The 44,327-nt window shown below is 69.7% G+C and carries 44 protein-coding genes (1 of these 44 only partly in view); 33 read left to right on the top strand and 11 right to left on the bottom strand.

What is annotated here, in order from left to right; translation table 11 throughout:
- Positions 1 to 266: 266 nt before the first annotated feature.
- The 3 genes from DEU34_RS08535 to DEU34_RS08525 are packed head-to-tail and all read right to left on the bottom strand — an operon-like array spanning position 267 to position 2,806.
- Positions 267 to 893: a response regulator transcription factor gene (locus DEU34_RS08535; RefSeq protein ID WP_220659928.1), complete on the bottom strand. Its 627-nt coding sequence runs from the start codon at positions 891 to 893 to the stop codon at positions 267 to 269.
- Positions 890 to 2,290 carry a sensor histidine kinase gene (locus DEU34_RS08530; RefSeq protein WP_147424028.1) on the bottom strand — a complete coding sequence of 467 codons (1,401 nt, stop codon included), beginning with the start codon at positions 2,288 to 2,290 and terminating at the stop codon, positions 890 to 892. Before DEU34_RS08530 ends, DEU34_RS08535 begins: the two co-directional genes overlap by 4 nt.
- Positions 2,291 to 2,806: a hypothetical protein gene (locus DEU34_RS08525; protein WP_121149629.1), complete on the bottom strand. Its 516-nt coding sequence runs from the start codon at positions 2,804 to 2,806 to the stop codon at positions 2,291 to 2,293. It abuts the gene before it with no gap.
- Positions 2,807 to 2,995: 189 nt separating this feature from the next.
- Between DEU34_RS08525 and DEU34_RS08520 the strand changes: the two genes are divergently transcribed.
- Together DEU34_RS08520 and DEU34_RS08515 are read left to right on the top strand one after the other, a co-directional pair.
- Positions 2,996 to 3,850 carry a hypothetical protein gene (locus tag DEU34_RS08520; RefSeq protein WP_147424027.1) on the top strand — a complete coding sequence of 285 codons (855 nt, stop codon included), beginning with the start codon at positions 2,996 to 2,998 and terminating at the stop codon, positions 3,848 to 3,850.
- Between the two features lie 75 nt (positions 3,851 to 3,925).
- Positions 3,926 to 4,729, top strand: a complete 804-nt coding sequence (locus tag DEU34_RS08515; protein WP_121149627.1) for a MerR family transcriptional regulator — start codon at positions 3,926 to 3,928, stop codon at positions 4,727 to 4,729.
- 19 nt (positions 4,730 to 4,748) lie between these two features.
- Here DEU34_RS08515 and DEU34_RS08510 read toward each other — a convergent pair whose 3' ends face one another.
- Positions 4,749 to 5,633 carry a DUF2268 domain-containing protein gene (locus DEU34_RS08510; protein ID WP_121149626.1) on the bottom strand — a complete coding sequence of 295 codons (885 nt, stop codon included), beginning with the start codon at positions 5,631 to 5,633 and terminating at the stop codon, positions 4,749 to 4,751.
- Positions 5,634 to 5,714: 81 nt separating this feature from the next.
- Here DEU34_RS08510 and DEU34_RS08505 point away from each other — a divergent pair, with 81 nt between their 5' ends.
- Positions 5,715 to 7,382 carry a CocE/NonD family hydrolase gene (locus tag DEU34_RS08505; protein WP_121149625.1) on the top strand — a complete coding sequence of 556 codons (1,668 nt, stop codon included), beginning with the start codon at positions 5,715 to 5,717 and terminating at the stop codon, positions 7,380 to 7,382.
- Between the two features lies 1 nt (position 7,383).
- Here DEU34_RS08505 and DEU34_RS08500 read toward each other — a convergent pair whose 3' ends face one another.
- Positions 7,384 to 8,520 carry a hypothetical protein gene (locus DEU34_RS08500; RefSeq protein ID WP_121149624.1) on the bottom strand — a complete coding sequence of 379 codons (1,137 nt, stop codon included), beginning with the start codon at positions 8,518 to 8,520 and terminating at the stop codon, positions 7,384 to 7,386.
- A gap of 104 nt (positions 8,521 to 8,624) precedes the next feature.
- Here DEU34_RS08500 and DEU34_RS16245 point away from each other — a divergent pair, with 104 nt between their 5' ends.
- Complete coding sequence (locus tag DEU34_RS16245; RefSeq protein ID WP_183042389.1) at positions 8,625 to 8,786, top strand: hypothetical protein; 162 nt, start codon at positions 8,625 to 8,627, stop codon at positions 8,784 to 8,786.
- A gap of 7 nt (positions 8,787 to 8,793) precedes the next feature.
- Here DEU34_RS16245 and DEU34_RS08495 read toward each other — a convergent pair whose 3' ends face one another.
- Entirely contained in the window at positions 8,794 to 10,026 is a 1,233-nt protein-coding gene (locus DEU34_RS08495) for an RNA polymerase sigma factor (protein ID WP_121149623.1), read from the bottom strand.
- Between the two features lie 3 nt (positions 10,027 to 10,029).
- The gene (locus DEU34_RS08490; protein ID WP_121149622.1) at positions 10,030 to 10,449 is read right to left on the bottom strand and encodes a YciI family protein; all 420 of its coding nucleotides are present in this window, start codon (positions 10,447 to 10,449) and stop codon (positions 10,030 to 10,032) included.
- 211 nt (positions 10,450 to 10,660) lie between these two features.
- Between DEU34_RS08490 and DEU34_RS08485 the strand changes: the two genes are divergently transcribed.
- The 6 genes from DEU34_RS08485 (at position 10,661) to DEU34_RS08460 (ending at position 16,843) form a co-directional block, all read left to right on the top strand.
- Positions 10,661 to 11,245 carry a PadR family transcriptional regulator gene (locus DEU34_RS08485; RefSeq protein WP_121149621.1) on the top strand — a complete coding sequence of 195 codons (585 nt, stop codon included), beginning with the start codon at positions 10,661 to 10,663 and terminating at the stop codon, positions 11,243 to 11,245.
- A gap of 52 nt (positions 11,246 to 11,297) precedes the next feature.
- Entirely contained in the window at positions 11,298 to 12,992 is a 1,695-nt protein-coding gene (locus tag DEU34_RS08480) for an AarF/ABC1/UbiB kinase family protein (protein ID WP_121149620.1), read from the top strand.
- A 122-nt stretch (positions 12,993 to 13,114) separates the two neighbouring features.
- Positions 13,115 to 14,254, top strand: a complete 1,140-nt coding sequence (locus DEU34_RS08475; protein WP_259460073.1) for an iron ABC transporter permease — start codon at positions 13,115 to 13,117, stop codon at positions 14,252 to 14,254.
- The gene (locus DEU34_RS08470) at positions 14,251 to 15,252 is read left to right on the top strand and encodes an ABC transporter substrate-binding protein (RefSeq protein WP_121149619.1); all 1,002 of its coding nucleotides are present in this window, start codon (positions 14,251 to 14,253) and stop codon (positions 15,250 to 15,252) included. The genes DEU34_RS08475 and DEU34_RS08470 overlap by 4 nt, the downstream gene beginning before the upstream one ends.
- Positions 15,249 to 16,040 (top strand): ABC transporter ATP-binding protein, encoded by a 792-nt coding sequence (locus DEU34_RS08465; protein ID WP_121149618.1) that lies wholly within the window; start codon positions 15,249 to 15,251, stop codon positions 16,038 to 16,040. The genes DEU34_RS08470 and DEU34_RS08465 overlap by 4 nt, the downstream gene beginning before the upstream one ends.
- Complete coding sequence (locus DEU34_RS08460; protein WP_121149617.1) at positions 16,037 to 16,843, top strand: trans-aconitate 2-methyltransferase; 807 nt, start codon at positions 16,037 to 16,039, stop codon at positions 16,841 to 16,843. The genes DEU34_RS08465 and DEU34_RS08460 overlap by 4 nt, the downstream gene beginning before the upstream one ends.
- Before the next feature lie 66 nt (positions 16,844 to 16,909).
- Here DEU34_RS08460 and DEU34_RS08455 read toward each other — a convergent pair whose 3' ends face one another.
- Positions 16,910 to 17,947 (bottom strand): lytic transglycosylase domain-containing protein, encoded by a 1,038-nt coding sequence (locus DEU34_RS08455; RefSeq protein WP_183042388.1) that lies wholly within the window; start codon positions 17,945 to 17,947, stop codon positions 16,910 to 16,912.
- A 180-nt stretch (positions 17,948 to 18,127) separates the two neighbouring features.
- Between DEU34_RS08455 and DEU34_RS08450 the strand changes: the two genes are divergently transcribed.
- The 9 genes from DEU34_RS08450 to DEU34_RS08410 all read left to right on the top strand — a co-directional run bounded on the left by DEU34_RS08450 (position 18,128) and on the right by DEU34_RS08410 (position 27,843).
- Positions 18,128 to 18,829: an NUDIX hydrolase gene (locus tag DEU34_RS08450; RefSeq protein ID WP_396652108.1), complete on the top strand. Its 702-nt coding sequence runs from the start codon at positions 18,128 to 18,130 to the stop codon at positions 18,827 to 18,829.
- Between the two features lie 169 nt (positions 18,830 to 18,998).
- Positions 18,999 to 20,468, top strand: a complete 1,470-nt coding sequence (gene rpsA / locus DEU34_RS08445) for a 30S ribosomal protein S1 (protein WP_116646739.1) — start codon at positions 18,999 to 19,001, stop codon at positions 20,466 to 20,468.
- A gap of 124 nt (positions 20,469 to 20,592) precedes the next feature.
- Complete coding sequence (locus tag DEU34_RS08440) at positions 20,593 to 21,396, top strand: DNA-formamidopyrimidine glycosylase family protein (RefSeq protein ID WP_121149616.1); 804 nt, start codon at positions 20,593 to 20,595, stop codon at positions 21,394 to 21,396.
- A gap of 9 nt (positions 21,397 to 21,405) precedes the next feature.
- Entirely contained in the window at positions 21,406 to 21,585 is a 180-nt protein-coding gene (locus DEU34_RS08435; protein ID WP_121149615.1) for a hypothetical protein, read from the top strand.
- A 7-nt stretch (positions 21,586 to 21,592) separates the two neighbouring features.
- Positions 21,593 to 22,783, top strand: a complete 1,191-nt coding sequence (locus tag DEU34_RS08430; protein WP_259460072.1) for an MFS transporter — start codon at positions 21,593 to 21,595, stop codon at positions 22,781 to 22,783.
- Positions 22,784 to 22,817: 34 nt separating this feature from the next.
- Positions 22,818 to 23,363 (top strand): GIY-YIG nuclease family protein, encoded by a 546-nt coding sequence (locus tag DEU34_RS08425; RefSeq protein ID WP_259460071.1) that lies wholly within the window; start codon positions 22,818 to 22,820, stop codon positions 23,361 to 23,363.
- Positions 23,364 to 23,399: 36 nt separating this feature from the next.
- Positions 23,400 to 24,983, top strand: a complete 1,584-nt coding sequence (locus DEU34_RS08420; protein WP_121149614.1) for an MFS transporter — start codon at positions 23,400 to 23,402, stop codon at positions 24,981 to 24,983.
- A 62-nt stretch (positions 24,984 to 25,045) separates the two neighbouring features.
- Positions 25,046 to 26,683 (top strand): ATP-binding protein, encoded by a 1,638-nt coding sequence (locus tag DEU34_RS08415; RefSeq protein WP_121149613.1) that lies wholly within the window; start codon positions 25,046 to 25,048, stop codon positions 26,681 to 26,683.
- Positions 26,680 to 27,843: a hypothetical protein gene (locus DEU34_RS08410; RefSeq protein WP_121149612.1), complete on the top strand. Its 1,164-nt coding sequence runs from the start codon at positions 26,680 to 26,682 to the stop codon at positions 27,841 to 27,843. The genes DEU34_RS08415 and DEU34_RS08410 overlap by 4 nt, the downstream gene beginning before the upstream one ends.
- 50 nt (positions 27,844 to 27,893) lie before the next feature.
- Here DEU34_RS08410 and DEU34_RS08405 read toward each other — a convergent pair whose 3' ends face one another.
- The gene (locus DEU34_RS08405; RefSeq protein ID WP_121149611.1) at positions 27,894 to 28,271 is read right to left on the bottom strand and encodes a response regulator transcription factor; all 378 of its coding nucleotides are present in this window, start codon (positions 28,269 to 28,271) and stop codon (positions 27,894 to 27,896) included.
- Between the two features lie 106 nt (positions 28,272 to 28,377).
- Between DEU34_RS08405 and coaE the strand changes: the two genes are divergently transcribed.
- Together coaE and uvrB are read left to right on the top strand one after the other, a co-directional pair.
- Positions 28,378 to 28,980, top strand: a complete 603-nt coding sequence (gene coaE, locus DEU34_RS08400) for a dephospho-CoA kinase (RefSeq protein WP_121149610.1) — start codon at positions 28,378 to 28,380, stop codon at positions 28,978 to 28,980.
- A gap of 40 nt (positions 28,981 to 29,020) precedes the next feature.
- Positions 29,021 to 31,102, top strand: a complete 2,082-nt coding sequence (gene uvrB, locus DEU34_RS08395) for an excinuclease ABC subunit UvrB (protein WP_121149609.1) — start codon at positions 29,021 to 29,023, stop codon at positions 31,100 to 31,102.
- Between the two features lie 3 nt (positions 31,103 to 31,105).
- Here the strand turns inward: uvrB and DEU34_RS08390 are convergent, their stop codons facing one another.
- Positions 31,106 to 31,342: a hypothetical protein gene (locus DEU34_RS08390; protein WP_121149608.1), complete on the bottom strand. Its 237-nt coding sequence runs from the start codon at positions 31,340 to 31,342 to the stop codon at positions 31,106 to 31,108.
- Positions 31,343 to 31,379: 37 nt separating this feature from the next.
- Here DEU34_RS08390 and DEU34_RS08385 point away from each other — a divergent pair, with 37 nt between their 5' ends.
- The 11 genes from DEU34_RS08385 to DEU34_RS08335 all read left to right on the top strand — a co-directional run bounded on the left by DEU34_RS08385 (position 31,380) and on the right by DEU34_RS08335 (position 43,125).
- On the top strand, positions 31,380 to 31,808 hold the full coding sequence (locus DEU34_RS08385) for a MarR family winged helix-turn-helix transcriptional regulator (RefSeq protein ID WP_121149607.1): 429 nt from the start codon (positions 31,380 to 31,382) through the stop codon (positions 31,806 to 31,808).
- Positions 31,809 to 31,864: 56 nt separating this feature from the next.
- Positions 31,865 to 34,768, top strand: a complete 2,904-nt coding sequence (gene uvrA / locus DEU34_RS08380) for an excinuclease ABC subunit UvrA (RefSeq protein WP_121149606.1) — start codon at positions 31,865 to 31,867, stop codon at positions 34,766 to 34,768.
- Complete coding sequence (uvrC, locus tag DEU34_RS08375) at positions 34,768 to 36,684, top strand: excinuclease ABC subunit UvrC (RefSeq protein ID WP_259460070.1); 1,917 nt, start codon at positions 34,768 to 34,770, stop codon at positions 36,682 to 36,684. Before uvrA ends, uvrC begins: the two co-directional genes overlap by 1 nt.
- A 24-nt stretch (positions 36,685 to 36,708) precedes the next feature.
- Positions 36,709 to 37,590 (top strand): RNase adapter RapZ, encoded by an 882-nt coding sequence (gene rapZ / locus DEU34_RS08370; RefSeq protein ID WP_121149605.1) that lies wholly within the window; start codon positions 36,709 to 36,711, stop codon positions 37,588 to 37,590.
- A 41-nt stretch (positions 37,591 to 37,631) separates the two neighbouring features.
- Positions 37,632 to 38,606: a DNA-binding protein WhiA gene (gene whiA / locus DEU34_RS08365; protein WP_121149604.1), complete on the top strand. Its 975-nt coding sequence runs from the start codon at positions 37,632 to 37,634 to the stop codon at positions 38,604 to 38,606.
- Positions 38,607 to 38,721: 115 nt separating this feature from the next.
- Positions 38,722 to 39,348: a superoxide dismutase gene (locus DEU34_RS08360; protein ID WP_116646728.1), complete on the top strand. Its 627-nt coding sequence runs from the start codon at positions 38,722 to 38,724 to the stop codon at positions 39,346 to 39,348.
- Between the two features lie 103 nt (positions 39,349 to 39,451).
- On the top strand, positions 39,452 to 40,462 hold the full coding sequence (gene gap / locus DEU34_RS08355) for a type I glyceraldehyde-3-phosphate dehydrogenase (RefSeq protein WP_121149603.1): 1,011 nt from the start codon (positions 39,452 to 39,454) through the stop codon (positions 40,460 to 40,462).
- 9 nt (positions 40,463 to 40,471) lie between these two features.
- Complete coding sequence (locus tag DEU34_RS08350) at positions 40,472 to 41,686, top strand: phosphoglycerate kinase (RefSeq protein WP_121149602.1); 1,215 nt, start codon at positions 40,472 to 40,474, stop codon at positions 41,684 to 41,686.
- Positions 41,677 to 42,468 carry a triose-phosphate isomerase gene (gene tpiA / locus DEU34_RS08345; protein WP_121149601.1) on the top strand — a complete coding sequence of 264 codons (792 nt, stop codon included), beginning with the start codon at positions 41,677 to 41,679 and terminating at the stop codon, positions 42,466 to 42,468. The genes DEU34_RS08350 and tpiA overlap by 10 nt, the downstream gene beginning before the upstream one ends.
- A 55-nt stretch (positions 42,469 to 42,523) precedes the next feature.
- Complete coding sequence (gene secG / locus DEU34_RS08340) at positions 42,524 to 42,772, top strand: preprotein translocase subunit SecG (RefSeq protein ID WP_121149600.1); 249 nt, start codon at positions 42,524 to 42,526, stop codon at positions 42,770 to 42,772.
- Entirely contained in the window at positions 42,772 to 43,125 is a 354-nt protein-coding gene (locus tag DEU34_RS08335) for an RNA polymerase-binding protein RbpA (RefSeq protein WP_116646723.1), read from the top strand. Before secG ends, DEU34_RS08335 begins: the two co-directional genes overlap by 1 nt.
- Before the next feature lie 67 nt (positions 43,126 to 43,192).
- Here the strand turns inward: DEU34_RS08335 and DEU34_RS08330 are convergent, their stop codons facing one another.
- Positions 43,193 to 43,915 (bottom strand): TetR/AcrR family transcriptional regulator, encoded by a 723-nt coding sequence (locus tag DEU34_RS08330; protein WP_121149599.1) that lies wholly within the window; start codon positions 43,913 to 43,915, stop codon positions 43,193 to 43,195.
- Between the two features lie 83 nt (positions 43,916 to 43,998).
- Between DEU34_RS08330 and DEU34_RS08325 the strand changes: the two genes are divergently transcribed.
- A protein-coding gene (locus tag DEU34_RS08325) for an NmrA family NAD(P)-binding protein (RefSeq protein ID WP_121149598.1) crosses the window boundary here: on the top strand, positions 43,999 to 44,327 show its start. The gene runs 550 nt beyond the window's last position; the window shows 329 of its 879 coding nt (coding positions 1–329); its start codon is at positions 43,999 to 44,001; the stop codon falls past the right edge of the window.

Genomic DNA, 44,327 nt, shown 5'->3' with positions numbered 1-44,327 from the left:
CACTATGCGTCGGGCACCACACCATCAAGCACCACGGCGGGTGGAGAGTCACACCGATCCCCGACAGCGGCGGCGCACTCGAATGGGCATCCCCCGGCGGCAGACGATTCATCGTGCGACCAGAACGGAAAGTCCCCGTCTTCCGACCCGCACCCGACCACTATCACCCAACCGAGAGCACCGCACCCTTCTGACCCGCGCCCTCTGACCCGTGCCCATGGTTGGGTCCGCTGCGGCGCGGTGGGCTCGGCGCATTCCTCGCCCGGTCAGGCGTCCGACGGGAGGTTGTCCCGCGCCCACATCGCGGCGCTCGTGCGATCGGCGACCCCGATCTGACGGAAGATGCTGCCCAGGTGCGCCTTGACCGTGCGCTCCGAGATGACCAGCTCGGCACCGATCTGCTTGTTCGCCAACCCTCGAGCCACGAGACGCAGAACCTCCTCCTCCCGCGCGCTCAGGGTCGAACCGCCCGCCGCCCTCTGCGACAGCAGCACACCCGCCACCCGAGGATCGAGCGGCGCATGGCCTTCGCTGACCGACCGCACGGCCGCGCGCAGCACCGCGGGCTCCGCGTCTTTCAGCTGGTATCCCGTCGCGCCGGCCTCGATCGCCCGCCGAACGCGATCGCGATCCGAGAACGACGTCAAGACGAGCACCCGCACGCCGGGCGAGGCGGCGCGCACCGCACGTGTTGCCGCGATGCCGTCCATCACCGGCATCGACAGATCCATCACCACGACGTCCACCGACCCGGGCGAGGCTCCGACGACATCGACCGCCTCCGCCCCGTGGGCCGCGGTCGCGACGACCTCGATGTCACCGTCGGCCGACAGCACCGACACCAGACCCTCCCGCACCATCGCGTGATCATCGACGACGAGCACTCTGATCACGACGCAACACCGCTTCCTGTTTCTGTGGGTGGCACCCTCAGTCTCCATCGGGTGCCCGCGCCCGGAGCCGTCGCGAGAGAGAGCTCGGCGCCGGCGTGCGTGGCGAGATCGCGGAGCACGCGCGTGCCGAGATGCCCGTCACCGGGGTCCCGCTCGACGAGGGCCGGATCGAAACCGCGCCCGTCGTCGGCGATCTCCAGCACCAGCATGTCGTCCTCGTCGCGTACGGCGATCCGCACGGTGCAGGGAGCGGCGTGCGTAACGGCGTTGCGCAGCACCTCCTGACAGACGCGATACAGCAGCCGCTGCCGTTCATCGTCGATGTCGTCGAGCGGGGTGCGCACGTCGAGCTCCACCGTGACACCGCGCGTCCGCACCGTTGCCGTCAGATCGTTCAGCGCGTGCGCGAGCCCCGCGTCGCTCAGGCTCGCGGGGTAGATGTCGACCAGCAGCGACCGGAGCACCCGGATATTGCCCCGCACCGCCCCGGCGACCTCCCGCAGCCGAACGGCCGCGTCGTCGTCGCCGCGGCGGCTCGCCGCATCCGCCGCGCTCTCGGCGGCGAAGCTCGTCGCCACCAACTCCTGCACGGGGCCGTCGTGCAAGGTGCCCGCGATGCGTCGGCGCTCGGCATCGGAGGCATCCACCGCCTGCTGCAACAGCTCCGAGCGCCGCACCTCGCCGCGCCGCAGCCGCGTGAGCAGACCCCACACGATGGGCGAGACCAGCACCGTCAGCAGCAGCAGGCTGCTGGTCGTCACGCCGGCGAACCCTCGCCAGAGCTCCGCCGAGCGGGCGGCGACCGGCTCATACGGCAGATACACCTCGAACAGCAGCTGGCGCCCGTCGGGCGCCCACACGGGTCGATACACCTCGAGCAGCCGGTCGACGTCTTCGAACTCGTTCTCGGCCTCGGAGAGATCCGACACGGCGGCGCGGGTGCTCGGGGTCTCCAGGGCCGCGCGCTGAGCATCGTCGAGCTCGAAGGTGCGACCTATGAGCTGCTGCTCGTCGGCATAGAGCACCCGCCCCTCGGGGTTCCAGATCTTCACGCGCGTGACAGCGGCGCCCAGCACCTGGTCGCGCACGATGCGATCGAAGTCGGCGACCGCGTCGGGGTCGCCGTCGGCCAGCGCGGTCGTCAACGCCGGCCGGATCACCGCGTCTGCCAGCACGTCGGTCACGTTCGCAGCATCGTTGACGGCCTCGCGCTCGGCGAGCCACTGCGCACCGAACGACGCGAGCACTCCGATCGCGATCAGCACCGCGACGAGCCCGCCGAGCAACCGCAGCAGAACCGCCCGTGTCGACAGGGGTCGCACCGACGCTTCGGGGCGCCGGGGCGCGACGAGAACCGTCCACGGCACACGAGGGGCGGATGCTGCGTCGTGATCCACTCAGTCGTCCCCGCCATGGCCGCCGTCGTCGCCGCCGTTGTCCTCGCCGCCGTGACCGCCGCCATCGTGACCGCCACCGTGACCGCCACCGTCGTCGTCGCCACCGTGACCACCGTCGTCGTGGCCGCTGCCGCTGCTGTTCCCGGACTCGTCGCCGCCCCCACCGTCGCCCCCCGATGGCCCACCGCGGTCGTCGCCGGGCTCGGTGCGCTGGTCGCGGGGCACCTCGCCGCCGTTGTCGTCGACCGACGACGGCGAAGGCGCGACCGGCCGCGCGCCCCGGTCGTCGCCGGGCTCGGTGCGCTGGTCGCCGGGCACCTCGCCGCCGGTGTCGTCGGGTGTCGACGTCGGCGACGAGGAGGGGCGCGACGTCGGAGTCGGTGACACCACCTGGCCGGAGGCGGGCACGCGAACGGGCACCGACTCGGCGAACGAGGCATTGCCCCACAGCCCGACGATGGCGGGCACGGCCGCGAGAGCGAGAGCCGCCGCACCGACGAGGATTCGATTCTTCATAGCATCCGTCCTTCGCTCATTGTCACCCGAGCTCACGTGATCGCGAACCACCGGGCCACCTCGACCCACCTTCCTTCCGCGACCGCGGACGCGTCGATCAGACCTTGGTCGTACGACCAAGGTCGCATTGCCGCGTCCCGCGGGTCGACCGGAGAGTCGTCTCAGCTCACCTGACGAAACGAGGCACTCATGGGCATCCACACAATGAAGAGATCCACCGCGATTCTGGCCACGGTCCTGGTCGCAAGCGCCGGCATGCTGTTCGCCGCTCCCGCCGGAGCCAAGACGACCTCGGTCGGCGGCGACTACGCGGTCACCGTGAACGGAACCACCTACAACGCCGCAGCCGGCAAGGAGACCAAACTGCGCGATGTCGCGCTGTCGGGTCCCATCGTCGTCACCGGTCGCAACAACACCTTCACGATCGACCCCGCGACCTTCGGCGTCTACGACTACACGCTCACCGGCGCGCCCGACACGCAGCGCATGGTCGCCGCGCCGACCGTGGTGTTCGCCTCGAAGGTGCCGACCCTCACGGCGGCCCAGCGCGCGGGAGCACGACTGTCACGGCTCGAGGTCAAAGACGACTCGCTGGTCGCGATCCTCGAGACATCGGCCGGCAAGCTCAAGGTGCAGGCGAAAGACGGCGCGCAGGGCGGAATCTTCCAGATGGAGCCTGAGTTCGCCGCCCCCGTCGAGATCGTGCACACGCTGGGCCCGGGCCTGTTCTACTTCGTCAACGAGTTCACCGGCAAGATCAACTTCGGTGACGGCACCGACGCGGTCACCTCGGGAACGGCCGCGCACCAGATGCTTCTCGGAAAAGACAGCCCGCAGGTCGCCACGAAGACCCTGCAGACCGCCACGGTCACGAAGTGGCTCGTGCAGTCCGGTGGACGCATGGGCGGCGTGCTCGGCGAAGACGCCATCGAGCTCTCGGCGGGAGCGACCAACTGCACGAGCAAGTGCCAGGCGCAGAACCGCATCAACGGCTCGCTCCCTGTGCCCCCGAACCCCGGTAACCCCACCCCCATCGGCGGCTGACACCCGCTCCGCGAACCCCCGCCGACCACTCGGCGGGGGTTCGTCGTGCGCGCAGTCGCTCGACATGATGGAGTGATGGATGCTTCCGACGCCCGCGACGGCGAACGCATCGGCACGGTGGCGCGACGGCTCGGAGTATCGGTGCGCACCTTGCACCACTGGGACGCGCTCGGGGTGGCCGGGCCGTCGGGTCGCAGCGCGAACGGGTATCGCAGCTACCTCCCGGCCGACGTGGCGCGCCTGCGGCGGGTGCTGCTGTTCCGTGAGCTGGGGGTCGCGCTGCACGACGTGTCCGCGTTGCTGACCGCCGATGCCGCGAAGCGCCGGGCCGAGCTCGCCCGCCGACGCTCCGCGATCGTCGACAAGATCGCGGAGCTGCAGAACCTGGTGGACGATGTCGACCGGCTCGTCGCGGCCGACCGAGAGGGTGTGCTCCTCGACGAGGCGGAGCAGACCGAGGTCTTCGGTGCGGCGTGGGACTCCGGATGGAGTGCCGCCGCACGCGAGATGTGGGGTGACACCGCCCAGTGGGCCGAATACTCCGAAAGATCGGCCGGCCGCTCGGCCGACGACTGGCGCGACGTCACCGGGGCGATGAACGACGCGATCGCCGCCCTCGCGGCGGCGAAACGCCGCGGCATCGTGCCGGGCAGTGACACGGCGAACGTTCTTGCGGAGCGCCACCGCGCCGCCCTCGGGGAGTACTTCCACTGCACCGTGTCGATGCACGTGCTGGTCGCGAGACGCTACGTCACCGAACCCGGGTTCGCGGCGACCTTCGACGACGAGGAGCCGGGGCTCGCCGCGTGGGTGGGAGAGGTCGTCGAGGCCAACGCGAGAGCGCACGGCGTCGACCCGGCGACGGCGAACTGGGAGTGATCGGCCGCGCGTGGCCCGTTCAGCGCAGAACGCGCAGTGCGACGTCGATGACCTCGGCGCTCGGCACGTGCAGAGCTTCAGCCGCCGTGAGACCGGTCTCGGCGAGATAGGCGTCGACGAAGCGGTTTCCGACCGCGTACCCGGCGGCGGTCGGCAGTCCGACGGGCGTGCCGCCGAAAAGCGAGGCGGCCTCGTCGCCGTGCACCCACGCGGCGAAGTTGTGCATCCCGCCCACGTCGAGACCGGTGACTACCTTGTCGAACACCGCTTCGTCCGCGAGGTGGGGGACGCCGAACGGGGTGTACCCGAGATCGCCGTACAGCTGCCGGGCGAAGGCATCGGCCAGTCCCTCCGACACGACCTGCTCCCCGACGACGACCGTCGCCGGATCCCACACGACGCCACCCGGCGCGTAGCGAAGATTGTGCTGCAGTTCGTGGACGGCGGCGGCTTCGAGACGGTCAAGGTTCTCGTCGGTGGGCCAGAGCGTGATCGAGATGTATCCCGTCACACTCCCGTTGCCGCTGAACCCGCGCGAGGGCCCCATGAAGTACGCGGCACCGGGGTCACCGAGCATCAGCAGGAACGTGATGTCGGGAACCGTGATGCCCGGCGTCGCGGCCGTCTGGGTGTCGAGCGCCTCCCGCAGCGCGCGTTCCGTGCGCCCCCACGCGTCGGCGTCCACGAGCCGCGACAGGGCGTCACGCACCTCCGCCGCGCGCTCGTCGACGGGAAAGCCCGAGCTCATCGCGTGGAGAGCGACGAGGTCGACCTCCCCGGGGAAGTATCGGAACATACCCTCCATCGGCGTGAGCACGCCGCGGAGCACCTCCGCCCGCTGGGAGGGGCTGGCATCCAGAACCGATGCAATACCCCGGGCCGTGTCGAGAACCGTGATCGTCATGCCGCTCACGGTAAAGCCTGACGTCGCGTCAGGGTCAAGAAGCCCTCGCGGTCGTAGGGTGGCCGAGACGAAAGGACGCCGATGTCCCCTTCCGAAGACTTCCCCTACCCGACCCGCCCACCGCGCAGCACCCCGGAATCGAGGCGGGGTGTGCCGCCGAAGCCGCGTCAGGAGACCGCGCCCGGCATGCTCATCGACCGCGACCAGGAGATCGAGACGCGCGCCGGTCGCACGGTGCAGGCCGACGTCTACCGCCCCGAGTCGGGCGAACCCGCCGGGGTGATCATCGCCTGGTCGCCCTACGGCAAGCACGACCCCGCGCCCATCGGTCAGATCTACCCGACCAGCGGGGCGAAACCCGAGTGGATGAGCGGACTCACCACGTTCGAGGGCCCCGACCCCGTCTTCTGGGTGCCGCGTGGGTACGCGCTGGTCATCGCCGACATCCCCGGCACCTGGTACGCGAAAGGACCGGCCTCGTACGCATCGCCGGAGGAGGCCGAGGACTTCGCCGACCTCATCGAGTGGGCGGGCACCCGACCCTGGTCGAACGGCAGAGTCGGCCTCACCGGCGTCTCCTACCTCACCGTCGCGCAGTGGCGGGTGGCCGGCCTCACCCCGCCGCACCTTGCGGCCATCAACCCCTGGGAGGGCTGGAGCGACACCTATCGCGAGGTGGCGCGGCACGGCGGCATCCCCGAGACCTCGTTCTGGCCCTACATCTGGGAACGGTGGGGTGCCGCGACGGGCGAGATCGAAGACCTCGAACGCGAAGACCGCGAGCATCCGTTCTTCGACGACTTCTGGGCGTCGAAGGCGGCTGACCTCGAGGCTGTCACCGTGCCGGCGTTCGTCGTCGCCTCGTGGACCGACCAGGGGCTCCACACCCGCGGCACGCTCGAAGGGTTCCGTCGGATCTCATCACCGCAGAAGTGGCTGTACGTGCACGGCGCGAAGAAGTGGGCGGAGTACTACCGTCCCGAGATGGTCGAGATGCAGGCGCAGTTCTTCGACCACTTCCTGCTCGAGAAGTCATCCGGTCTCGAGTCGTGGCCCCGCGTGCGCGTCGAGCTGCGCGAGCACTACGGCGTCGGGTCGTTCGTCGACGGTGCCGACTGGCCTCTGCCGGAGGTCGAATACCGTGCGCTGCACCTCGATGCCGCGACGGGCGCGATGCGCCACGACCTCGTGTCTGCGGAGGCGACCGCGTCGTACCACGGCCTCGGCGACCCGTTCCTGCCCGAGCGGGTCGTCTTCGAGCACCGCTTCGCCGACGCGGTGGACGTCGTGGGCCACGCCCGGGCGATCCTGCACGTGGAGGCCCCCGACGCATCCGACATGGACATCTTCGTCGGACTGTTCAAGCGAGACGCGCATGGCGAGATCGTGCCGTTCGCGTACTACGCCCAGTTCGAAGACGGACCCGTAGCGCTCGGCTGGTTGCGCGCCTCACACCGTGAACTCGACGTCGAACGCTCGACCGAGTACCTCCCCGTGCTCGCGCATCGCCGAGCCCTCCCTCTCGAGGAGGGGCATCCCACACGGGTGGAGATCGAGATCCTGCCCTCGGGAACCCGGTTCGCGGCGGGGGACAGTCTCGTCTTCGTCGTGCAGGGGCATGACATCAAGCACTATCCGAAGCCGCTCGTCCACGCCCGGCACGAGACCGATATCAACCGCGGGCCCCAGATCGTCCACACCGGCGGACGGTACGACGCGCAGCTCGTGATCCCGATCAGGGGAGCCTGACTCAGCGCCCGTCGACGATCGACATGAACCCCGCGAACGCGAAGAGTCCGGGCACGACGTAGAGCGAGGTTCGGAAGACGTACCACGCGATCGCGGCGACGATCGGCCCCATGCCCGTCTGCCGGTTGCGCACCGTGAGACGTCGTCCGTCGTTGCCGATCACGGGATCGGGCGGCGTCCACGGCACCCCCGGACGATCGAGCGCCGCTTTCACGGCGGCGAGGGCGAACGGCACGTCCTGCCCGGGCACGCGCTCGTCGAGGTAGTGCCGCGCCTTCGACGTCACGCGGGGCACGACCTCCTCCAGTGCGGAGCTCACACGCTCCCAGTGCTCGACGTCGAAGAAGTCGACGCCGGGCGCGGTGAAGAACACCAGGGTGTCGTCGACGATCTCGACGTTGTACGCGCTCGCGTGATCGACGAGGGCAGCCATGAGATCGGGAGTGAGCACGTAGAGCGCGTCCTGCCCGTACTGCGCGGGGGAGTAGACCCGGAACCAGCGGTCGAAGTCGCCCTCGAGCGAGAGACGCTGCCCGCGGTCGACCCCCGCGGGCAGGTCGGTGCCGACACCGTTGTTCGAGGTCGCATCGAGAATCAGGTGCGGCAGGGGTGCGGAGAGTCTCACCGCGATGTACTGCCACTCGGTAGCTCGCGGCCCGCGTGCCTTGAGCACGCCGAACTCGGCGCCGCGCGCCGCGAAGCGCGGATACGCGCGCACCCCGACGCTGGAGCTGGTGATGAGGGCCGAGAACGTCGCCCGCTCGCTGGGGCGCGGCTCGTACCCGTTCGCGAGCGCCGTCAGGGTGCGCCGCCACTCCTTCAGCCGTGCCCGCGCCGAGGGCGGACGTTTCGTCGCCCGGTACAGCAGCACGGTGCCGATCAGCCAGACCGCGAGGATCGGCATCGTCACGCTCAGCACGGCGACGTCGCGGGAAGCCAGCTGGCCGTCCTGCACCGCGTCGACCTGCACGCCGATGGCCATGAAGACCACGAACATGTACCAGAGCAGCAGGCAGTTGTTGACGTGCAGCAGCACCTGGCGCTTCGTCGGAGACCAGCTCGGCCGGGTCTCGCGCCGCACGGTCGCCATCGCCTCGGCGACCTCGTCGGGCGGCGCGGTCATCCAGCGCAGGTCCATGCGGCCAGTCAACCAGCATCCGGATGCTGCGCCCGCCCACGCGCCCGTGGTGGGGGAGTGCGAAGGCCCGCGCCCGAACGAGGTAGCCGGAGTATGTTCGGGGCATGACTCACCGCAGTCCGACCGAGGAGCCCGGCGGGGCCGACGAGATCGCCGCGGCGCACGACGCGCTCGCCGACGAAGAGCACGGCGGAGACGCCCGTCATCGTTCGCTCGACACGCACGGCCGGCCGTCGACGGTCGACGACCCGTCGTCGATCGACTGACCGCGCGTCACAGCCTGTCGGCCTTCGCCTCGAGCACCGATCGCTGGGCGGCGCTGCGCACCAGCGACGCCGCGGCGCGCAACTCTGAGCGTGCTTCGTCGAGGCGACCCACTCGCGCCAGCAGCTCGCCGCGCACGCTCGGCAGCAGGTACGACCCGCGGAACGCGGCGTCGTCGATCTCCTCGACGAGCGCGAGAGCCTCAGCCGGCCCGGTCGCCATCGACACGGCCACGGCGTGGTTGAGGTCGACCACCGGATTCGGGGCGATGCGGCCCAGCGTCTCGTAGAGCAGCACGATCCTCGCCCAGTCCGTCGCCTCAACGCTCGGCGCGATCGCGTGGCACTCGGCGATCGCGGCCTGCAGCGCGTACGGTCCGCGTGCCGTGCGTCGGGCGGCCGCCACCGCATCGGCTCTCCGCAGCACGCTGACCGCTCGGACGATCTGCCCGTGGTCCCACCTCCGGCGATCCTGATCGGCGAGCAGGATGGGCGTGCCGTCGGGCGTCTCCCGCGCGGCGAACCGCGACCGCTGGAACTCCATCAGGGCGACCAGCGCGAGCGGTTCGGGTTCACGGGGGAGAAGGCTCGCCACGACGCGGCCGAGTCGGATCGCCTCGTCGGCGAGGTCGGGGCGCACCCACCTCTCGCCGCCGGTCGCGGCGTACCCCTCGGTGAACACGAGATAGACCACTCCGAGCACGGCCGTCAGGCGCGCCGCCCAGTCACCGGGCCCGGGCGTCTCGAAGGGCACCCGGGCGGCGGCGAGCGTCTTCTTCGCCCGCGTGATCCGAGCCTGCACCGTCGACACGGTGGTCAGCAGCATCCGTGCGATCTCCTCGGTCGTCAGTCCCGCGACGACCCGTAGCGTCAGCGCGACCTGCGACTCGCGGGAGAGCGCCGGGTTGCACGCCGTGAAGACCAACCGCACGATGTCGTCGTCGATCGGCTGCCATTCGTCGGCGGTCGCCTCGTCGAGGGTCAGAGCGATCGCGGCATGGCGGTCGTCGAGACGCCCGCTGCGCCGCCACGCATCGACCGCGCGACGCTTCGCGACCGCCGTGAGCCACGCGCCGGGGTTCGCCGGGATCTCGCGGTCCCACGACGCCAGCGCCTCGACGACCGCCTCCTGCGCGACGTCTTCGGCGAGGCCGAGATCACCGGTCGCCTTGGCGACCGAGGCCACGATCCGCGCGCCCTCGATGCGCCAGACGGCCTCGATCGTGCGCCGTGCGTCGGTCATGGATCACGCCGTACCGGAGGCGGGACGCCACTCCTTCTCCTTCTGGACGTACTCGTTGTCGGCGTAGTCCGCGAAGTCGCTCTCGTCGGTGACGCGGCGCACCTCGAGCTTGTTCCCGGCGGTGAGCGGGGCGCGCTTGGCCCACTCGAGCGCCTCCTCGGCCGTGGCGGTCTGGATGATCCAGAAGCCGTTGAAGAGCTCGTGGATCTCCCCGTAGGGGCCGTCGCTGACGACGGGCGACTCGCCGGCGAAGTCGACGACGTAGCCCGGCTCGGGCGCGAGGCCGTCGCCCGACACCATGACCCCTGCCGTGATCATGGCCTCGTTGTAGGCGCCCATTGCGTTGATGACGGCCTCGAAGTCCATCTCGGCGTACGCGTCGGCCGCCTGCTGGGTGGCCCGCATGATCAGCATGTGCTTCATCGTTCTCTCCTCGCTCGGTGGGATCCCGCATCCCTCTCACTATCGCGTCGAACGGCGAGCGTGGGAATCGACATCTGCTCGGGATCTTTCTCCGCAGCGACCGCAGCCGACCCTGAGCAACGTCTGAGGATCCGGCCGCAAGGATGCTGAGCGATATATCGTTGAGTATCGCTGAGTCCTCTCCGGGCCCGGCCCACACAGGAGGTTCATCATGAGCAATCCCTTCAGCAGCGACGCCTTCGGCGGAGCCGGCCGCGGACGCGGCGCCGGTCAGGGTTGGCCGTTGAACGGCATCTGGGAAGCAATGGAGCAGTTCGGCAAGCAGTTCGAGCAGAAGGTCGGCGGTGGCAGCACCCGCGTGGGTCGCGGCGACGTCCGCGCCGCCGTTCTCGCGCTCCTCGCCGAGAAGCCCATGCATGGCTACCAGATCATCCGCGAGATCGAAGACCGCAGCGGCGGCAGCTGGAAGCCGAGCCCCGGCTCGGTGTACCCCACGCTGCAGCTCCTCGCCGACGAGGGCCTCATCCTCGCCACCGAGTCCGAGGGCCGCAAGACCTACTCGCTCACCGAAGAGGGCCGCGACGTGGCCGGCGCCGACAGCGACCGCACGGCTCCCTGGGAAGCGACCGGATCCCGCGAGAACCTTCGCACCGGCGCCCTTCCCAAGGCCGGCGTCGATCTCGCTCAGGCAGTCGCCCAGGTCGGGCGCTCCGGCAACCCCGAGCAGGTGAAGCAGGCGGTCGACGTGCTCGACGAGGCACGCCGTAAGATCTTCTCCATCCTCGCCCAGGGCTGACGCTGCACCGATCGACCGGGTGCCCAGGGCACGCCGGCGTCAAGGAGATCTCATGGCTGACGCCGGCGACCTGAGCGCCCGCTATCGACGGATCACGCGGTTCGCCGCGCGCTACCTCGTGCAGGCGTGGTGGTTCGAGCTGTTCCTCCCGAGACTCGGGCTCTCACGCATCTCGGCTCGCAACCGCACGAAGCGCCTGCAGAACATCGCACGGCGCTTCCACGGGCTCGCGGTCGACCTGGGTGGCCTCATGATCAAGGTCGGGCAGTTCATGTCGTCGCGTCTCGACGTGCTGCCGCCCGAGATCACGAAGGAGCTCGAAGGTCTGCAGGACGAGGTGCCCGCCGTGCCCTTCGCCCAGATCCGCGCGCTGGCCGAGGCCGAGCTCGGGGTGTTGCTCGACCGGGCGTTCGCATCGGTCGATCCGACGCCGCTGGCCGCGGCATCCCTCGGCCAGGCCCACCGGGCGACCCTCGCGCCCGGCGACGCGGAGGAGACCGGGCTCACCGGAGTCGTCATCAAGATCCAGCGCCCCGGCATCGACCAGGTCGTCGACGTCGATCTGCGCGCGCTGCGACAGGTCGCCCGATGGCTGAGCCGCGTGCGCCTCGTGTCCGACCGGGTCGACATGCACGCCCTCGTCGAGGAGTTCGCGCACACGAGCCTCGAGGAGATCGACTACCTGCACGAGGCGGCCAACTCCGAACGGTTCGCGAACGACTTCGCCGGCGACGGGCGCGTCACGGTGCCCGAGATCGTCTGGGAGCGCACCACCCGTCGCGTGCTCACCCTGGAAGACGTCACCGCGATCAAGATCACCGACGTCGCCGCACTGCGCGCCGCCGGCATCGACCCCGCCGAGGTCGCGATCGAGTTCGCCTCGGTCATGTTCGATCAGCTGTTCGCGGACGGCTTCTTCCACGCCGATCCGCACCCCGGCAACATCTTCGTCACCCCGAACGAGCCCGACCCGACGACGGGTCGCGCCTGGCACCTCACCTTCATCGATTTCGGCATGATGGGCGAGGTACCCGAAGGACTCCGCCGCGGACTCCGGCGCCTGCTGATCGCCGCCGCCTCCCGCGACGGGAAGGGCCTCGTCGACGGCATCCGCGATGTCGGCGTGCTTCTGCCGTCGGCTGACACCGCCGAACTCGAGCGCGCGATGACCCAGCTCTTCGCCCGCTTCGGGGGAATGGGCTTCGCCGAGCTGCAGGAGGTCGACCCCCGGGAGTTCCGCGCGTTCGCCGTCGAGTTCGGCGACGTGGTCAGGTCGCTGCCGTTCCAGCTGCCGGAGAACTTCCTCCTCATCATCCGGGCGATGTCTCTCGTCTCGGGCAACTGCAGCGCGCTCGACCCCGCTTTCAACATCTGGGACGCCGTCGAACCCTACGCCAACCGCCTGATCCGCGAAGAGGGTGGCAACGTGGTGCAGGGCTTCGCGAGGGAGGCGGTGTCTCTCGCCGGACTCGCCGCGCGTCTGCCGCGGAGGTTCGACGACCTCGCGACCCGTATCGAAGACGGCCGCATCGCCGTCCAGACCCCGAAGCTTGATCGGCGCATCGGCTCGCTCGAACGCATGGGGCGGCGCATCGTCTCGGCCGTGCTCTTCTCGGCCCTCCTCATCGCCGGTGCTGTGCTGCGGGTCGACGACGCCGCGTTCGGCACGGTGCTGATGTCGATCTCGGTCGTCCCGCTCCTGCACGCCCTCTTCGCCGGGTTCACGAACCGCCGCGGCCCGAGCTAGCAGCCCGGCGCGACCGCGGCCGACTCGCGGGGACCGAGGGTCCCCGTCTTTCGTCGTGCGATGACGATGTCGGCGATCCGTTACTGTAATGAGAACCGTTATCAGTAACACGACAGGGTCCCGTGTCATCTTCGCTCTCCTCCTCCGCCGTCGGTGCGGGCGATCTCGTGCAACCCGGCGCCCTGGCCGCCATGCGCCGACTGCGCCGTCGAGCGCGAGCGTGGGTCATCATCCTGGCCGCCGCCACGCTCGCCTCGGCGATCCTCGCGGCCGGCATCGGACCCGTTCCGATTGCACCCGGGGTCGTCGTCGACGTCGTCCTCACCACGTTGTCGGGGGGCGAGACGGCGGGCCCCGCCGGGGCGATCGTGTGGAGCACACGACTGCCGCGCATCGCCATGGCCATCGTGGCGGGCGCCGTCCTCGCCACCGCGGGCGCCGTCTTCCAGGCCCTGTCGCGAAACGGCCTCGCCGACCCCTACCTGCTCGGCATCAACTCCGGCGCCTCGACGGGCGCCGCGCTCGTCGCTCTCGTGTTGGGGAGCGGAAGCGCCCTCCTATTCTCGTTCGGCGCGCTCGTCGGGGCGGTCGGAGCGATCGCCTTGGTGTTGGCTCTGGCGGGTACCGCCGCCGCGCGCGGCCCCTACCGACTCGTCCTCGCGGGACTCGCCGTCGGCTACGCCCTGAACGCCGTCACCAGCTTCCTCATCTTCTCCAGCGACTCTCCCGAGGCAGCACGGTCGGTGCTCTTCTGGCTTCTCGGTTCTCTCGCCGCCGTTCAGCCCCTCTCGCTCGCCGTCGCGGCGGTCTTCGCCGTCGTGGGACTTACGGCGGCGATGGTCGCCGCACCCGCGATCGACGCCCTCGCTTCCGGTGACGACTCCGCCCGCTCGGCGGGCATCGAGCCGGAACGGGCGCGGATCGTCATGATGGCGGCCACGAGCGCGGTGGTCGGCATCGTGGTCGCCGCGGTCGGCGGCATCGGATTCATCGGGCTGGTCGTCCCGCACCTCGCCCGACGGCTCGTCGGCGCACGCCACCGTCTCGTCCTGCCCGCGTCAGCGCTCCTCGGCGCCCTCCTGCTGGTGGCCGCCGACACCATCGCGCGCACCGCATACGCGCCGCAGGAAATCCCGGTGGGCGTGATCACCGGGGTCATCGGCGGCCCGCTCCTGCTCATTCTTCTGCGCTCCCGCGCCGGTACCTCATCCGCGTCACCTCGCCACCCCCGGTGGCACCGCTCGAAAGGAACCACCTCATGAAACCCCCTCGCCTCTTGGCTCTGACCGCGACGATGCTCGCGCTGGGTGTGACCCTCACCGCCTGCGCGGCCGGAGCGAGCGCCGGAGTCGCGCCGAGCCGTTCGGATGCTGCGGACGCCTTCCCGGTCAGCATCCAGAACTGCGGATCGGAGCTCACCCTCGAGCACGCTCCGCAGCGCATCGTCCTGGTCAACAGCGACGCCCTCGCGAACCTGGAGGCATTGGACGCCGTCGACCGTGTCGTCGCCGTCACCTCGCAGCCGGAGGAGGGACTGTACGAGCAGGCGACCTACGACCGGCTCGCCTCGTCGACGGTGCTGACGGCGGAGAAGAACGCGACCGGGGGTTCGGTGGTATCCCAGGAGAGCATCCTCGGCGCCGAACCCGACCTGGTGATCGCACCGGAGAACGCGGTCGACGTCGACGCTCTCGCCGCCGCGGGCGTCCCCGTCTACACGCCCTCGGCCTACTGCCTGAACCCGTCGGCCGAGGGGTCGCCGACGGCGACCTTCGACCGGGTGTGGGGCGAGCTGCGCGATTACGGCACGGTCCTCGGTGAGGAGTCGAAGGCGCAGCAGGCCATCGTCGAGGCGCAGCAGCAGATCGCCTCACCCGCACCTTCGGCAGGCTCGGCCGCCGCGGTGTACGTCTCCTCCGGGGGCAGCGTCATCTCGCCGTACGGTGCCGCGAGCATGGTGACCCCGGTGTTCCAAGCAGCGGGCCTCACGAATGTCTACGCCGACGTCCCCGATCGGGTGTTCGACGTGAACGTCGAGGACCTCGTCGCGCGCGACCCGGAGACGGTGGTCGTGCTGTACTCCGGCACCGACGCCGAGAGCGCGGTCGAGGCGTTCCGGGAGGCCCCCGGTGTGGGCGAGATGACCGCCGTCCGTTCTGGCCGCGTCGTCGCGCTGCCGTTCTCGTACACCGATCCGCCCTCGGTGCTCAGCGTGCGCGGACCGCAGGAGCTGGCAGACCGGCTCGCGGCTCTCGGATGATCCGCGCGCGGGCCATCACCGTCGGTGTCGGTGACCGCGTCCTTCTCGGCGGCGATCGTCCGATCGATCTGACCGTGCACGACGGTGAGGTGCTCGGCATCGTCGGTCCGAACGGAAGCGGCAAGAGCACGCTGCTGCGCGCGCTCTTCCGTGCGATGCCGTTGCGCGCGGGTCGCGTCGAGATCGACGGCGACGACCTCGCTCGGCTCCGCCGCCGTGAAATATCCGCGCGGATCGCCTTCGTGGGCCAGCACTCCGCCTCGGATCAGGCGGGCACGGCGGCGGACGAGGTGAGGCTGGGTGCGGATGCCCGCCGCGGCACGCACGCACGCGGCGACGTCGATCGGCGTGTGCTCGAGGCCCTCGCCCTGGTAGATCTCGTCGACGCGGCGCCCGTCGCGCTCACGAGCCTCTCCGGCGGCGAACGACAACGGGTGGCGCTCGCACGGGCTGCCGCGCAGGGGGCCGATCACGTGCTCCTCGACGAACCGACGAACCACCTCGACATCCGCCATCGGCTCGATCTCCTCGGCGCGGTCCGCCGCATCGCACGGACGGCCGTCGTCGTGCTGCACGACCTCGACCTGGCGGCCCGGTTCTGCGATCGCGTGATCCTGCTCGATGACGGCCTGATCGTCGCCGCCGGAACGGCGGCGGAGGTTCTCACCCCCGCGCAGCTCGAGCCGGTGTACCGAGTGCGCACCACCGTGCACCACGACGGCGGCCGGCTCCGTCTCGCCTTCGACCCTCTTTCCGACTCACCTCTTCTTGAAAGGACGACCCCATGACCGACACGACCACAGCCTCCACCGCCCCCGCGGTGAGGGATACGGCCCTGGAGCTCTCGCGACGCTGGGACGCCCAGCAGACGGGTTACATCCGTCACCGGTCGGAGCGGTTCGCGACGATCGCGCGGGTGGTGGCGGGCGTGACCGCCGGCATCGCCGCACCCCGAGTGCTCGACCTCGCCGGGGGCACCGGGTCGCTCGGGCGGGCCGTGCTCGCGGCCGTTCCGGGCGCGCAGGTCGTCATCGCCGACAAAGACCCCGTCCTCATCGGGATCGCCCGTGACGCGGCCTCCGGCGATGACCGCATCACTGTCGCGGAGGTCGATCTGGGTCGACCCGACTGGATGCAGCACCCGCAGGTCGCGGGAGCATCGTTCGACGCGGTGGTGAGCTCGACCGCGCTGCACTGGTTGCGGCCCGCGGTGCTTGTCGACGTCTACTGGGCGGTGTCGACGCTTCTTCGTCCGGGGGGAGTGCTGCTCAACGGCGACCATCTCCTGTATGACGCGCGTCACGAGTCCACGCTGTTCGCGGTGGCCGCCGCAGACGACCAGCTCATGCAGACGTCGACCTTCGGGGGCGACGTCGACACCTGGGACCAGTGGTGGGAGGCCGTGGGTGACGAGCCGCGCTACGCCGACGCCCTCGCGCGTCGCGCCGCGGTGTGGGGGGACGACCTTCGCGACGCGCCGCCGAAGGTGACCCTGGCCTTCCACCTGGAGACTCTCCGCAGCGCCGGGTTCTCGGAGGCGGGAACGGTCTGGCAATACCTCGACGATCACGTCGTCTACGGCGTGCGATGACGGGCTGACACACACGAAGGGCGCCGACGAATCACGTCGGCGCCCTTCGGGAAGATGCTGCGGAGGTCAGTACCAGCCCACGGACTGCGAATGGCCCCACGCCCCGCACGGAGTGCCGTAGCGGCCGGAGATGTAGCCGAGACCCCACGAGATCTGCGTGGCGGCGTTGGTCTGCCAGTCGGCGCCCGCGCTCGACATCTTGCTGCCGGGGAGCGCCTGGGGGATGCCGTACGCACCACTGGAGCGGTTCATGGCCTGGTAGTTCCAGCCCGACTCCTTGTTCCAGAGCGAGACGAGGCACGAGTACTGGTCGTCGCCCCACCCGCGCGCCTGGACCATGCCGTACGCGGTCGCCTTCGCGCCCGCGGGGCTGTTGTCGCCGCCGGTGCCGCCGGACGGGATCGGAGCGGCGGGCGCCGATGCCGACGACGAGCCGGTCGACGACGAGGACGCCGACGACGAAGACGACGTCGAGACGGGGGCGGATGCTGCGGCCTCGGCCGCTTCCGCGGCGGCGGCCTCCTCGGCCTCGATGCGGGCCTGCTCGGCGGCCGCCTCTTCTTCGGCCTTCTTCGCCGCAGCGCCGTCGAGGCTTCCGCGGAGCTGGTTCACGCGGGAGTCGACCGAGGCGATGAGCGCGGTGACCTCTTCGGTGATGGAGGGGACGAGGGGTGCCGGGAGCGCGTCGGCGGCGTCGAGGCGCGCGGCGGCCTCTTCGAGGGCCGCGGTGTCGACCGAGGTGTCGGGCTCGCCGATGTCGAGACCCGACGCGGCGATGTCGGCCTGCACGCTCGCGGCGGCGGAGGTGACCGATGCGGCCGCCTCGACGGCTTCGTCGGCGGCCACGGTCTCCTCGGGGACGGCGGCCGCGACGGTCGCCTTGAGCGGCGCCGAGTAGGCGGAGTACGACACGAGGGAGAAGGTCGGCGTCGATGCGCCGGCCTCCGCCTGGGCCAGAGCCGACGGCGCGGTCGAGGCGAACGCTGCGGCGGCGACGATGCCGAACGCGAGGCCCGAAGCGACGACCGCGCGGCGGTGGTGCGAGCGGCGATCGGCGGCGCGACGGGTGCGACGGGTGGCGGTGGACGGCGTGTTCGAGTGCATAAAACCAGTTCCGTATGGGGGCTCCGCGCTCGACGCGCGGCGTGCGGCATCCGTTCTCGCGGACACAAATCCGAGAGTCTGGCACGGCCTTCCTGGGCGGTTCCTGGACGTCGCGCGCAAGAAAGGCCAGATCAGGGGGCGCGCGAGACCTCTATCGGGCATCGGGCGTACCCTGTGGACGTGCCCGAATCGCCCCCGCCGCAGACCGCGCGGGCACAGCTGGCAGCCCTCGCCGCGCACGTCGATCGCCCCCTCGTCGAGGGCCTTCCGAGAGTCGTCGATCCGCGCCCCGCGGCGGTGCTCATGCTCTTCGGAGTGCTCGACGCGCTGCCCAGCGATCACGATGCGCAGGCCCGCGCCGTCTCGCGCGATCTCGACGTGCTGCTTCTCTCACGAGCCGCCACGCTGCGCGCCCACCCCGGTCAGGTCGCGTTCCCGGGCGGGCGGGTCGACCCCGGCGACGAGAGCGTCGTGGCGGCGGCGCTCCGCGAGGCCGAGGAGGAGACGGGCCTGGATCCGGCCGGCGTCGAGGTGCTCGGCACCCTCGGTCGCGTTCCGCTCGAATTCTCGCGCCACCTCGTGACACCCGTGCTGGCGTGGTGGCAGCATCCGTCGCCCGTCCGAGTGGTGGACGTGGCCGAATCCGCCGACGTCTTCCGCGCGCCGGTCGCCGACCTGCTCGACCCCGCCCGTCGAGGATCGACGGTGATCCGCCGAGACGGTCACGAGTGGCGAGGGCCGGCGTTCCTCGTTCCGCATGCCACCGGTGAGCACCTGGTGTGGGGCTTCACGGCCATGCTTCTCGACGGGTTGTTCGACCGTCTCGGTTGGACCGAACCGTGGGATGCGGCGAAGGAACTGCCGCTCGAGCTCCCGTCCTGAGGAACATCGCGGTCGACCGGGGCGTTCTGGTACCGTAGAACGTCACTCTCGTGACTCGTTTGGCATGTCTGCGATCGGGTCTCAGTGACAGAACGACAATCCGCTTTGCTTCGGCACGTACTCGCGCGCGTCGGAGCCCGACACCCAACCCTCTAGGACAACCCACTACATGACTACCGCAACGACCGCCCCGGCCACCAAGCAGGTCGCGATCAACGACATCGGATCTGCTGAAGACTTCCTGGCCGCGGTCGAACTGACCCTGAAGTTCTTCAACGACGGCGACCTCATCGAAGGAACCGTCGTGAAGATCGACCGCGACGAGGTGCTCCTCGACGTCGGTTACAAGACCGAGGGTGTCATCCCCTCGCGCGAACTTTCCATCAAGCACGACGTCGACCCGAACGAGGTCGTCAACGTCGGCGACCACGTCGAGGCCCTCGTTCTCCAGAAGGAGGACAAGGAAGGCCGTCTGATCCTGTCGAAGAAGCGCGCTCAGTACGAGCGTGCCTGGGGCGACGTGGAGAAGATCAAGGAGACCGACGGTGTCGTCACCGGTTCGGTCATCGAGGTCGTCAAGGGTGGCCTCATCGTCGACATCGGCCTGCGTGGCTTCCTCCCGGCGTCGCTCATCGAGCTGCGTCGCGTCCGCGACCTGACGCCGTACCTCGGCCAGGAGATCGAGGCGAAGATCCTCGAGCTCGACAAGAACCGCAACAACGTCGTGCTCTCGCGCCGCGCCCTGCTCGAGCAGACGCAGTCCGAGTCGCGCACCACGTTCCTCAACAACCTCCACAAGGGCCAGGTCCGCAAGGGCACGGTCTCGTCGATCGTCAACTTCGGTGCGTTCGTCGACCTGGGCGGCGTCGACGGTCTGGTTCACGTCTCCGAGCTCTCGTGGAAGCACATCGAGCACGCGTCCGAGGTCGTCGAGGTCGGCCAGGAGGTCACCGTCGAGATCCTCGAGGTCGACCTCGACCGCGAGCGCGTGTCGCTCTCGCTCAAGGCGACGCAGGAAGACCCGTGGCAGGTGTTCGCCCGTACCCACGCGATCGGTCAGATCGCGCCGGGCAAGGTCACCAAGCTCGTTCCGTTCGGTGCGTTCGTCCGCGTCGCAGACGGCATCGAGGGCCTCGTTCACATCTCGGAGCTCTCCGGCAAGCACGTCGAGCTCGCAGAGCAGGTCGTCTCGGTCGGCGAAGAGGTCTTCGTCAAGGTCATCGACATCGACCTCGAGCGTCGCCGCATCTCGCTGTCGCTCAAGCAGGCCAACGAGTCGGTCGACCCCAACGGCACCGAGTTCGACCCGGCCCTCTACGGCATGGTCACCGAGTACGACGAGCTCGGCGAGTACAAGTACCCCGAGGGCTTCGACCCGACGTCGGGTGTCTGGCTCGAGGGCTTCGACGAGCAGCGCGAGAAGTGGGAGCAGGACTACGCGGCTGCCCAGGCTCGCTGGGAGTCGCACAAGGCTGCGGTCGCCAAGGCGATCGAGGCCGAGGCGAACGCCCCCGCGTCGACCGGCACCGACTTCGGCGCCGGCACCGGTTCGTCGTTCACCTCGGAGTCGTCCTCGGCCGGCACCCTGGCCGACGACGAGGCCCTCGCCGCACTGCGCGAGCGTCTCTCCAGCCGCTGAGCTGAATCGCAACGCTGAAGCGGGTCGGAGCCTCCGGGTTCCGGCCCGCTTCGGCGTTACCGCACGTCGCCGAGCGGATGCCGTCGACGTGCGCCGTGTCGGAGGCCGGGCCTATCGTGACCCCATGCCCGAAGGCGACAGCGTGTTCCGTCTCGCCGCGCGCCTGCGCGCAGCATCCGAGGGCCACGTCGTGGACGACGGCGAGCTGCGGTCGGGGGCCTCGGCTGGTGAGCGCGTCGCGGCGGCGCGGATCGACTCCTACGACACGCACGGCAAGAACCTGCTGACCCGTTTCGATACGGGCGTCACCCTGCACACGCACCTGCGGATGCAGGGGAGCTGGACCGTGACCGCTCGCGGCCGTCGGGTGCCGCAGCGCATCGCGCACCAGGTGAGGGTACGGCTGCGGCTCGACGACGGGCGCACCCTGTGGGGGATCGACGTCCCCGTCGTGCGGCTGCTGCCGACCGCGCGGGAGGCCGACGTGGTCGGCCGACTCGGACCCGACCCGCTCCGAGACGACTGGGACGCCGCCGAGGCGGTGCGACGGCTCGAGGGTCGTCCTGACCGACCGCTCGTCGCGGCGCTCCTCGACCAGCGGAACGTCGCGGGCTTCGGCAACCTCTGGGTGAACGAACTGGCCTTCCTGCGGGGAGTGCATCCGTTCCGACCCGTCGGCGACGTCGACATGGCCGCTCTCGTCGCGGTCGGTGCGCGGGCACTGCGGCTCTCGGCCACCGTGCCCGGGATGTACCAGGTGACGACGGGGCGCGCCGTGAAGGGGGAGTCGCACTGGGTGGTCGGTCGTGCCGGGCGACCTTGCCTGCGCTGCGGAACCCGCGTGCGGGTGGTCGCCGAACGCGCCGATGATCCCGAAAGACGTCGCACGTGGTGGTGTCCGGGGTGTCAACCGGGTGAGTTCGGCTAGCGTGGGAGCATGAACGCCCGCATCCCCCTCGTGGTCACGACCGTTGCCTGCGCCATCCTGTTCTTCTCGATCGCGGCCGTCTTCGCGCTCGTGATCGCGAGCCTGGTCACCGGCGGCCCGATCGACTTCCTCGGCGGCCCCGAGATCGCGGACGCCTCGGGCACCGTCGCGCTGGTCCTCGCCGCCTGACATCTGCGTGACCGGCTTCACCGGGCACATCCCCGGGAGCCGGGAGTACCGCCGACTTCTCGCCGGCCTGTTCTTCGCCGGCATCGCGACCTTCGCCCAGCTCTACTCGCCGCAAGCGGTGCTGCCGCTCCTGGCTTCGGAGTTCGAGGTATCGCCCGCCACCGCCGCGTTGGCGGTCTCGGCGGCCACGCTCGGACTCGCGGTAGCGGTCATCCCGTGGTCGATCCTGGCCGATCGCATCGGGCGCGTGCAGGCAATGACGATCGGCATCGTCGCCGCGACCGCTCTGGGTCTCGCCGCGCCCCTGAGCGCCGATGTCATCACCCTCCTCGTGCTCCGCCTGGCCGAGGGGGCGGCCCTCGGCGCGGTGCCCGCCCTCGCCCTGGCCTACCTCAGCGAAGAGGTCGATCCGCGACACGCGGCGGCCGCCGCCGGCAGCTACATCGCCGGAACCACCCTGGGCGGGCTCTCGGGCCGGCTCGTCTCGGGGCCGATCGCCGACCTCGCCCAGTGGCGCACCGGTCTGTGGGCGGCAGCGATCCTCTGCGCCCTGTCGGCCGTGGCGTTCCTGCTCCTCGTGCCCCGCGCGCGCGGCTTCACGCCCGTCGTCCGCGGCGGGGCCCGGATCACGACGCGGTTGGCCGTCAACCTCCGCACCCCTGCCCAACTGGCGCTGTACGCCCAGGGGTTCCTCCTCATGGGCGCCTTCGTCGCCATGTACAACTACCTCGGATTCCATCTGACGCATCCGCCGTTCTCCCTTCCGGGTTGGATCGTCACGTCGTTGTTCGTCGCCTACCTCGCGGGCACCGTCTCGTCGCCGTGGGCGGGCGCGCTCGCATCCCGGCACGGCCGACTGCCCGTCCTCCTCGCATCCATCGCCGCGATGGCGGTCGGCACGGTCCTCATGCTCGCGCCGTTCGTGCTGATCATCCTCGCGGGACTCCTCGTGATGACGGCCGGATTCTTCGGCGCGCACGCGGTCGCGTCGGGCTGGGCGCCGGCATCCGCCCGTCCCGACACCCGCGCGCAGGCGTCGTCCCTCTACTACCTGGGCTACTACGGCGGCTCGAGCCTGTTCGGCTGGAGTCTCGGTTACGTCTTCGACGCCGGGGGATGGGGAGTGTTCCTCGGGGCGGTGGTCGCGATGTGCGGTGGCGCCGCAGCGGTGGCGGTCGGTGCGCTGCGCACGCACTGACGGTCGTGTCGGCGGCCGCGCGTACGCTCGCGCCGTGCCCGAATGCCTCGTCGACGGATGCTGCGCGCCCACCGCGCACGATGCCCCGGTCGCTCTCTGCGACCGGCACCTCGCGGCGGCCGCCGACTGGTCGGCACGCGAGCAGGGGATGACCGATCTGCTGCCTGCACCGTGTCGCATCTGCGGATCGCGTCTCGGAGTCCGCTGGCCGAGCGGCTGGCTCTGCGCCGTGTGCGAGTGGCGGCACGGCGAGATCGTCGACGGCGAGCTCCCGCCTCCGCGCGTCGACGTCGTCTACTACCTGCGCTTCGACGACCGGGTGAAGATCGGCACGACGGCGAACCCCCGCCAGCGACTCGCGGCCATCCGCCACGACGAGCTCCTGGCGTTCGAGCGAGGCGACCGCGCCCTCGAGCGACGCCGCCACGCGCAGTTCGCGGCGGACAGGTGGCCTCGCACGGAGTGGTTCCGACTGTCGCCCGACCTGCGGGCGCACGTCGACGCCGTCGCCGCCGGCATCGTCGATCCCTGGGCGCTGCACGCCCGGTGGACGAGCGAAGCGCTCGCGCTGCGCGGGTGATCACGCGGCGCCCGGCGGCCTCGCTAGAGTGAGCGCGTGAGCGATACCCGCGCGGCCGCAGCGACCCTCCCCGGGGCCCCGGCACGCGCCGGGCTGGTGCTCACGGCGCTCATCCTCGGCGCGCTCGTGTGCAACATCAACCTCGCGGCGGCCAACATCGCGCTCCCCGACATCGGGCGCACGTTCGGCGCCGGGCAGGTCTCTCTCAACATCGTGGGTCTGGGGTGTTCCCTGGGGCTGGCGATGTCGGTGCTCTATTTCGGAGCCCTGGCCGATCGCTACGGACGCAAGCAGCTGCTCATCCTCGGCCTGGGCCTCACCGTCGTCGCCAGTCTGTGCTCGGCTTTCTCGCCTTCGGTCGAACTCCTCATCGCCTCCCGCGTGTTCACCGGTATCGCGGCGGGCCTGGCCTTTCCGACCACGCTGTCGCTCATCACCGCTCTGTGGTCCAACGGCCCCCGACGCACCCGCGCGATCGCGCTGTGGTCGGGCGTGAGCGCGATGGCATCCATCGTCGGCTCGGTGCTCGCGGGCCTCCTGCTCTCCGTCTTCTGGTGGGGGTCGGCGTTCCTCATCGCCGTCCCGATCGCGGCCGTGGCACTCGTTCTGGTCGCGGCATTCGTGCCCGGCCATGTGGCCGAGTCGCGCGATCCCGTCGATCATCTGGGTGGGATCCTCGCCACCGTGGCGATCGCGGCGATCGTGCTCGGTATCGGCACGGTCTTCGCGCCGGGGCAGCACCTGATCGGCGCAGTGTTGTTCGGCGTCGGCGTGGTGCTGCTGGCCGTCTTCCTCGTACGCCAGGCCAAGGCGAAGCATCCGCTCTACGACCTCCGCGTCGCGCGGCGTCGCATGTTCTGGGTCCCCGCGACCGCCGGCACGATCGTGTTCGGGTCGCTCATGGGGGCGATGTTCGTCGGACAGCAGTATCTGCAGAACATCCTCGGCTACTCGACCCTGCAGGCGGGTCTGGCCGTCGTCCCCGCCGCGGTCGGACTCCTCCTGTTCGCCCCGATGTCGGCACGTCTGCTCACCCGGCGCGGATCCCGCACCACCATGCTGCTGGGCTACGGCCTCGTCTTTGTCGGCTTCCTCACGACCCTCCTGTGGAACCCATCGACCCCCTACTGGCTGGTCGGCCTTGGGTTCTTCGCGATCGGCAGCGGCGCCGCCTTCGCCATGACGCCGGCCTCGCGCGCCCTCACCGAGAGCACCCCCGTGCGGCATGTCGGGATGGCGTCCGCGACATCCGACCTGCAACGCGACCTGGGAGGGTCGATCATGCAGGCGCTGCTCGGCGCGATCCTTGCGGCCGGGTTCGCCGCCTCGTTCGGGCGACAGATATCGGCATCGGCCGAAGCATCCACGATCTCCGACACCGTCACCCAGGCGCTGCAGGCTTCGTACGGCTCGGCGCTTCGCGTGGCCGACCAGTTCCCGCAGTACCGCGACGAGATCCTCTCCGGCGCCACCCAGAGCCTGGTCGCCGGTGCGTGGGGTGCGTACCTGATCGGAGCGATCGCCGTGCTCGTCGGGGGAGCGATCGTGTGGTTCCGCCTCCCGTCGTTCGCGCGAGAGCAGGAGTTGATCGCGCAGTACGCGCGGGAGGACGCGTCCTGACGCGCGAGACGCGTGCCGAGCGGATGCACAGGTCGCGGCACCGCGCGCGATAATCTCAGCGCATGGCCTGGTTGTCGGAGAGCGAGCGGCGTGCACGCAAGCGCGATGACACCCGCGATCGCTCGATCCTGCTGAACCAGACCCTGCTCAGCGGCGTCGGCCTGGTCGCCATGGGCGTGGCGGTCCTCATCGGGCAGGTCCTGGACACGACGACCTTCGTGCTCGGCGCCACCCTCCTGTTCGGTGCGACGGCGGCGGCGATCCTGGTCCCCTGGCACCGCCTGCCCTTCTGGGTCGTGGCCGTGCTCCCGGTCGCCGACATCGTCGCGCTCGCGCTCCTGCGGCACAGCGCCCCGAACGGGGGCATCGGCCTGCTCTGGGCATTCCCCGCGATGTGGATCGGTGCGGCCTTCGGCATCGTCGGCGTCGTCGGCGGCACCCTGCTCGTGGCGACGCTGTTCTGGTTCACGATAGCGATCGATCCGGTGCAGGTCTTCACCGTGTCGACGGTGCTCCTCCCGCTCGTTGTGGGTGCGCTGGCGATCATCTCGTTCCTGGCCGCCCGTCGCGCCGACGCGCAGCGGCAGCTCCTTGAGAAGCAGTCCCGGCATCTCGGTCGCTCGGTCGACCGCGCGCGCCGCCAGGAGGACCTCGTCACCGAGGTGCTCGACGCCGTCGACTTCGGGGTGATCCGCATCACCCCGGACGGCGAGCTCGTCGTCACCAACGAGGCGCACGCCCAGCTCCAGGGCGGGGCGTCGGACGATGCCACCGGTGCCCTGGCCTACGCGGCGGACGGGGTCACCCCGCTCGACCCCTCGGAGGTGCCGATCGCGCGCGCGCGCGACGGCGACACCTTCGAGAATCAGGTGGTGTGGTACGGCGAGCCCGGTTCGGGGCGCCGCGCGCTCACGGTCACCGCTCGGCGTCTGACCGAGATCGACGGGACCAACGCCGGGGTGATCGTCGTCTCGCGAGATGTCACCGCCGAGGAGCAGGCGCTCCGCGCCCGCGAGGATCTCGTCGCGTCGGTGTCGCACGAGCTGCGCACCCCGCTCACGTCGATCATCGGGTACCTCGAGCTGGCCCTGGATCGCGACGATCTCTCCGGCGATTCGCGCCACGACCTCGAGGTCGCCGAGCGAAACGCCGCGCGCCTGCTCGAACTCGTCGCCGACATCCTCTCCGTGTCGTCGCTCGCGCGCCCGGGCGGCGGTGTGACGCTCGACCCCGCCCCGGCCGACCTGGCGGCGATCGTGCACGCGTCGGTCGAGGCGGAGCTGCCGAAGGCGGCCGACCGTCGCATCTCGATCGACACGACGTTCGTCGCCTCGACCTTCGCCGTCGTCGACGCGCAGCGCATCCGCCAGGTCATCGACAACCTCATCGACAACGCCGTGAAGTACAACGTCGACGGAGGCAAGGTGTTCGTCGAGGTCTCCGGAGAGGACGACCGGGTGCGGATCGCGGTGCGCGACGACGGCCCCGGCATCTCCGAGGGTGAGCGGTCCCGCCTGTTCGAACGGTTCTTCCGGTCCGACGCCGTGCGCAACTCCACGACGCACGGCAGCGGTCTGGGGTTGGCGATCAGCGAAGACATCGTTCGGCGTCACGGTGGGGAGATCTCGGTGGACACACGCCTGGGCGAGGGGGCGACCTTCACGGTCTGGCTCCCCGCGACGAGGGAGTCGGTCTCGTGACACTGGATAACTTCACCGTCTCGCTCGCCGCCGCCGTCGTCATCATCGTCTCGGGGGTCATGTACCTCGCCGAGACGCTCATGCGCAAGGACGGGCTCTCGGGGCGTTTGTGGGCCATCGCGTTCCTGTCGGGCATCCTCACCGTCCTGAGCTACCTCGTCTGGGCGGCAGCACCCGACGCCTTCCTCGCGGTAGCGGTGGGCAATGCCGGGTTCGTCGCCAGCGCGGGTTTCATCTGGCTCGGCTGCCGAGCGTTCAACGACCGCACCCTGCGGTGGCCTGCCGGCGTGTTGGCGGCGCTTGTGCTGATCGCGGGCGTCGCGGTGCTCGTGGCCGGACCCGACGGCGGGGACTGGGCGGGCGCGGTGCCCTTGTTCATCGGCACCGGTGCCATGGCTCTCCTGGCTGCGATCGAGTCGAGGCGAGGAGCGATCGGGCGTCGATGGAGCTCGCTGGGTCTGACCGTGGTGCTCGCGATCGAGGCCGTATGGTTCACCGCGCGCACGCTGGCCTTCGTCGTCTACGGCCCGGACAGCGAGGTGTTCGCCACCTTCTTCAACACGATCGTGTCGTCGTTCCTGACCATCACACTGACCATCGTCGCGGTGGTGGTGACCTCGGTGCTGCGCGCGAGCGAGTCCAATCTCCGCGGTCAGCCCGACGTCTACACGCTGAGCGTCGGCATCGACGGAGTGCTCCTTCCCGCGTCCTTCCGCTCGGCGACGACGACGCTCATCGAGCGCGCCTCACGCCAGGGCGAGACCATCTGCGTCGTGTCGGTGCGGATCGACGATCTGGGCCGTATCGCGACGGCGTTCGGCCCGGCGGAGGCCGAACAGGTGGCTGCGGCGTGGCGGAACGGCGTGCGCCAGTACGCCCCCACCGCCGCGATGGTGGGCGAGGGCGAGAGCGGGAGCCTGCTGATCGCGTTCCTCACCACGTCCTTCTCCGACGTCCGCCGGATGGCGAGCATCCTGCACCGCCGCCTGCTCGACGACTTCGGCGGGCTCGGCATCTCGGTCGTTCCCGTCGTGGGCGTCGGGATCGCCCTCACCGACCGGCTCGGCTACGACTTCGCGTCGATGGTGGACGGCGCCGATCACGCCGCCGCACGCTCGGTCACGAGCCCCGACGCCTCGGTGATCATCGCCGAAGGGTGATCATCGCCGAAGGGTGACCGTCGCCGACGGGTGATCGCGGCGGGGCGAGGTCAGTCGTCGAGGCGGCCTGCGAGAAGGGCGTCGACGCGGGCGCGCAGGTCGCGCGGGCGGAACGGCTTGGTGAGGTAGTCGTCGGCACCGGCTTCGCGTCCGAGTCGCGCGTGCTCCTCATCGGCCCGAGCCGTCACCATGACGATCCGCGTGTCGCTGAAGACCCGGATGCGGCGCGCTGTCTCGAACCCGTCGATCCCGGGCATGCTGACGTCGAGCGTCGTGAGCACCGGATGGTGCTCGCGCACCTTCTCCACACCCTCGAGGCCTCCGGAGGCGGTGTGCACGTCGAAGCCGGATCCCCGCAGCACGGCGGAGATGAGCGAGCGGATGTCGACATCGTCTTCGATGATGACCGCGACGCGGGGGCTCGGCATCGGGTACCTCTGGTCTCCAGCCGTCTGGGCGGCGTGCAGTTTCTGACCGAAGCGTAACCTACATCGGCTTTCCCGATCACGGCCTTCGTCGTGGCATCCTCGGAGGATGCCCTTGATCGCGCTCACCGGCGGCATCGCCTCGGGAAAATCGACCGTCGCCGCTCGGCTCGCCGCACACGGCGCCGTCGTCGTCGATGCGGACGCCGTCGTCCGCGATGTGCAGTCGCCCGGATCCCCGGTGCTGCGCGAGATCGAGGACGCCTTCGGCGAGCGGATGCTGCGTCCCGACGGCACGCTGGACCGTGCGGCGCTCGGAGCGGTCGTCTTCGGCGACCCCGATCGACTCGCCCAGCTCAACGCGATCGTCCACCCGGCGGTGCGGGAGGAGTCGCAACGCCGATTCCGTGAGGCGGCCGCCGCCGACCCGCGGGCGGTCGTCGTGTACGACGTGCCACTCCTGGCCGAGACGCGCGCCTCGGATCCGTGGGATCTCGTCGTGGTCGCCCACGCGCCGGTCGAGGTGCGCGTGGCGCGCCTGCGGGAGCACCGGGGGATGAGCGAGGCCGACGCGCGCGCCCGCATCGCCGCCCAGGCGTCCGACGCGGAACGATTGCGTCTCGCGGATGTCGTCATCGACACCGACGGGCCGCTCGCGCAGACCGAGACGCAGACTGACGCTCTCTGGAGACGACTGACCGCCGAGGGGTGAGTCCGCCCCGGGTGTCGGTGGCCCGGCCTACGCTGGGATCATGCAGGCCACCCGTTCCGTCCGCCCTTTCGAGGTCGTCAGCGAATACGTCCCCTCCGGCGACCAGCCGCAGGCCATCGCCCAACTCGCCGAGCGCATCAACGCGGGCGAGACCGACGTCGTCCTCCTCGGTGCCACCGGTACCGGTAAGTCCGCGACCACGGCCTGGCTCGTCGAGGCCGTCCAGCGACCGACGCTCGTGCTCGCGCACAACAAGACGCTCGCCGCACAGCTCGCCAACGAGTTCCGCGAGCTCATGCCCAACAACGCGGTCGAGTACTTCGTGTCGTACTACGACTACTACCAGCCAGAGGCCTACGTGCCGCAGACCGATACGTTCATCGAGAAAGACTCCTCGGTCAACGCGGAGGTCGAGCGCCTCCGCCACTCGACGACGAACTCGCTGCTCTCCCGGCGCGACGTGATCGTGGTCTCGACGGTGTCGTGCATCTACGGCCTCGGTGCGCCCGAGGAGTACCTCCGAGCGATGGTCGCCCTGCAGGTGGGGGAGCGCTACGACCGCGACGCGCTCATCCGCAAGTTCATCTCGATGCAGTACAACCGCAACGACGTCGACTTCTCGCGCGGCAACTTCCGCGTCCGCGGCGACACGATCGAGATCATCCCGGTCTACGAGGAGTACGCGATCCGCATCGAGATGTTCGGTGACGAGATCGAGGCGCTCTACATGCTGCACCCGCTCACCGGCGACATCGCGCAGAAGATGGACTCCGTGCCGATCTTCCCGGCGTCGCACTACGTGGCCGGCACCGACAAGGTGCAGCGCGCGATCGGCACGATCGAAGACGAGCTCGCCGAGAGGCTGAAGGAGTTCGAGCGCCAGGGCAAGCTGCTCGAGGCGCAGCGACTGCGCATGCGCACGACGTTCGACCTCGAGATGCTGCAGCAGCTCGGCTTCTGCTCCGGTATCGAGAACTACTCCCGCCACCTCGACGCCCGCCCGCCGGGCGCTCCGCCGCACACGCTGCTCGACTTCTTCCCCGACGACTTCCTGCTCGTGATCGACGAGTCGCACGTGACCGTGCCGCAGATCGGCGCCATGTACGAGGGCGACGCCTCGCGCAAGCGCACGTTGGTCGAGCACGGCTTCCGCCTCCCCAGTGCCATGGACAACCGCCCGCTGCGGTGGGACGAGTTCAAGGAGCGCATCGGCCAGGCCGTCTACCTCTCGGCGACGCCCGGCCGTTACGAGATGGGCATCGCCGACGGCGTGGTCGAGCAGATCATCCGACCGACGGGCCTCGTCGATCCGCAGATCATCCTGAAGCCGTCGAAGGGTCAGATCGACGACCTGCTCGAGCAGATCCGCCTCCGCGTCGAGCGCGACGAGCGGGTGCTCGTCACGACGCTGACGAAGAAGATGTCCGAGGAGCTCACCGACTTCCTCGGCGAGCACGGGGTGCGCGTGCGCTACCTGCACTCCGACGTCGACACGCTGCGTCGTGTCGAGCTGCTCACCGAGCTGCGCGCCGGCGTCTACGACGTGCTGGTCGGCATCAACCTGCTCCGTGAGGGCCTCGACCTCCCCGAGGTCTCGCTCGTGGCGATCCTCGACGCCGACAAGGAGGGGTTCCTCCGCAGCGGCACGTCGCTCATCCAGACGATCGGTCGTGCGGCGCGCAACGTGTCGGGCGAGGTGCACATGTACGCCGACCGTATGACCGACTCCATGACGAAGGCTATCGAAGAGACCGAGCGCCGTCGCGACATCCAGATCGCCTACAACCTCGAGCGCGGCATCGATCCGCAGCCGCTGCGCAAGAAGATCGCCGACATCACCGATGTGCTCGCTCGCGAGGCGTCCGACACCCAGGAGCTCCTCTCGGGGAGGGCCTCGGCGCGCAACAAATCGGGCAAGGGCAAGTCGCCGACACCGCAGCTGCGGCGCACCGGGATCGCGGCCGAGGGAGCCAATCAGCTCGAGGCGACCATCGAAGACCTGTCCAACCAGATGCTGGCAGCGGCCGCCGAGCTCAAATTCGAGCTGGCCGGTCGACTCCGCGACGAGGTGCAGGATCTCAAGAAGGAGCTCCGGGCGATGGAGCGGGCCGGACACGCCTGACGATCAGGGGCAGTGCATGAGGGGCTTCGGTCCGGAGCGGTCGAACGTGTGCTCGGTCATGGCGTGGCCGCAGAGCGGGCACGGGCGTCCGGTCCGCACCGGTTCCGGTGTCGTCTCGTAGGGACCGACCGACGCGGGGCCGGCGACGCGGATGAGCTTCGCGTTGAGGTAGTTGTACCAGCCGCCCGCCGCACGGACTCGCTCCTTGCGCGACGGACCCTCCGAATCGCTGTGTGTCATGATGGTTAGTGTACTAACTAATCGAAGGAGCGAGGCGATGAACGTGGACGAGATGCTCAGGCTCGACAACCAGCTGTGCTTCGCGATCGTCACGGCCGCCCGCAACGTCGTGTCGATCTACCGACCCGTGCTCGAACCGCTCGGCCTGACGCACCCGCAGTACCTCGTGATGCTCGCCCTCTGGGAGACCTCTCCCCGTTCCCTGGGAGACCTCGCCGCCGAACTCGCAATGGAGCCCGCGACGCTCTCACCGCTCGTGAAGCGGCTCGAGGCCCAGGGCCGCGTCGCGCGCGCGCGTCGCGGCGACGACGAGCGCGTCCTCGATATCTCCCTCACCGCCGAGGGACGGGCACTGCGCGAGCGGGCGCTCGAGGTGCCCGGCCGCATCATGCGGAGCGTCGGGATGGATGCGGCGCAGCTCGCCGCGGTGCGCGACGGGCTGACGCCGTTCGCGGGTCGTCGCTGACCCTGATGTCCCGCCCGAGCGGAGCCGGTGTCGGAGGCCACGCCTAAGCTTGTCGGGTGCCCATCGTCCCCGTCGCCCTGCCCGGAAACAACAGCGGAAAGCTCAGCGTCCGCGGTGCCCGCGTCCATAACCTCAAGAACGTCGACCTCGACATCCCGCGCGACGCGCTCGTCGTCTTCACGGGCCTGTCGGGCTCGGGAAAATCGAGTCTCGCGTTCGACACGATCTTCGCGGAGGGCCAGCGTCGCTACGTCGAATCGCTGAGCTCCTACGCGCGCCAGTTCCTCGGTCAGGTCGACCGACCCGACGTCGACTTCATCGAGGGCCTCAGCCCCGCGGTGTCGATCGACCAGAAGTCGACCAACCGCAACCCGCGTTCGACCGTCGGCACGATCACCGAGATCCACGACTACATGCGCCTGCTGTGGGCGCGCATCGGCGTCGCGCACTGCCCCGAGTGCGGCGCCGAGATCCAGCGGCAGACCGTGCAGCAGATCGCCGACCAGCTGATGGAGCTCCCCGAGCGCACGCGGTACCAGATCGTGGCGCCGGTCGTCTCGCAGAAGAAGGGGGAGTTCGTCGATCTCTTCCAGGAGCTCAGCGCCAAGGGCTACGCCCGCGCCGTCGTGGACGGCGAGCTCATCCAGCTCGCCGAGCCGCCGAAGCTGAAGAAGAGCTACAAGCACGACATCGCCGTGGTGGTCGATCGACTGGTCGCCAGCCCCGACATCCTCGGCCGCGTCACCGACTCGGTCGAGACCGCGCTGGGACTGGCCGGCGGCATCATGCAGGTCAACTTCGTCGACGGCGAGGGCGACGACGCGTGGCAGTCGTTCTCCGAGAAGCTCGCGTGCCCGAACGGGCACCCGGTGCAGCTGACCGAGATCGAGCCGCGCACCTTCTCGTTCAACGCCCCCTTCGGGGCGTGCCCGGCATGCTCGGGTCTGGGTACCCGCATGTCGGTCGACGTCGATCTCATGCTCGGCGACGAAGACCTCTCCATCAGCGAGGGCGTCATCATCCCGTGGACGACGCAGGGCAAGGGCCTCTTCCAGTACTACGAGCGCCTCCTCGAGGGTCTCGCCCGCGACCTCGCGTTCTCGCTCGACACCCCGTGGCGACAGCTCCCCGTCGACATCCGCGAGGCGGTGCTGCGTGGCGAGGACTACAAGGTCACCGTGAAGTGGAAGAACCGCTACGGGCGCGAGGTGCGCTACGCCTCGGGGTTCGAGGGCGTGGTGCCCTACATCGAGCGTCAGTACCTGCAGGCAGAGTCCGACACGCAGCGCCAGCGCTGGTCGGAGTACCTCCGCGAAGTGCCGTGCCCGGTCTGCGAGGGCGCGCGTCTCAAGCCCGAGGTGCTCGCCGTCACGGTGCACGGGAAGTCGATCGCGGATGCGTCGTGGCTGAGCCTCGCCGACGCGCAGCGTTTCTTCGCCGAGCTCGAACTCACCCCGCGCGAGGCGCAGATCGCCGCCCAGGTGCTCCGTGAGATCCGCGCGCGGCTCGACTTCCTGCTGCAGGTCGGTCTCACCTACCTGAGCCTCAGTCGATCGGCGGGTTCGCTCTCGGGCGGCGAGGCGCAGCGCATCCGCCTCGCGACCCAGATCGGGTCGGGACTGACCGGTGTGCTCTACGTGCTCGACGAGCCGTCGATCGGCCTCCATCAGCGCGACAACCGACGCCTCATCGAGACGCTCATCACGCTGCGCGATCTCGGCAACACCCTCATCGTCGTCGAGCACGACGAAGAGACCGTCCACGCGGCCGACTGGATCGTCGACATCGGCCCGCGCGCCGGCGTCGACGGCGGCAACGTCGTGCACTCCGGCCCGCTGGCGCAGCTGCTCGAGGAGAAGGAGTCGCTGACGGGCGACTACCTCTCCGGTCGGCGCGAGATCGCGGTGCCGAAGAAGAGGCGCAAGATCGACAAGCAGCGCCAGGTCACGGTCGTCGGCGCGCGCGCGAACAACCTGCAGAACGTCACCGCGAGCTTCCCGCTGGGTGTGCTCACCGCCGTCACCGGGGTGAGCGGGTCGGGCAAATCGACCCTCGTGAACGGCATCCTGTACGAGGTGCTCGCCACCAAGCTGAACGGTGCGCGGCGCGTCGCCGGCAAGCACACGCGGGTGACGGGGCTCGACAACCTCGACAAGGTCGTGCACGTCGACCAGGCGCCCATCGGACGCACGCCGCGCTCGAACCCCGCCACCTACACCGGGGTGTTCGACCGCATCCGCAACCTCTTCGCCGAGACCCCCGAGGCCAAGGCGCGCGGTTATCTGACGGGTCGCTTCTCGTTCAACGTCAAGGGAGGCCGCTGCGAGGCCTGCTCGGGAGACGGCACGATCAAGATCGAGATGAACTTCCTGCCCGACGTCTACGTCGACTGCGAGGTATGCCACGGCAAGAGGTACAACCGCGACACGCTCGCCGTGCACTACAAGGGCAAGAACATCGCCGAGGTGCTCGAGATGCCGATCGCGGAGGCTGCGGAGTTCTTCGAGCCCATCCAGGCGATCCACCGCTACCTGAAGACGCTGGTCGACGTCGGCCTCGGCTACGTGCGTCTCGGACAGTCGGCGACCACCCTTTCGGGCGGCGAGGCGCAGCGTGTGAAGCTCGCGACCGAGCTCCAGCGCCGCACCAACGGGCGCTCGATCTACGTGCTCGACGAGCCGACGACCGGTCTGCATTTCGAAGACGTACGCAAGCTCCTCGAGGTGCTCAACAGCCTCGTCGACAAGGGCAATACCGTCATCGTCATCGAGCACAACCTCGACGTGATCAAGTCGTCCGACTGGATCATCGACCTGGGCCCCGAGGGCGGCTCCGGCGGCGGCACGATCGTTGCGACCGGCACCCCCGAGCAGGTCGCGAAGGTCGAGGCCAGCCACACCGGCCAGTTCCTCGCGGAGGTGCTCGGCATCTCCGCGGTCGAGGCGCGTAAGGCGGGCTGATGGCGGCATCGCGCGAGCGGATGTCGCACCTGCCCTACCGGCCGAACCCCGGCGAGATCCCCACGAACCCTGGCGTCTATCGCTTCCGCGATGCCGCCGGGCGGGTGCTCTACGTGGGCAAGGCCAAGAACCTGCGCGCCCGCCTGTCGAACTATTTCGCTCCGCTGCGGTCGCTGCACGAGCGCACGCGGCGCATGGTCACGACCGCAGCATCCGTGGAGTGGACCGTCGTCGCGAGCGACGTCGACTCGCTGCAGCTCGAGTACATGTGGATCAAGGAGTTCGATCCACCGTTCAACGTCCGCTACCGCGACGACAAGTCGTACCCGTTCATGGCGATCACGCTCGCCGACGAGGCGCCCCGCGTCATCGTCACCCGCAACCGCCGTATCCCCGGCGCGAAGTACTTCGGGCCCTACCCGAAGGTCTGGGCGGTGCACGAGACCATCGACCTGATGATCAAGGTCTTCCCGATCCGCACGTGCAGCGACTCGTCGTACAAGAAGGCGATGCAGAGCGGCCGCCCCTGCTTCCCTGGCCAGATCGGGCGCTGCGGCGGCCCGTGCTCGCACAAGGTGACCATCGAGGAGCACCGGGCGATCGTCGACGACTTCGTCGCCTTCATGGCCGGGGGCGACGAGCGGTTCGCCCGCGACCTGAATGCCAAGATGCGCGAGGCCGCCGCCGCGATGGACTACGAGTCGGCGGCGGTCTACCGCGACCGGTTGCAGGCGATCGAGGCGGTGCTGAAGAAGAGCGAGCTCGTGCTCACCGACGACGTCGACGTCGACCTGTTCGGTATCGCCGAAGACGAGCTCGCCGCCACCGTGCAGCACTTCGTGATCCGCGGCGGCCGCATCCGAGGGGTGCGCGCCTCGACGATCGAGAAGGAGATCGACATCTCCGGTGCCGACCTCGTCGACCAGGTGCTCCAGCGCACCTACGGCGACGCGGCGCCGGCCGACATCCCGCGGACGGTGCTCGTCCCGTCGCTGCCCGACGACGCCGCCGACATCGAGGCGTGGCTGCGCGAGCGGCGCGGCAAGCAGGTGGGCATCCAGGTCGCGCAACGGGGCCAGAAGGCCGACCTCATGCGCACCGCGACGCTGAACGCGCAGCAGGCGCTGATGATCTTCAAGACCCGCCGCACGAGTGACTACGTCGCCCGCACCCAGGCGCTCACCGACCTCCAGCAGGCGCTCGACCTGTCCGAGGCGCCGCTGCGCATCGAGTGCTACGACGTGTCGCACCTGTCGGGCACCAACGTCGTCGCATCGATGGTGGTGTTCGAGGACGGACTCCCGCGCAAAGACCAGTACCGCACGTTCGGTGTTCCCGAGACCACCGACGACACCGATTCGCTGTACCAGGTGCTCACGCGGCGGTTGGCCTACCTCGACCGGCCGGAGGAGGTCGAGCCCCCCGCGCCCGAGCCGACCGCCGACGGCGAGGTCGTCACCGAGCCGCCGAAGCGCAAGAGGTTCGCATATCCGCCGCAGCTGCTCGTCGTCGACGGCGGGCAGCCGCAGGTCGCCGCCGCCGCGAGGGCCCTCAAGGACGCCGGCCACTCCGAGATCGCTCTGTGCGGCATCGCGAAGCGCCTGGAGGAGGTCTGGCTGCCGGGGGAGGACTACCCGGTGATCCTGCCGCGCACGAGCGAGGCGCTCTACCTGCTGCAGCGCCTCCGCGACGAGGCGCACCGCTTCGCCATCACCCACCAGCGCAAGCGGCGTAAGCGCGACATCTCGAGCGTGCTGTCGGAGATCCCCGGTCTCGGCGACGCCCGCATCAAGGCGCTGCTGCGGCATTTCGGGTCGGTCACCGCGCTGCGCGCCGCCACGCCTGACGAGATCGCGGAGCTTCCGGGCATCGGCCCGAAGCTCGCCGACTCCATCCACAGCCACTTGGCTCGATAGGCTGGCTGTCTACGAGGAGTTGACATGACCGACCAGACGCGCCGCGAGACCGGCGAGGTGCTGATCGTCACGGGCATGTCGGGGGCCGGCCGTTCGACGGTGGCCAACGCGCTCGAAGATCTCGATTGGTACGTCGTCGACAACCTGCCGCCCATGATGCTGCGCCCCCTCCTCGAGCTCACCGAGCTCGCCGCGGGGGCCGTGCCGCGCGTGGCGGTCGTGGTCGACGTGCGCGGGCGCGAGCTCTTCGGCGACCTCCCCGAGGTCATGCGCACCCTCCGGGCGGGGCGTCAGGTGCGCGTGGTGTTCCTCGATGCCGCCGACGACGTGCTCGTGCGCAGGTTCGAGTCGGTGAGGCGCCCCCACCCTCTCCAGCGCGACGGCACGATCCTCGACGGGATCCGACGCGAACGGGAGCGACTGGCGCCGGTGCGAGAGGCCGCCGACGTTCTCATCGACACCTCGTCGAACAACATCCACCAGCTGACGACCCGGGTGGTCGAGCTCTTCGGAGAGCAGGCCGCGGCCCGTCACACGGTGAACCTCATGAGCTTCGGATTCAAATACGGGCTGCCGACCGACGTCGACATGGTCGCCGACATGCGGTTCCTGCCCAACCCCTACTGGAACGACGAGCTGCGCGGCCTGACGGGCGAGGACGAGCGGGTGCGCGACTATGTGCTCGGCCAGCCCGGCGCTCCCGAGTTCCTCGACGCGTACGCCGCCGCGCTCGCCCCCGTGCTCGAGGGCTACCAGCATGAGAACAAGCGCCAGTCGGTCGTCGCGATCGGGTGCACGGGCGGCAAGCACCGTTCCGTCGCCATGGCGCGGGAACTCGCCGAGCGGCTCCGGTCGGTGCCGGGTGTGGCGGTACGCGTCACGCACCGCGACCTCGGCCGCGAGTAGGCTGTTCCCTCGTTCCCCCGCCCTTTCCCCCGAGGAGTACCGTGCCGCTGACCGCCGACGTGAAGGCCGAACTCATCGCCGTCCGCGACCCCCGGCCTACGGCGCGCGTCGCCGAGCTGACGGCGTTGTTGCGATTCTCGGGAGGCCTGCACTCGATCGCGAACCGCGTCGCCGTGGAAGCCCAGCTCGACTCCGACGTGCTCGCGCGGCGCGCGGCGCGCGACCTGGTGGAGATCTACGGGGTGCGTCCCGAGCTGGTCCACGTGCAGGGCTCGGGCGGGCGCACGGGCGGTCACTACGCCGTGCGCGTCATCGAGTCGGGGGAGACCCTGGCCCGTCAGACGGGGCTGCTCGACCAGCGCCGCCGTCCCGTGCGCGGACTCCCGAACAAGCTCACCACCGGCTCGCGCGGCGATCTCGCCGCGATCTGGCGCGGTGCGTTCCTCGCCGCCGGCTCCTTGAGCGAGCCCGGCCGGTCGGCCTCCCTGGAGATCGCATGCCCGTCGCCGGAGGCCGCGATGGCGCTGGTGGGTGCAGGCCACCGGATCGGCATCCCCGCGAAAGCCCGCGAAGTGCGCGGTGTGCCGCGCGTCGTCGTGCGCGACGGTGACGCCATCCGTACCGCTCTGGCCGAGATGGGCGCCCAGAAGACCGCCGCCGAGTGGGACCAGCTGCGTCAGCGCCGCGAGGTGCGCGCCGGCGTCAACCGCCTCGTGAACTTCGACGATGCGAACCTGCGCCGATCGGCGCAGGCCGCCGTCGCGGCATGCGCGCGGGTCGAGCGCGCCCTCGAGATCCTGGGCGACACCGTGCCCGACCATCTGCGCGAAGCGGGAGACCTGCGTCTGGCGCACCGCGACGCCAGCCTCGACGAACTCGGACACCACGCCGACCCGCCTCTGACGAAGGACGCCGTGGCCGGCCGCATCCGTCGCCTCCTCGCGATGGCCGACAAGAAGGCCGAGGTCGACGGGATCCCCGGCACCGAGTCGGCCGTGCCCGCCGGCGCCGAGTGATGTGACGCCCAGGGAAGCAACCCCGGGTCACGGGCGTTGCCCCTCGATAGGATGAATCGATCATCCTTCGCTGCGCCGAGGAGTGTCGGTGCAGCGCCGATAGGAAGCAGAGAACATGGCGAAGTACACGTTGCCCGAACTCCCCTACGACTACGCAGCCCTGGAGCCGCACATCAGTGCGTCGATCATGCAGCTGCACCACGACAAGCACCACCAGACGTACGTGACCGGTGCCAACACCGCCCTCGAGCAGCTCGCCGAGGCCCGTGAGACCGGAAACCTCGCGAACGTCAACAAGCTCCAGAAGGACCTCGCCTTCAACCTCGGCGGTCACACCAACCACTCGATCTTCTGGGAGAACCTCTCGCCGGACGGTGGCGACAAGCCCACCGGCGACCTCGAGTCGGCCATCGACGACCACTTCGGTTCGTTCGACAAGTTCCAGGCCCACTTCACCGCCGCCGCGCTCGGTGTGCAGGGCTCCGGCTGGGCGGGCCTGTTCTGGGACTCGATCGGCGAGAACCTGATCATCGACCAGTTCTTCGACCAGCAGGGCCAGATCGTCGCCGGTACGGTGCCGCTCCTCCTCCTCGACGTCTGGGAGCACGCGTACTACCTCGACTACAAGAACGTGCGCGCGGACTACGTGAAGGCGTTCTGGAACATCGCGAACTGGGCCGACGTCCAGAAGCGCTTCTCCGCCGCTCGCGAGAAGACCGCGGGCCTGCTGGTACTGTCGTAAACGGTGCGGGCGTCCCGGTGGACACCCGCCGGGACGCCGCTGTCCGTTCTTCGCATTCGCAACAATTCGCGCATCGCGCACTACCCAAATCAGGAGCTAATCCGTGGCTGTCAAGATCGGGATCAACGGCTTCGGCCGGATCGGACGCAACTACCTTCGCGCGGCTCTCGCGCAGGGTGCTGACCTCGACATCGTCGCGGTCAACGACCTCACCGACAACAAGACCCTCGCTCACCTTCTCAAGTACGACTCGGTGAACGGACCGCTCGACCAGGACGTCACCTACGACGACGAGTCGATCACGGTCGGCGGCAACACCATCAAGGTGTTCGCCGAGCGCGACCCCGCCAACCTCCCCTGGGGCGAGCTGGGCGTCGACATCGTCATCGAGTCGACCGGCCGCTTCACCAAGGCCGAGGACGCCAAGAAGCACATCGCCGGCGGCGCCAAGAAGGTTCTCATCTCCGCCCCCGCGACCGGTGACGACGTCACCATCGTCATGGGTGTCAACGAGGGCGAGTACGACCCCGCCAACCACGTCATCATCTCGAACGCGTCGTGCACCACGAACTGCCTCGCGCCCCTCGCGAAGGTCTTCAACGACAACTTCGGCATCGAGCGCGGTTTCATGATGACCGCTCACGCCTACACGGCCGACCAGAACCTCCAGGACGGCCCGCACAGCGACCTGCGTCGCGCCCGTGCGGCAGCGATCAACATCGTGCCCGCCTCGACCGGTGCCGCCAAGGCCATCGGCCACGTGCTCCCCGAACTCCAGGGCAAGCTCAGCGGCTCGTCGTACCGCGTTCCGGTTCCCACCGGTTCGATCGTCGACCTCACGATCGTCACCCCGACCGAGGGCCTCAGCGTCGACCAGGTCAACGCCGCCTACAAGGCCGCGGCCGCCGAGGGGCGCCTCGCCGGTTACCTCGAGTACACCGAGGACCCGATCGTCTCCAGCGACATCCAGGGCAACCCGCACTCGTCGATCTTCGACGCCGAGCTGACCAACGTCAGCGGCAACCTGGTCAAGGTGTCGGCCTGGTACGACAACGAGTGGGGCTACTCCAACCGTCTGGTCGACCTGACCGAGTACGTCGCAGAGCGCATCTAAGGCTCCGTCATGGCACTGCGCACCCTCGATTCGCTGGGTTCGCTCGCAGGCAAGCGCGTCATCGTCCGTTGTGATCTCAACGTCCCCCTGAAGGACGGCATCATCACGGACGATGGCCGCGTGCGCGCGTCGATCCCCACGCTGAACGCTCTCATCCACGCCGGCGCACGCCTCGTCGTCGCCTCGCACCTCGGTCGTCCCGACGGTGCACCCGACGCGAAGTACAGCCTGGAGCCCGTCGCGCAGCGACTCTCCGAGCTGCTCGGCGCTCCCGTGGCGTTCGCGCGCGACACCGTCGACGAATCGGCGCAGGAAGCCGTGGCCGCCCTCGAGGACGGCCAGGTGGCCGTCCTCGAGAACCTCCGGTTCAACCCGGGAGAGACGGCGAAGGATGCGGGGGAGCGCCGCGCGTTCGCCGAGCGGCTCGCCCAGCTCGGCGACGCCCTCGTGTCGGACGGCTTCGGCGTCGTCCACCGAAAGCAGGCGAGCGTCTACGAGCTCGCCGAGCTCCTCCCGTCGGCCGCCGGCCTGCTGGTGGAGAAGGAGCTCGAGGTGCTCGACCGCCTGACCGAGAGTCCCGAGCGCCCCTACACGGTGGTCCTCGGCGGGTCGAAGGTCAGCGACAAGCTCGGCGTCATCGAGCATCTCCTCCCGCGCGTCGACCGGCTGCTCGTCGGTGGTGGCATGATGTTCACCTTCCTCGTCGCCCAGGGCCACAAGGTCGGCGCGAGCCTCCTGGAGGAGGACCAGATCGAGCGCGTCAAGGGCTACCTCGCCACGGCGAAGGAGAGCGGCGTGGAGATCATCCTCCCCGTCGACGCGGTGGTCGCGGCATCCTTCTCCGCCGACGCCGACCACGTGATCGCCGACGCCGACGCGCTGGAGGACACCCCGTTCGGTGCCTCCGGTATCGGACTCGACATCGGGCCCCGCACCTCCGAGGCCTTCGATGCGGCCATCCGCGGCAGCCGCACGGTCTTCTGGAACGGCCCGATGGGCGTGTTCGAGATGGCGGCGTTCGAGTCGGGCACCCGCGCGATCGCACAGGCGCTCACCGAGGTCGACGGCCTCAGCGTCGTCGGCGGCGGAGACTCGGCGGCCGCTGTTCGCCAGCTCGGCTTCGCCGACGACGATTTCGGACACATCTCGACGGGCGGAGGCGCCAGCCTCGAGTTCCTCGAGGGCAAGAAGCTCCCCGGACTGGAGGTCCTCGGATGGGCGTAATCACCCGCACCCCGTTCATCGCCGGCAACTGGAAGATGAACCTCGACCACCTGCAGGCGGTCGCGTTCGTCCAGAAGCTGCACTGGACTCTGAAAGAAGCCGGTCACGAGCCGGAGAGCGTCGAAGTCGGCGTCTTCCCGCCGTTCACCGACATCCGCACGGTGCAGACGTTGATCGACGCCGACAAGATCCCGTTCGCGCTCGGAGCGCAGGACCTCTCGACGAACGACTCGGGCGCCTACACCGGCGAGATCTCGGGACAGTTCCTCTCGAAGCTCTCCTGCGGCTACGTGATCATCGGTCACTCCGAGCGCCGCCAGTACCACGCCGAGACCGACGAGGTCGTCGCCGCGAAGGTTCAGGCGGCACTGCGTCACGGCATCGCCCCGGTGATCTGCGTGGGCGAGACGGCCGAGGACCTCGAGAAGTTCGGCGCGAGCGCCGTTCCCGTCGGCCAGTTGGAGGTCGCGCTCGAGGGCGTCGCCGCTGACGCCGACATCGTCGTGGCCTACGAACCCGTCTGGGCGATCGGCTCGGGCCAGGCGGCCACGCCCGACCAGGCGCAGGAGGTCTGCGCGAAGCTCCGCGCCGTCGTCGCGTCGAAGCTGGGCGAGGACGCGGCGGCACGCACGCGCGTTCTGTACGGCGGGTCGGTCAAGTCGGGCAACATCGCGAGCTTCATGCGCGAGCCCGATGTCGACGGTGCGCTGGTCGGCGGAGCGAGCCTCGTCGTCGACGAGTTCGCCGCGATCATCCGGTTCCAGAAGCACGTCGGCGTCTGACCGTATACTTGACGCGGTGCGGTCTGCTTCGCACCGCTGCGAAAGGCTTTCAACAGTGCAGATCCTCGAGTTCGTCCTGCAGATCCTGCTGGGTATCACCAGTCTTCTGCTGACCCTTCTCATCCTGCTCCACAAGGGGCGCGGCGGCGGCCTGTCCGACATGTTCGGCGGCGGCATGACGTCGGCCCTCGGATCGTCGGGTCTGGCTGAACGCAACCTCAACCGGTTCACGATCATCCTCGCGCTGGTCTGGTTCGTGGCGATCGTCGGCCTCGGCCTCATCACGAAGTTCCTCCCGGTCTGATGGCTACCGGGGGCAACGCCATCCGAGGCACCCGTGTCGGCGCGGGTCCGATGGGCGAACAGGATCACGGCTACCACGCGGATCGCGTGTCGATCTCGTACTGGGACGCCCTCGGCAACGAGACCGTCCGCCACTTCGCAGCGGGCATCCCGGAAGACGAGATCCCCGAGACCATCGATTCGCCGCACTCCGGTCTGCCCGCGGGCCGCGACCAGAAGAACCCGCCGGCGATCGCGAAGAACGAGCCCTACAAGACGCACCTCGCCTACGTGAAGGAGCGCCGCACCGAAGAAGAGGCTGAGACCCTCCTCGACGACGCGCTGCAGCAGCTGCGCGACCGGCGCGGTCAGTAGTCACGGCAACGTCGAAGGGCGGATGCTTCGCAGCATCCGCCCTTCGTCGTTCGTGCGCGTGCGTCTCTCATCCCGCTTGCGCGCTGCGGATAGACCGGTCCACCCATTCCGCGAGGAGCGCCCGCTCCGAGGGAGTGAGTGCGGGCATCTCGGGCACGAAGGCTGCGAACGTCACCGCGGCCGCGCGGACCTCCACCGATGCCCCCGGCCGGGCATGTCCGTGGGTGTGCGCGGGTGCGACGATCGCGCCGATCACGGCGTCGAGCATCGCCTCGGCCAGGCCGTGGTCGCGAGCGTCCGGGGCGATCTCTAGGAGCGAATGGATCGCTCCCGTCCCGGCCGCGTGGATCATCTCGACGGCGCGCTCTTCGCTGACCAGCAACCGCCCGGCCACCGCGATGCGGTGGACGCGGTCGCGGAGGACGCCGATGCCAGCCTCGGTGGCGGGCGACGTCCGGGATCGGGTGCCCAGGAGTAGGTGGAGCTCGGGGTGGGTGAGGCTGAACTCGATCTGCGACCTCCACCCGGCGCGGAGGCCCTCGACGGGGTCCGGGTTCTCGGGTGTCCGGGCCTTCGACTCGACGTACTCCGCCATGACGTGCTCGGCGACCGCATCGAGGAGCCCGTCCTTGTCTCCGAAGAGTCGGTAAATGGTGGGCGCCTGCACGCCTGCGGTATCAGCGACCGCGCGCGTGGTCACCGCAGCGGCTCCACTGTCGCGAAGGATCGTCGCGGCGCTGCGGATGATCCGGTCACGACTACCGGGCAGGGTGGAAGCGGACGTGCTCATGTATCAAGACTAACAAGAACTTGCTTCCGGAGATAACAGCACTTACGGTGAGTGTTATCGTCACTAACCGAAGGAAGATATCGATGATAATTGTTACGGGAGCCAGCGGGAACCTCGGAAGTCGGATCGTCGAACGGCTGCTGACGGTCGTTCCGGCGGCTGAACTCGGCGTGAGCGTTCGCGATGCCACACGCGCGCGCGCACTCGCAGATCGCGGTGTCCGGGTGCGGGAGGCGGACTTCACCGCGCCGGCATCATTGGGGTACTCAATGGAGGGTGCCGACCAGGTGCTCGTGGTCTCGGCGGAGATCCGCGGCGACGCCGCGGTCGTAGCGAACACCGCCGCGATCGACGCCGCGGTCGCGGCCGGGGCCTCGCACGTGCTGTACACCAGTCACCAGGCCGCCTCGGC

It is taken from the genome of Microbacterium sp. AG1240 (genome assembly GCF_003635115.1).
Taxonomy (GTDB): domain Bacteria; phylum Actinomycetota; class Actinomycetes; order Actinomycetales; family Microbacteriaceae; genus Microbacterium.
Note: the sequence above shows the minus strand (reverse complement) of the source record. Positions and strands in the feature narration are given on the sequence as shown.

What these genes read in the sequence shown, in the direction of transcription:
- DEU34_RS08350 (WP_121149602.1), top strand. Translation starts at nt 40,472, where the DNA reads ATGGCACTGCGCACCCTCGATTCGCTGGGTTCGCTCGCAGGCAAGCGC.
- rpsA (WP_116646739.1), top strand. Translation starts at nt 18,999, where the DNA reads ATGACTACCGCAACGACCGCCCCGGCCACCAAGCAGGTCGCGATCAAC.
- tpiA (WP_121149601.1), top strand. Translation starts at nt 41,677, where the DNA reads ATGGGCGTAATCACCCGCACCCCGTTCATCGCCGGCAACTGGAAGATG.
- DEU34_RS08435 (WP_121149615.1), top strand. Translation starts at nt 21,406, where the DNA reads ATGAACGCCCGCATCCCCCTCGTGGTCACGACCGTTGCCTGCGCCATC.
- DEU34_RS08330 (WP_121149599.1), bottom strand. Translation starts at nt 43,915, where the DNA reads ATGAGCACGTCCGCTTCCACCCTGCCCGGTAGTCGTGACCGGATCATC.
- rapZ (WP_121149605.1), top strand. Translation starts at nt 36,709, where the DNA reads ATGACCGACCAGACGCGCCGCGAGACCGGCGAGGTGCTGATCGTCACG.
- DEU34_RS08455 (WP_183042388.1), bottom strand. Translation starts at nt 17,947, where the DNA reads ATGCACTCGAACACGCCGTCCACCGCCACCCGTCGCACCCGTCGCGCC.
- DEU34_RS08480 (WP_121149620.1), top strand. Translation starts at nt 11,298, where the DNA reads ATGGCTGACGCCGGCGACCTGAGCGCCCGCTATCGACGGATCACGCGG.
- DEU34_RS08505 (WP_121149625.1), top strand. Translation starts at nt 5,715, where the DNA reads ATGTCCCCTTCCGAAGACTTCCCCTACCCGACCCGCCCACCGCGCAGC.
- DEU34_RS08495 (WP_121149623.1), bottom strand. Translation starts at nt 10,026, where the DNA reads ATGACCGACGCACGGCGCACGATCGAGGCCGTCTGGCGCATCGAGGGC.
- uvrB (WP_121149609.1), top strand. Translation starts at nt 29,021, where the DNA reads ATGCAGGCCACCCGTTCCGTCCGCCCTTTCGAGGTCGTCAGCGAATAC.
- DEU34_RS08510 (WP_121149626.1), bottom strand. Translation starts at nt 5,633, where the DNA reads ATGACGATCACGGTTCTCGACACGGCCCGGGGTATTGCATCGGTTCTG.
- uvrC (WP_259460070.1), top strand. Translation starts at nt 34,768, where the DNA reads ATGGCGGCATCGCGCGAGCGGATGTCGCACCTGCCCTACCGGCCGAAC.
- DEU34_RS08470 (WP_121149619.1), top strand. Translation starts at nt 14,251, where the DNA reads ATGAAACCCCCTCGCCTCTTGGCTCTGACCGCGACGATGCTCGCGCTG.
- DEU34_RS08360 (WP_116646728.1), top strand. Translation starts at nt 38,722, where the DNA reads ATGGCGAAGTACACGTTGCCCGAACTCCCCTACGACTACGCAGCCCTG.
- DEU34_RS08520 (WP_147424027.1), top strand. Translation starts at nt 2,996, where the DNA reads ATGGGCATCCACACAATGAAGAGATCCACCGCGATTCTGGCCACGGTC.
- DEU34_RS08460 (WP_121149617.1), top strand. Translation starts at nt 16,037, where the DNA reads ATGACCGACACGACCACAGCCTCCACCGCCCCCGCGGTGAGGGATACG.
- DEU34_RS08415 (WP_121149613.1), top strand. Translation starts at nt 25,046, where the DNA reads ATGGCCTGGTTGTCGGAGAGCGAGCGGCGTGCACGCAAGCGCGATGAC.
- DEU34_RS08385 (WP_121149607.1), top strand. Translation starts at nt 31,380, where the DNA reads ATGAACGTGGACGAGATGCTCAGGCTCGACAACCAGCTGTGCTTCGCG.
- DEU34_RS08515 (WP_121149627.1), top strand. Translation starts at nt 3,926, where the DNA reads ATGGATGCTTCCGACGCCCGCGACGGCGAACGCATCGGCACGGTGGCG.
- DEU34_RS08465 (WP_121149618.1), top strand. Translation starts at nt 15,249, where the DNA reads ATGATCCGCGCGCGGGCCATCACCGTCGGTGTCGGTGACCGCGTCCTT.
- DEU34_RS16245 (WP_183042389.1), top strand. Translation starts at nt 8,625, where the DNA reads ATGACTCACCGCAGTCCGACCGAGGAGCCCGGCGGGGCCGACGAGATC.
- coaE (WP_121149610.1), top strand. Translation starts at nt 28,378, where the DNA reads ATGCCCTTGATCGCGCTCACCGGCGGCATCGCCTCGGGAAAATCGACC.
- DEU34_RS08490 (WP_121149622.1), bottom strand. Translation starts at nt 10,449, where the DNA reads ATGAAGCACATGCTGATCATGCGGGCCACCCAGCAGGCGGCCGACGCG.
- DEU34_RS08440 (WP_121149616.1), top strand. Translation starts at nt 20,593, where the DNA reads ATGCCCGAAGGCGACAGCGTGTTCCGTCTCGCCGCGCGCCTGCGCGCA.
- DEU34_RS08390 (WP_121149608.1), bottom strand. Translation starts at nt 31,342, where the DNA reads ATGACACACAGCGATTCGGAGGGTCCGTCGCGCAAGGAGCGAGTCCGT.
- DEU34_RS08405 (WP_121149611.1), bottom strand. Translation starts at nt 28,271, where the DNA reads ATGCCGAGCCCCCGCGTCGCGGTCATCATCGAAGACGATGTCGACATC.
- DEU34_RS08485 (WP_121149621.1), top strand. Translation starts at nt 10,661, where the DNA reads ATGAGCAATCCCTTCAGCAGCGACGCCTTCGGCGGAGCCGGCCGCGGA.
- DEU34_RS08525 (WP_121149629.1), bottom strand. Translation starts at nt 2,806, where the DNA reads ATGAAGAATCGAATCCTCGTCGGTGCGGCGGCTCTCGCTCTCGCGGCC.
- DEU34_RS08500 (WP_121149624.1), bottom strand. Translation starts at nt 8,520, where the DNA reads ATGGACCTGCGCTGGATGACCGCGCCGCCCGACGAGGTCGCCGAGGCG.
- DEU34_RS08335 (WP_116646723.1), top strand. Translation starts at nt 42,772, where the DNA reads ATGGCTACCGGGGGCAACGCCATCCGAGGCACCCGTGTCGGCGCGGGT.